This window comes from Flavobacterium sp. (assembly GCF_040402835.1).
In the GTDB taxonomy this organism is placed as follows: domain Bacteria; phylum Bacteroidota; class Bacteroidia; order Flavobacteriales; family Flavobacteriaceae; genus Flavobacterium.
In genome coordinates, this window is sequence record NZ_JBBALW010000005.1 from 1 (window position 1) to 57671 (window position 57671).

At 33.0% G+C, this 57671-nt stretch carries 36 protein-coding genes (1 of these 36 running past the window's edge); 28 read left to right on the plus strand and 8 right to left on the minus strand.

Annotated features, from left to right (window positions below; all coding sequences use genetic code 11):
- Window positions 1-186: 186 nt before the first annotated feature.
- The 3 genes from AC9UEH_RS02810 (at window position 187) to AC9UEH_RS02820 (ending at window position 10822) form a co-directional block, all read left to right on the plus strand.
- Entirely contained in the window at window positions 187-8748 is an 8562-nt protein-coding gene (locus AC9UEH_RS02810) for a PKD-like domain-containing protein (RefSeq protein WP_509528179.1), read from the plus strand.
- A 4-nt stretch (window positions 8749-8752) separates the two neighbouring features.
- Entirely contained in the window at window positions 8753-9748 is a 996-nt protein-coding gene (locus AC9UEH_RS02815; RefSeq protein WP_509528180.1) for a PorP/SprF family type IX secretion system membrane protein, read from the plus strand.
- Window positions 9749-9847: 99 nt separating this feature from the next.
- The gene (locus AC9UEH_RS02820; protein WP_509528181.1) at window positions 9848-10822 is read left to right on the plus strand and encodes a retroviral-like aspartic protease family protein; all 975 of its coding nucleotides are present in this window, start codon (window positions 9848-9850) and stop codon (window positions 10820-10822) included.
- 201 nt (window positions 10823-11023) lie between these two features.
- On the opposite strand, the gene AC9UEH_RS02825 is transcribed toward AC9UEH_RS02820, so the two are convergent.
- The 8 genes from AC9UEH_RS02825 to AC9UEH_RS02860 form a co-directional block, all read right to left on the minus strand.
- Complete coding sequence (locus AC9UEH_RS02825) at window positions 11024-12532, minus strand: DUF5106 domain-containing protein (RefSeq protein ID WP_509528182.1); 1509 nt, start codon at window positions 12530-12532, stop codon at window positions 11024-11026.
- A gap of 185 nt (window positions 12533-12717) precedes the next feature.
- Window positions 12718-15141: a phenylalanine--tRNA ligase subunit beta gene (pheT, locus tag AC9UEH_RS02830; protein WP_509528183.1), complete on the minus strand. Its 2424-nt coding sequence runs from the start codon at window positions 15139-15141 to the stop codon at window positions 12718-12720.
- A 161-nt stretch (window positions 15142-15302) separates the two neighbouring features.
- Entirely contained in the window at window positions 15303-16640 is a 1338-nt protein-coding gene (locus AC9UEH_RS02835; RefSeq protein ID WP_509528184.1) for an aldehyde dehydrogenase, read from the minus strand.
- Window positions 16641-16672: 32 nt separating this feature from the next.
- A complete protein-coding gene (locus AC9UEH_RS02840; RefSeq protein WP_509528186.1) occupies window positions 16673-18013 on the minus strand; it encodes a hypothetical protein in 1341 nt (446 codons plus the stop codon).
- 56 nt (window positions 18014-18069) lie between these two features.
- Complete coding sequence (locus AC9UEH_RS02845) at window positions 18070-18759, minus strand: RluA family pseudouridine synthase (protein ID WP_509528188.1); 690 nt, start codon at window positions 18757-18759, stop codon at window positions 18070-18072.
- A gap of 30 nt (window positions 18760-18789) precedes the next feature.
- The gene (gene panB, locus AC9UEH_RS02850; protein WP_509528189.1) at window positions 18790-19608 is read right to left on the minus strand and encodes a 3-methyl-2-oxobutanoate hydroxymethyltransferase; all 819 of its coding nucleotides are present in this window, start codon (window positions 19606-19608) and stop codon (window positions 18790-18792) included.
- A gap of 247 nt (window positions 19609-19855) precedes the next feature.
- Entirely contained in the window at window positions 19856-21283 is a 1428-nt protein-coding gene (locus tag AC9UEH_RS02855) for an L-serine ammonia-lyase (protein ID WP_509528191.1), read from the minus strand.
- Between the two features lie 141 nt (window positions 21284-21424).
- Complete coding sequence (locus tag AC9UEH_RS02860) at window positions 21425-22468, minus strand: substrate-binding domain-containing protein (protein WP_509528284.1); 1044 nt, start codon at window positions 22466-22468, stop codon at window positions 21425-21427.
- Window positions 22469-22639: 171 nt separating this feature from the next.
- On the opposite strand from AC9UEH_RS02860, the gene AC9UEH_RS02865 reads away from it, so the two are divergent.
- The 25 genes from AC9UEH_RS02865 to AC9UEH_RS02985 all read left to right on the plus strand — a co-directional run.
- Window positions 22640-23647, plus strand: a complete 1008-nt coding sequence (locus tag AC9UEH_RS02865; RefSeq protein WP_509528193.1) for a PfkB family carbohydrate kinase — start codon at window positions 22640-22642, stop codon at window positions 23645-23647.
- A gap of 56 nt (window positions 23648-23703) precedes the next feature.
- A complete protein-coding gene (locus tag AC9UEH_RS02870) occupies window positions 23704-24747 on the plus strand; it encodes a PfkB family carbohydrate kinase (protein ID WP_509528195.1) in 1044 nt (347 codons plus the stop codon).
- A gap of 9 nt (window positions 24748-24756) precedes the next feature.
- The gene (locus AC9UEH_RS02875) at window positions 24757-25206 is read left to right on the plus strand and encodes a NanQ anomerase/TabA/YiaL family protein (RefSeq protein ID WP_509528196.1); all 450 of its coding nucleotides are present in this window, start codon (window positions 24757-24759) and stop codon (window positions 25204-25206) included.
- Between the two features lie 4 nt (window positions 25207-25210).
- A complete protein-coding gene (locus AC9UEH_RS02880; protein WP_509528198.1) occupies window positions 25211-25873 on the plus strand; it encodes a beta/alpha barrel domain-containing protein in 663 nt (220 codons plus the stop codon).
- Window positions 25874-25876: 3 nt separating this feature from the next.
- Window positions 25877-26701, plus strand: a complete 825-nt coding sequence (locus tag AC9UEH_RS02885; RefSeq protein WP_509528199.1) for an SDR family oxidoreductase — start codon at window positions 25877-25879, stop codon at window positions 26699-26701.
- A gap of 34 nt (window positions 26702-26735) precedes the next feature.
- Window positions 26736-27896 (plus strand): mannonate dehydratase, encoded by a 1161-nt coding sequence (uxuA, locus tag AC9UEH_RS02890; protein ID WP_509528201.1) that lies wholly within the window; start codon window positions 26736-26738, stop codon window positions 27894-27896.
- Between the two features lie 8 nt (window positions 27897-27904).
- Window positions 27905-29320 (plus strand): glucuronate isomerase, encoded by a 1416-nt coding sequence (gene uxaC / locus AC9UEH_RS02895; RefSeq protein WP_509528202.1) that lies wholly within the window; start codon window positions 27905-27907, stop codon window positions 29318-29320.
- A 52-nt stretch (window positions 29321-29372) separates the two neighbouring features.
- Complete coding sequence (locus tag AC9UEH_RS02900; RefSeq protein WP_509528203.1) at window positions 29373-30746, plus strand: MFS transporter; 1374 nt, start codon at window positions 29373-29375, stop codon at window positions 30744-30746.
- A gap of 51 nt (window positions 30747-30797) precedes the next feature.
- Entirely contained in the window at window positions 30798-32471 is a 1674-nt protein-coding gene (locus tag AC9UEH_RS02905) for a hypothetical protein (protein WP_509528204.1), read from the plus strand.
- Window positions 32472-32551: 80 nt separating this feature from the next.
- Window positions 32552-36649: a two-component regulator propeller domain-containing protein gene (locus tag AC9UEH_RS02910; RefSeq protein WP_509528206.1), complete on the plus strand. Its 4098-nt coding sequence runs from the start codon at window positions 32552-32554 to the stop codon at window positions 36647-36649.
- Window positions 36650-36882: 233 nt separating this feature from the next.
- Window positions 36883-38055 carry a glycoside hydrolase family 88 protein gene (locus AC9UEH_RS02915; RefSeq protein ID WP_509528208.1) on the plus strand — a complete coding sequence of 391 codons (1173 nt, stop codon included), beginning with the start codon at window positions 36883-36885 and terminating at the stop codon, window positions 38053-38055.
- Between the two features lie 4 nt (window positions 38056-38059).
- Window positions 38060-40486: a glycoside hydrolase family 2 protein gene (locus AC9UEH_RS02920; protein WP_509528209.1), complete on the plus strand. Its 2427-nt coding sequence runs from the start codon at window positions 38060-38062 to the stop codon at window positions 40484-40486.
- A 27-nt stretch (window positions 40487-40513) separates the two neighbouring features.
- Window positions 40514-41689: an alginate lyase family protein gene (locus tag AC9UEH_RS02925; protein ID WP_509528210.1), complete on the plus strand. Its 1176-nt coding sequence runs from the start codon at window positions 40514-40516 to the stop codon at window positions 41687-41689.
- 85 nt (window positions 41690-41774) lie between these two features.
- The gene (locus AC9UEH_RS02930; protein ID WP_509528212.1) at window positions 41775-43400 is read left to right on the plus strand and encodes a sulfatase; all 1626 of its coding nucleotides are present in this window, start codon (window positions 41775-41777) and stop codon (window positions 43398-43400) included.
- Window positions 43401-43414: 14 nt separating this feature from the next.
- On the plus strand, window positions 43415-45037 hold the full coding sequence (locus tag AC9UEH_RS02935) for a sulfatase (protein WP_509528213.1): 1623 nt from the start codon (window positions 43415-43417) through the stop codon (window positions 45035-45037).
- A gap of 23 nt (window positions 45038-45060) precedes the next feature.
- Complete coding sequence (locus AC9UEH_RS02940) at window positions 45061-46869, plus strand: T9SS type A sorting domain-containing protein (RefSeq protein ID WP_509528215.1); 1809 nt, start codon at window positions 45061-45063, stop codon at window positions 46867-46869.
- A 26-nt stretch (window positions 46870-46895) separates the two neighbouring features.
- Entirely contained in the window at window positions 46896-48602 is a 1707-nt protein-coding gene (locus AC9UEH_RS02945; RefSeq protein ID WP_509528216.1) for a chondroitinase-B domain-containing protein, read from the plus strand.
- A gap of 68 nt (window positions 48603-48670) precedes the next feature.
- Window positions 48671-50299: a sulfatase gene (locus AC9UEH_RS02950; protein ID WP_509528217.1), complete on the plus strand. Its 1629-nt coding sequence runs from the start codon at window positions 48671-48673 to the stop codon at window positions 50297-50299.
- A 69-nt stretch (window positions 50300-50368) separates the two neighbouring features.
- On the plus strand, window positions 50369-51523 hold the full coding sequence (locus tag AC9UEH_RS02955; RefSeq protein WP_509528219.1) for a formylglycine-generating enzyme family protein: 1155 nt from the start codon (window positions 50369-50371) through the stop codon (window positions 51521-51523).
- A gap of 10 nt (window positions 51524-51533) precedes the next feature.
- The gene (locus AC9UEH_RS02960; RefSeq protein ID WP_509528220.1) at window positions 51534-52199 is read left to right on the plus strand and encodes a hypothetical protein; all 666 of its coding nucleotides are present in this window, start codon (window positions 51534-51536) and stop codon (window positions 52197-52199) included.
- Window positions 52200-52208: 9 nt separating this feature from the next.
- Window positions 52209-52952, plus strand: a complete 744-nt coding sequence (locus AC9UEH_RS02965; RefSeq protein WP_509528222.1) for a DUF1961 family protein — start codon at window positions 52209-52211, stop codon at window positions 52950-52952.
- 13 nt (window positions 52953-52965) lie between these two features.
- Window positions 52966-54579, plus strand: a complete 1614-nt coding sequence (locus tag AC9UEH_RS02970; RefSeq protein ID WP_509528224.1) for a sulfatase family protein — start codon at window positions 52966-52968, stop codon at window positions 54577-54579.
- A gap of 46 nt (window positions 54580-54625) precedes the next feature.
- Window positions 54626-55849, plus strand: coding sequence for an alginate lyase family protein (locus tag AC9UEH_RS02975; protein ID WP_509528225.1), 1224 nt, complete (start codon window positions 54626-54628; stop codon window positions 55847-55849).
- A 12-nt stretch (window positions 55850-55861) separates the two neighbouring features.
- Window positions 55862-57199, plus strand: coding sequence for a sulfatase-like hydrolase/transferase (locus tag AC9UEH_RS02980; RefSeq protein ID WP_509528227.1), 1338 nt, complete (start codon window positions 55862-55864; stop codon window positions 57197-57199).
- Window positions 57200-57526: 327 nt separating this feature from the next.
- Window positions 57527-57671, plus strand: the start of a protein-coding gene (locus AC9UEH_RS02985) for a SusC/RagA family TonB-linked outer membrane protein (protein WP_509528229.1). 3086 nt of this gene lie beyond the right edge of the window; only the first 145 of its 3231 coding nucleotides appear in the window; its start codon is at window positions 57527-57529; its stop codon lies beyond the right edge, outside the window.

Below are 57671 nucleotides of genomic sequence, written 5' to 3' on the forward strand. Positions count from 1 at the left end.
ACAAAAATAAGGGATTCTCAGACACTTTTTATTTTTGACTTTCGGATAGCAATGAAATTTTTTAATTAAATTCAAAATATTTTCTTAATCTTGTTAAATGTTAACTTATTTTTAAAGTAAAAATCTATTATGTTCGAATATTATAGAATTTCATTGTTTTTTAAAGATTATATAATTCATAAATTTATGATACTTCTTGTATTATTTTATGGATTATTTTCAAATACAGTAGCTGCCGGAACAAGCATTGCTGCAATCAACCATCTTTCAAAAATCGCGTTAACAACAAGTTTTACTTCTAATCCACCTGCGGTTAGTGGAACAATTTCCATTTGCCAAGGCCAATCCATTACCTATACTGACACATCTACTGGAGTAGGTACAAACCCGATATATGCTTGGTCATTTGGTGGAGGAAATATTACATCCTTTGCATCAGCAAGTCCACCAGCAATTATTTATAACACTTCTGGAACATTTTCAACTACATTAACAGTAAATGGTATAATTAGTAGTGTTACTGTGTTTGTAAATAGTGGAACTCCAAGTAATCCCATAATAACTGTTACACCAAATGTTGGTTGGGCAGTTACTAATTTTAATAGCACAAATTACTTCAATTATTGTGCAGACGGATCAAATGGGGGATTATTTATGTTTTCTACAAACTCAACCAACACTAATACAAACACTCAACATGCAATTAATTGGGGAGATGGTTCGCCAATTACTACATCTACAATAGCTAATATAACGGACGAATTTCATGCATACACAACTAACGGAATTTTTCAAATTACATATACGGTAATTTTACAATCTGGATGTAGTTATACCAAAACTTATAATGTTTTTATTGGTGCCAATCCTACCGCATCAATAATAAATAATGGAGTTCTAGTATTATGTAATCCGGGAAGTGTTCAATATTCAATAATACCAGGTGCTCAAAATACTTTTGGAACAATCTATACATTCCAAGTAAACGATACTAACCCTTCACAAACGCAAACATTTACGCATGCTCAAGTAATTACTCCTGGTTTTTCAGTTACACATAATTTTGCTACAGTATCATGTAATACAAGTTCAAATATTAACGGAACAGTATATCCTAATTCATTTCAAGCTTCAATCACTGTTTCAAATCCTTGCGGAAGCAGTTCTAGTGCTATTGGCCCTATAAATATTCAATCAAAACCTAATGCTAATATTTCAGCTAATCCGGCTAATAGTCAAATTTGTTTAAATACATCCGTTGTTTTTACAGACACTACAACTCCAGGTACCAATATTGGGTCAAGTCCAACTTTTACTTGTACACAAACCTATCAAAGATACTGGCAAATAACAGGCCCATCAGGACTATTTATTGTTCCAGCAACGGGAATTCTTGCCGCAAATACATTTATTTCTGTTATAGGGAATCTGGGCTTTAATGTAAATTTACCCAATAACCCTTCAATTTGGACTGGCACAGCAACGAATACATTAACCATTACATTTAATACACAAGGAACATATAGTATCACCTTATTTACTTCGGGATCAAATAACTGCGGTATAACATCTCAAACCAAAACCATCTGTGTCAACCCAGAAGTTATTGCAGATTTTACAATGAATCCAACTACCGGCTGTTCGCCAACTACGGTAACTTTAGACAATTTATCTAGTTTGCCAGGTTGTACCAATACCAATGTTTATGCATGGCAAGTAACCCCTTCAAATCCTCTAAATTGTCCAAACGTTACTAGTCCAGGTTGGAGTTTTACTTCAGGAAATGCTTCCTCTTTTGAACCTGAAATTACATTTACTAGCGCGGGAATATACACTGTTCAATTAACAACGTCATTACAAAACGCAATAGCAGGTCTTTTATGTCAGCCTGATATAAAGACTCAAACCATAACCATTAAAGATAAACCAAGAACAACACTATCACCACAAATCATATGTGAGGGAACTACCATAACTTTAAATCCAACCGTTTTTAATTGCTATGCTACACAAGCGGTTACATATTCTTGGGATTTTTTAAGTAATCCAGCTGTAACCATTTCCGACACAACAGCCTCAAATCCAACAATTATTTTTACTTCACCCGGAACCTATAACTACACTTTAACGCTTACAAATGAATGTGGAAGCATTCCTTTTTCAAGTTTTATCCAAGTTGATCCAGCTGTGCAAATAACCGCTTCTGGTCCTACAGCCACTTGTTTAAACACAGGTATTCCTCTTATAGGTTCTATTACGGGTGGGGCTACCATAGGAACTTGGACAGCTTCTATAACAGGTGGAGTATTTTCACCTAGCACTGCAGCTTTATCACCAACCTATACACCACCAACAAATTATACAGGAACAATAACCTTTACGTTAACGTCTGCAGCTCCAGCAGGCCCATGTCCCCCTAAAACAATTTCGTTTCAAATAGTAATTAACGCACAAGCAACCGTAGAAGCTGGTACTTACAATCCAGTTTGTCTAAACGGTTCGGTTCAATTAAATGGAATCGTTGGCGGTGCCGCTTCATCAGGTAGTTGGACGTCTTCAAATGGTGGTACATTTTCCAATGCTAATAGTTTAACTAGTACTTACTCGCCTCCAACAGGATTTATAGGAACAATTGTTTTAACATTAACTACAAATGACCCACCAGGACCTTGTAATTCAGTAACAGATACCGTAATAATTACGGTTATTCCTACTCCGACTATCAATTCCATTTCTAATGCAGTTGTTTGTCATAATGGAAGTGTTGGACCCATTTCTTTTTCAGGAACTAGTGCTACAAATTTTTCGTGGACGAATAGCAATCCCTTAATTGGAATTGTAGCTACTGGAACTACTACAATTAGTTTCGTAGGAACAAATACAGGTGCTACACCTATAACAGGAACCATAACAGTTACATCATTTAATACTAGTGGAGCTACTTCATGCCCCAGTACACCAACTACATTTACAATCACTATCAATCCTAGAGGACAAGTTAATACCATTCCTGGACAAGTTGTTTGTAATGGAAATTTAGTAACTGTAGCTAATTTTTCAAATACCAATACTGGAGGCACAACAACTTATGCGTGGACAAGTACTAATGCCGCTGTGGGTTTAGCTACTTCAGGAAACGGAGATATTCCCACATTTACAGCAGCTAATATAACTTCAGCTCCTATAAATACAACAATTACAGTCACCCCAACATTTGAAAATGGCGGAGTAAGTTGTTCAGGTACGCCTAAAACAATTACAATTACCGTAAATCCTACTGGGCAAGTTAACCAACCAAATAATGAAGTATTTTGTGCTGGAACTGCAACTACATCCACAATTCCTTTTTCAACTACAAATACGGGAGGAACGACTATATTCAATTGTACAATTGATAACAACACTATTGGATTACCAGCAAGTGGTTCTGGAAGTATTCCTATATTTACGCCCATAAACAATGGAACTTCACCCATAACTTCACCCATAACTGTTACGCCTTTATTCAGTAACGGAGGTGCTGCCTGTCTAGGAACTTCAAAAATGTTTACCATTACAATTAATCCAAAAGGACAAGTCAACACTATTTCAAATCAAATAATATGTAATGGTGATTCAACAGCAGCGGTTGCTTTAAGCACTACTATTATTGGAATAACCTCCTATTCTTGGACAAACTCAAACTCAAGTATAGGAATAGGATTAACTGGTATTGGAGATATTCCTACTTTTGTAGGTGCAAATAGTAGTAACAGCCCAGCTGTAGGTAATTTTGTAGTTACACCAATATTTTCAAATGCTTCGGTAAGTTGCCCCGGACCAACTCAAACTTTTAGTATCACTGTAAACCCTGTTCCACAGGTTAATACAATTTCTAATCAGGTGGTTTGCCATTTAGTATCGACATCTGCAATCAATTTTACAACTACAAATACAGGTTCTGGAACAGTTAGTTATAACTGGGAAAATGATACCCCTTCAATCGGATTAGCTGGAAGTGGCTCTGGGAATATTGCTGCTTTTAGTGCTTTAAACTCAGGTACAGCTCCCGTTATAGCGACCATTACTGTCACCCCTTCATATGTTAATGGAGTAGTAACCTGTTTAGGTACTCCTAAAATAGTTACTATTACGGTTAATCCAAAAGGACAAGTCAATACAATTTCAAATCAAACGGTTTGTAATGGTTTGCAAACTAATGCAATAAATTTTAGTACTACAAATACAGGAGGCAACACAACTTATAGTTGGGTAAATAATCTTTCAAGTATTGGTCTTTTGGGAAGTGGTTCTGGAAATATTGCAGCTTTTAATGCATTAAATAGTACCGCTTTAACAGTTATTGCAACTATTACAGTAACCCCAACTTTTGCTAATGGTAGTTCAACTTGTATCGGTGCACAGCAACAATTCACCATCACAGTCAATCCGAGTCCCGCAGTTACTTTTACCCCAACAAATCAGAGTATTTGTTCTGGAGATAGTTCAGTGTTGGTTACTTTGGGCAGTGCTACAGCTGGAGCTACTTACTCATGGACAGCGGTTCAACCAGCGGATATAATAGGAGTAACCACTTCGGGTACTACAACTATCCCGGTTCAAACGTTGACCAATGCTAGTAGTGCACCAATTACCATTACGTATAATGCTACGGCGACTATTGCAGGAGGAGCTACTTGTGCAGGAGCAGTTTATACATATACTATTACAGTTAAACCCAGACCAGCTATTACAGAAGCATTTACTTCAAATACATGTAGTGGTTCAGGATTTACAGTAACTCCTTTGTCTTCCGCTTTAAATAGTATTCCAACTGGAAATAGCTACTCTTGGCCAGCACCATCAGTTATTGGTGGACTAACAGGAGGTGCTTCAGGAGTAGGTCAATTGTCAATTACAGGTACATTATTTAATCCAACTAATACGAGTCAAACCGCAATATATAGCGTAACACCAATAGTTAATGGATGTATAGGAACTGCTTTTACGGTTACCGTTACAGTTAATCCAAAACCAGTTATAGCTGGGGTAACTCCAGCAGCTATTTGTTCAGGAACTTCCTTTAGTGTAACTCCTAACAATTCTGGCACTACCATTGTACCTTCAGGCACAACTTATATATGGACTGTAGGTGTCAATCCTAATATTACGGGTCAATCTGCCTCAACAGCCACTGGAATTACAATGATTAGTCAAACTTTAATCAACGGGGTTAATACCTCTCAATCTTTGATTTATACCGTAACACCAACTTCAGGTTCTACGGGTAATTGTGTTGGAACTCCTTTCACTATAACAGTTACTGTTAATCCAAAACCTACTATTACAGATGTTACTCCTGCAGCAATATGTTCAGGAACAACCTTTAGTGTAACGCCAAGTAATTCAGGAGCTACTATTGTTCCAACAGGAACGACTTATACATGGACTGCCCCAGTGAGCATACCTTTAGGGGCTATTACAGGAGGTATCGCACAGCCTATAGGTCAAAATAGTATTAGTCAATTATTAAACAATACAACAAATAGCACGGGCACATTAGATTATACCGTTACCCCTACATCAGGAAGTTGTCAAGGAACTCCATTTCATATAATTGTAACGGTAAATCCAATTCCAGGGACGTTGTCTTTGACAAATCTCTCTTATTGTAATGGCGTTTTAACTGCTCCAATTGTTTTTAGTAATGCAGTGAGTGGAACTACTTATGCATGGACTAACTCTAATCCGTTGATAGGATTAACCCCAACAAGTGGAGTAGGGAATATCCCTGCATTTACAGCTACTAATGGTGGTGCTACTGCTATTACTTCTACAATAAGTGTTATTGCAAGTGCCAATGGTTGTTCTAGAGCAGCAGAGACTTTTACCATCACAGTCAATCCGAGTCCCGCAGTTACTTTTACCCCAACAAATCAGAGTATTTGTTCTGGAGATAGTTCAGTGTTGGTTACTTTGGGCAGTGCTACAGCTGGAGCTACTTACTCATGGACAGCGGTTCAACCAGCGGATATAATAGGAGTAACCACTTCGGGTACTACAACTATCCCGGTTCAAACGTTGACCAATGCTAGTAGTGCACCAATTACCATTACGTATAATGCTACGGCTACTATTGCAGGAGGAGCTACTTGTGCAGGAGCTAGTTATGCTTATACTATTACCGTTAAACCAAGACCAGCGATACAAAATCAATCAATTGTAATCTGTAATAATCAAAGTTTTACTATTAATCCAATTAATGGTACACCAACGTCTTCTTCAATTGTACCTGTAGGAACTATATATACATGGACTATTGTTCAAAATCCAAATATTACAGGAGCAACAGCAGGGACTGGTACATCAATTAATCAAACGTTAACTAATTCATCAAATTCTGTACAATTAATAGATTATAATGTAATTCCTACTTATTTGAATTGCCCTGGAAATCCTTTTTCAGTAAGGTTAACAGTTAATCCAACTCCTACTGTTCAATTTTCTGGTTTCAATCAAGTTATTTGCAATAATTCTCAAAGTTTGCCAGTTACATTGAGTACAAATGCAACTGGAATAATTAACTATTCATGGACTTCTAATAATCCAGCTGGAATAACTGGAATTATTAGTTCAGGTACAAATAGTATTCCATCACAAACATTAATAAATAACACAAATAATCCAATTACAATTAATTATACTGCATTTGCAGTAATCGCTGGTAGTTTAAACTGTCAAGGTCCTTCATCAATTTATACTATTATAGTAAATCCAACTATATTGACTTCGAGTGTTTTAACTAATTACAATAGCTATAATGTAAGTTTTTTTGGAGGTTCAAACGGAGCAATAGATTTAACCGTAACAGGTGGTTCCGGAGTCTATACCTATAATTGGACTGGTCCAAATTCATTTGTAAGTTCTTTTCAAGATATTTCTAATCTTGTTGCTGGAAATTATTCAGTAAGAATAAATGATGGATATTGTAACCCTGTAATTCTAAATTTCACATTAACACAACCACCAGAATTATTGATACAAGAAAATCTTCAAGCACATGTAAACTTATTATGTTTTGGAGATAACAATGGAAAAATTGGTGTAACGATTACTCAAGGTTCAGTAGCACCTTACACTTATCAATTATTAAATTCAAGTGGTCTCTTAATTAATACAATACCATCTACAAATTTATTAAATGTAGTATTTAATGGTTTAATTGCGGGTACTTATTCAATTAAAGTAACCGATTCAAATAATGGTGTAAAAACAATTTCAGGAATAGTTGTTACTCAACCAAATGATATTATTATTACAGCAATTACTACTCCAATAACTTGCTATGGTGGCAATAATGCATCAATTACATTGACTGTAACCGGAGGGACATCTCCTTACACAGGAAGTTGGAACAATTTAGCAACGGGACTATATCAGAATAATCTCTCTGCAGGAACTTATACAGTATTAGTAAAAGATACAAATAATTGTCCTAAACCCATTACTGTTATCATTCCTGAAGCACCAATTTTTACAGTAAATCCAGTAGTAACAAATGTTTCATGCTTTGGAGCGAATGATGGTAGCATCAATTTGAATTTTATAGGAGGTATTTCTCCAATAGTGTTAACTTGGAGTGATGGAAGTATAGCTGGAACTACAAGAAATAATCTTGGCCCGGGAACATATTCAGTCACTATTAGAGACAGTAAACCGTGCTATATTAATAAAACGTTTATTATTGTTGAGCCACAATTGTTAGTTTTAGCATCAAACATTACAAACGCTTTAGATTGTAATAATGCAAATAGTGGTTCAATAAATTTAATGGTTTCTGGAGGAAATCCTCCTTTTACCTATTCATGGTCGAATGGAGCAACTACCGAAGATTTGACAAATGTCGTTGCGGGTAATTATTCTGTAACCGTTAGAGATTCTAAAGGATGTACAAAATCTGCCCTATATGTAATTAGTAGACCGCCGCCAATTGTTTTAGGTGTTCAAACAAACACGAATTTTAATTGTGTTACTAAGATAGTAAAACAAACATTTGTTGCACAAGCCTCTGGAGGTGTTCCTCCTTATAGTTTTAATTGGTCTAGCGGAACAGTTAGTGGTGTAAATAACCAAATCATGAACACATCAATAAATGGAATGATACTACTTCAAGCAACGGATGCTATTGGTTGCAGTACTAATTATACTTTTAATGTCGATATTCCAACTCTTGGAAATATTTCATTTAATTCAAATTCGTATGCTTTTGCAACCTATGGAAGCTATTCAATCAATGACCCGATACAGTTTACAAATATTGCTACTGGAAATTTTATAAGTGTAAATTGGAGTTTTGGAGATGGAACCTATTCAACTGATTTAAATCCAATACATCAATATGTTTCTTCGGGGACTTATATTATAACTCAAACTGTAACTTACCCTTTTGGTTGTGTCTATGACAATGTAACCTCAATAATTATTGGAGAAGGGTATGCATTGGTTGTGCCTAATGCATTTACTCCAAATAATGATGCCTTAAATGCCTACTTTCAGCCTAAATATAAGGGATTAACTGATTTCGTTTTAGATGTTTATGATACTTGGGGAGAACTGATTTATTCTGAAAATGGCGATGCAATTAGAGGTTGGGACGGAAAGGCAAAAGGTGTTGATTCTGAAAACGGTAACTATTATTATAAGGTTTCTGGAAAAACTTTTTATGGAAAAATCATTGAACAACAAGCCTCATTTGTACTTATTAAATAAAAAAATGAAATTAAAAATAATATATATAGCAACATTATGTTTTTTCTTTACAAAAAGTAAAGCACAAGATCCTATTTTTACGCAATATTTTATGGTTCCTCAAACAATAAACCCTAGTTTTACTGGTTTTATGGAAACTTTTAATGCTGGTATTATCCATCGAACACAATGGCCTGATTTAAATTTAAAAGTGGATACGGATTATGCTTTTTTTAATACATGGGTAGAAGGAATGAATAGCGGTGTTGGTGTGAATGTTTTGAATCATCGAGAAAATTTCACGAATTATAATTACACTCAAGCAAATGTAAATTATGCTTTTAAAGTAGAGTTAAATGACCAATGGTATTTTCGACCCGCAATAGAATTTGGATTAGGCACGAAATCATTTGGTTTTCAAAATTTATTACTTAATGATCAAATTAATATTGATACAGGCATAATAAATAGTTCCTCAATTGACCCACTATTATTAAATGACAAGGTACATTTTTTTGATTTTAATGCAGGAATGCTTTTTAATAATGAAGATGTTTGGTTTGGGCTTTCTGTAAAACATCTTAATCGGCCTAATATTTCTTTTTCAAATACAGGAAATGTGCCTTTAGCCCCATTTACTTCTGTAATAGGGGGGTATGAAATGAAATTGTCGGATTATGCAATTTATAATTTCCTGCCAAACAATACCAAAATATTATTTACAGCCAATTACATGAATCAAGGCCAATTTAACAGATTAGACATTGGAACAGGAATATTTTTAGACACTGTTTTCTTTGGAGCTACAGCGGTCACCAATCCTATGAAAGCAGCTCCAAATAGTCATTTACTAACATCTTTAAATATATTTACTGGTTTAAGGTATGAACATCTCAAATTTTCTTTCTCTTATGATTTGAATACATCAAAAATTGGAAGAACTGGAGGTATATATGAGTTATCTATGACTTACCAATTTGACTTGGATGCCAAATGTCTCGGATGTCCTAATTATTATTAATTTAATAATTAGATTGTGAAATATACACAATTAATCATAAATAATTACTGTTATTATTTATATATTTGAAAAATTAATAAATTAAATATTGCTGATAAAATGAAAAATATTTTTCTAATTATAGTTTTCTTTTCAATTAAATGCAACGCTCAATGTATATCTGGAGATTGTGAGAATGGTTTTGGAACCTATCTTTATGAAGACAATACAAAGATAGAAGCAAATTGGAAGTTAGGAAAACCTAACGGACAGAGTTCAATTTTTTTCGCATCTGGGGCAACTTATATCGGGAAAATGAAAGATGGAAAAAAGTCAGGAAAAGGAAAGGCTATTTCAAAAAACAATACAGTAAAAGAAGGTGATTTTGAAAATGATTTGTTGAATGGGTTTGGTAAAATTTCATTTTTAGATGGTCAAGTTTATGAAGGAATTTTTAAAAATGATACCCTTTCAGGAATTGGTAAGATAAGATATAAATCTGGAGATAGTTATGAGGGTCAAATTCTAAATTTTGATGAATCAGGGAAGGGGATATATAAGTATTTTAATGGTGATTTATTTGACGGAAATTTTAAAGAAGGAAAACTTCATGGGGAGGGAATACTTAATTTTGCAAAAGGAGGACTTTTAAAAGGAACATGGAATAATGGCAAGTACATTTCAGGACCAAATAAAAAAAATTCTGAAAATTCTATAAAATTGATACCAACTACGGGAGGTGTTTTTGAAGTAAATGTTGAATTTAATAGTGTACTAAAATTAGATATGATTTTAGATACTGGAGCTGCTGAAGTTTATTTGACTAAAGATATAGTGCTAACATTAATAAAAGCAAAAACAATTAATGAAGGAGATATTCTTGAAGGCGGCTATTTTATGGATGCTAGTGGAAACGTTAATAAAAGCGTAAGATTTAATATGCGTGAAATTAAAATTGGAAATAAAATAATTGAAAATGTAAGTTGTGGTGTAAATGAAAAAATAGATGGTGTAAATTTATTAGGACTAAGCTTTTTGAAAAAATTAAAGAGTATTAGACTAAATTTTGAAAATAACGAATTGGAAATAAATTAGTATAATTTTTTCATAAAATATTACCAATTTTCAAGAGTTAAACAAAAAAGCTCCTAGGAAAATCTAAAAGTTTTTCTATGGCATTTTCTCAACAAAATTTTCCAAAAATTCTAAGATTTGATTTGAGAATAAGTCAATAGCCTTCACAAGTTGAACTAAAAACCTTCAGAGAAATCTGAAGGTTTTTTTGCGTTAGGATATCTATTTATTATTTTCTAGTGTACTAATTATATTTTTTATTTGTTCTACATCAATTCTTTTAGCTTTAATTCTTTTGTCTTTGTCTAAAATATAAATCACTGGAGTAGAGTAAATGTCATATTTGTCTCTCAAATTGTTATAATGAACGCCATCATATACATTTATCCAATCCAATTTTTTCTCAACAATATATTTTTGATATTTATAAAATTCCTGAAGAGTATAAACACTAAAAACTTTTAAATCGATATTCTCTTTCAATAATTCATGATAAACATTTATTAATTTAGGAATTTCAACTTGACAATGACCGCAGTCAACATCCCAAAAAACAAGGATCACGTATTTTGCTTTTATAGAATGTAACCTTAAAAATGTTTTTTCAATTTCTTGATTATTCGCATAAAATATTTTAGTTAGTTCTTCGCTAGTTTTCGCATTTTCAAAACCCATTTTAGCAATTTTATCATGACTTTCCATCGGTATCATTGGTAGTTCTGGAGCAATTTCATCAAGCAATAAAGGACGAAGGATATCAGCTCTAGCAATTATGTTTTTTATTATATTATCGTCATTATAGAGGTCTTTTGCTTTTCCAGTTCTAAAATAGGCATCTACAACATGAATAAAAACTTTGTCAAATCCCATTATTTTTGAAGTTTCATAAGTTGAAACAAAGTGAGCTAACAATAATTTGTACATAATTGAACCCTCAATTGATTGCTTCATAATTCGGTCAATTTCAACAGATACTGAATCAGGATGTCTTGGAACTACGGATTCAAAATAACGGTTCAATCGACCCGAAAAGAAAGGAGTTCTTACAAGTCCATCTTCTTTAAAATCAACACCATCCCAATAATGTTTTCTATAATAACGGTAAACTGCTAAACTGTCGGGCCTTCCATTTGAAGCTTTTGGAATGTCTTTAAGGTACTTTTCAATTTTTAAATTTAGAGCATCACCTATAAATGTGCCTTTATTTTTAGAAATAAAATCCTTTTCGTTAGATTCTATATTTTCAGTAATTAATTTTTGTTTACTTGATACAAAGTCGGTTGAATCTTTTTTATTCATGCCTTTTGTTTTCAATAAATGCGAATCAAAATCATTTTTTTGTGTTTCGAAAAATTGAATATATTCAAAGAAATCATTCTCTATTTTTGAATTGCTGCATTTTAGGGTAGATCTATAATTTGAAATTGCATCACTATTAATATCTAATTTTTGATTTTGGTCGTCAATAAAAAAATCAAAATAGATAGATTTCCCTTGACTAATTAAGGAATAAATGCCTTTGTTTAATTTATTTTTTCCATTGAAAACAATTCTTCCATTTTTAATTTGTGTACAAGTATCAACAATCATATTTTTATCAAATTGATAAAAAGTTAGGAAGGCAATTGTGTCTTTACAATTTTTTAAATTAATTTTTATTTCATAAGCATTTTGAGCTTTGACAGTATTTATAAAAAATAGAAAAAGTAAGGATAAGATAATTTTTTTCATTCTGAACTAAATAATATTAAAAATATAACAACGTTGATTATAACAAAAATAAAATATTTTATAAATTAAATGTACTTTGACATTTAAAATATAACATTATTAAGAGCTATTTAACATTAATTACCCAGTAATAAAACGAAATCCACATTATGAATGTGGATTTTGAAATTGTTTTATGGTATTGTTTATCGCAATTGGGCTCCTAATTGAGTTTCTAAATTACTTTGAAGTTTACTCATAATCTTTTCAATTTGACTATCTGTAAGGGTTTTGTAGTCGTCTTGTATTTTAAAACTAACGGCGTATGATTTTTTTCCTTTAGGTAAATTTTGTCCAATATATACATCAAATAACGTAATGTTTTTTAATAACGATTTGTCGGTTTGATGTGCAATATTGTAAACATCTTCAAAAGCCACAGTTTCGTCAACTAATAATGCTAAATCTCGTCGCACTTCCTGATATTTAGGGATCTCTGTAAACTTAATTTTATTAGAAAGTGATTTTAAAATTGCATTCCAATTGAAATCAGCATAAAACACTTCTTGCTTTATATCAAAATGCTTTAATATTGATTTTTTTACGGTGCCAATTTCAACTAAAATTTCAGTTCCAGTAGCAATTGCAATTCCCTCCGCAAAAACATCGGAAGTTACTGGTTTATATTGTATTTTGTTAATACCTAAACGAGACAAAATAGTATTTACATAGCCTTTAAATAAGAAAAAGTCAGATGGTTTTTGAGCATTTGTCCAGCTTTCTCCCATGCGGTTACCAGTTAGGAACAAAGTCAAATGCTTTGGCTCCTCAAATCCTGAAGGCAATTTATGGTACGTTTTTCCAAATTCAAATAATTTTAAATCGGAATTTCTTCGATTAATATTAAATGAAACCGCTTCTAATCCGGAAAACAATAAAGACTGTCGCATTGCAGATAAATCGATGCTCAATGGATTTAATATCAAAACATTAAATTCCTCTCTTAGATTTTTTGATAACTTAACATAATCGGGAGTTGTCAATGAATTGGACATCATTTCATTGAATCCTAAAGAAGTCAACTGATTGGCGATAATATTTTGAACTTTGTAATCTTCTGTTCTACTTGAATTTGAAACTGTAGCGTTTAATTTTTTGGTAAAACTAATATTATTGTACCCATAGACTCTAAGCAATTCTTCAATTACATCAATTTCTCTTTGCACATCAACACGATAAGCAGGAATTATTAGCCCCAAACTTGAATCTGAAACACTCGTCACTTTAATATCTAATGAAACTAAGATTTTCTTAATGGTTTCTTTTGGAATTTCTTGTCCAATAATTTTCGAGACATTATTGAAATTTAAAACTACCGAAAAATCTTCAATTTTCTTTTGGTACACATCTATAATATCAGAAGTAATTTCTCCACCAGCAACTTCTTGAATTAAAATTGCAGCTCTTTTTAAAGCATATTCTGTTATACTAGGATCAATTCCTCTTTCAAATCTAAAAGAGGCGTCAGTGCTAAGTGAATGTCTTTTGGCAGTTTTTCTGACAGAAACAGGATTGAAATAAGCACTTTCTAAAAAAATAGTATTTGTATATTCTGAAACTCCAGAATTTTGACCGCCAAAAACTCCTGCTATACAAAGAGGTCCCTTTTCATCACAAATCATTAAATCTTCTTCATGCAAAATTCTTTCAATTCCGTCTAATGTAGTAAATTTTGTACCTGTAGTGACCGTTTTTACGATTATCTTACCATTAATTTTGGCAGCATCAAACGCATGTAGTGGCTGACCGAGTTCATGTAAAACATAATTAGTAACATCAACAATATTATTTTTTGGGGTTAGCCCAATAGATTTTAGTCTATTTTTTAACCATTCAGGGGATGGTTTTACTGTAATTCCAGATATAGTTACACCGCAATATCTTGGGACTAATTTGGCATCTTCAACTATTACATCAATTTTAAGAGTTCTTTTGTCAATTTTAAACTTATTTACTGAGGGGGTAATTAGTTCAGAAAAATTAGTATTTTTTTGAATTAATCCTGCTCGTAAATCTCTTGCAACTCCCCAATGACTCATTGCGTCTGCTCGGTTAGGAGTTAATCCAATTTCAAAAACTTCATCTGTTTCGATATTAAAAACTTTAGATGCGGGTGTTCCCGGTAGTAATTCTTCTGAAAGAATCATAATGCCGTCATGACTATCGCCTAAACCTAATTCGTCTTCAGCACAAATCATCCCATGACTTTCTTCGCCACGAATTTTTCCTTTTTTTATTTCAAATGAATTTCCTTCTTTATCATAAAGTTTAGTTCCAATTGTAGCAACTGGAACCATTTGCCCCACTCCAACGTTAGAAGCTCCACAAACGATTTGAATTGGAGTTCCAGTTCCAATATCTACTGTAGTAACTTTTAGTTTGTCGGCATTTGTATGTTGTAAACATGTTAAAACGCGTCCAATAACAACCCCTTCTAAGCCACCTTTTAAACTTTCATATTTTTCAATACCTTCTACTTCTAACCCTAAATCGGTTAATATGTCAGCCGTTTCTTCAGATTTTAAATCAGTTTTTATAAATTGTTTTAACCAGTTGTAAGATATTTTCATTATTAATTTTTCAGATTATTTTTTCTGTTTTATTCGGAATTTTGAGTACAAATATAAGAATTGCTAGTGTAGTAAGAAATAAAAAGAAATATAAAATAATCAAATGTTGTTGATTGTTTTGTTTAATAGTTTTAAAATTCAATGCTTCCCGAGTCATATAGTTAAAACCAATTCAATATTTTTTTTATTTTCATTAATTTATCTTTATAAGGTGCATATCGAAAAGGCAAATCAAGCCAATTCGCTTTTTTAACAATGGCTTTTTTATGGGAAAAAGTATCAAAACCTAATCTACCATGATAGGCACCAATACCAGAATGACCAACCCCTCCAAAGGGTAATCTTTTATTGGAAAAATGAATAACAGTATCATTAATGCAACCACCACCAAACGGGTATTTTTGAATCATTTCTTCTGCGAAACAATTGTTTGTTGTGAATACGTACAATGACAAAGGTTTCTCATATTTTGTGATAACGTATCTCAAATCGACAATATTTTGATATGATAAAATTGGTAAAATGGGTCCAAATATCTCATCTTTCATTATTTCGCTGTCCAGTGATGGCTCGTCAATGAGAGTGGGAGCAAGGAAGCAAATTTCTTTATTGGATTGACCACCAAAAACTACTTTTTCAGGTTCTATTAAATTAAATAATCTTTCCCAGTTTTTAGTATTTACTATCCGAGTAAAATCAGGTGATAATTCAGGATTTTCTCCATAAGCATTGGTGATTTCTTGTTTTAAATGTTCTGTAAATTCCAATTTTACGCTATCGTGAACTAATAAATAATCAGGTGCAATACAGGTTTGTCCAGCATTAATAAATTTTCCCCAAACAATTCGCTTTGCTGCTAATTTTAAATTCGCCGTTTCATCAATAATACAAGGGTTTTTCCCACCCAATTCTAGGGTTATTGGTGTGATATTTTCTGCAGCAGCTTTTGCTATAATTTTACCTACTGCTACACTTCCAGTAAAAAAAATATAATCCCAACGTTGCGATAAAAGTTTTTGAGATACATCAATTCCGCCTTCAACTACGGTAACATGATTTTTATCAAACACATTTGAAATTATTTCTGCTAATAAACTCGATGTGTAAGGAGTTAATTCCGAAGGTTTTAATACTATAGAATTTCCCGCTGCAACTGCTGCTATTAATGGACTCATAGACAGTTGAAAAGGATAATTCCAAGGCGCAATTATTAATACTTTGCCATATGGCTCATTGTATATATAATCTTTTGAGGGAAAATTTAATAGTGAGGGAAGTACTTTTTTAGGTTTTGACCAATATTTTATATTTTTTATGGTGTTTTTTAAATCGCTAATTACATAATTAGTTTCTGTTAAAACCGCTTCAAATGCTGGCTTCTTAAAATCTTTATACAGCGCTTCAATTATCCTATCTTCATTTACTTGAATAGAAAACAATAATTTTCGCAACGTATCTTCCCTAAATTGTATATTTTCTTTGAATTCCTTACTTAGCATAAATCAGAATTTAATTTTAATATTGATAGTAATTATAAGATTCCAAAACGGAATCCAGTATAAAAATCGGCTTGTTTTCCTTGACTTGAAAGAGCAGTTAAAATTGAATTGGAGCCTAGAAAAAACCCGCCTAATCTAAATCCTACTCCAGCTGTTGTTCCTGAAATTTCATTAATAGCGAATGGAATATAGGCCTCAAAAAAACCAATAGCAAACCTAGGCGTTACAGAAATTATATTTTGTGAGGTAATTTGATTATTGCTACTATTGCTATTTATTTTTTGTTGAGTGAAAAGGGTGATATTAAGTTTTGGAATTAGTTTAAAATCAGCATAAAAATTTAAAACGGTTGGAAGTTGTACTTTAAAATCATTATTTTGAGTAACTTTTGTTAAAAAGCCACTATTTAATAAAATTAGTTCTATGTCTTTTACTCCATTTGCATTTTGAAATTGATTTAAATTCAATTGTTGTGAACCTTGAATAGCCAATCTATAATCAGTTGAATTATTATTTGAAGATTTAAAAGACATGCTCCCAATATTTTTTAAAGCTGCACCAATTTTTATTTTATAATTGTTTCCAGAACCTTTTATTTGATAGTCAATTCCAATATCAGTAGCAACGCCTTGAAGATTTCCGAAAACGGATTTTGTATAATCATTAATGTTATTGAATTCATTTGCAAGACTTCCAGAATATGCAATATTCAAATTAGCAGTAGCATTAGTAAGTTTTAAATTTCCAAAATTATCAGTTATTGTTCCTTTAAAATTACCAGCTCCTATATTTGCATAGGCACCGGGAAATAATAGTTTTATAGTAACCCCAGCATTAATTTTGTATTTTTTGGTTTCATATATTTTATGTGCTACTGAAAATCCGATTTCTCCCCATGCTGTCCCATTTATTCTTTGATTTTTTTCATTTGAAATAATAGCGGAACTTCCAATGGCACTTAGAGCACTATTTGTTAAAGCAGAACCAAGGTTTGTATCAACATCAATAATATTAGCTTTGATATGTCCTTTTGAGGTCACGGCAAATCCCCATTTTAAAAATTTAATTGCAAAACCTGGCCCTAAAAATTCGGAGTCAATATTAAAATTTACTGGTTCTGAACCTTTAAAAATTATATTTTTTAAATTATTTCCTCCTAAAATATCACCAAAACCTATTTTATTATTAGAAATATTAATGCTAGACGAAAATAATTGCACTTCTAAGCGACTGTCTAAATTACTTAATTCTGAGGGATTCAATCCTATATTTAAAATTCCAACTCGTTTTGAGGTTGTAATTCCTGAAAAATGGTCTTGTGAAAAAATATTTAAAGAAAAAAGTAAAACTAAAAAAAACAGTAAATTTTTCATAGGTTATGAATTTAAGTTATTATAAAAAATATCATAAATATAGGTATTTTTTTTATTTATATAGCATTCCAAATCACATCATTTGGGGTTGGGGCTATAATTAGAATGGTTTCTTTGGAAACAGGATGTACAAAAACTAATTTTCGAGCGTGAAGATGTATGCCACCATCAGGATTACTTCTGTGAAAACCATATTTCAAATCTCCTTTTATTGGTGTTCCAATTGCTGATAATTGAGCCCTAATTTGATGGTGTCTTCCCGTGTGAAGATTTATTTCTAATGCAAAATAGTTTTGAAGTATAGCAATTATTTTATAATCTAAACTTGCCAATTTACTGTCGGGAACTTCTTTAAGATGTGCTTTTGAAGTATTATTTTTTTCATTTCTTTTCAGATAATGAACTAATTTATCTTCAGAATTTAATGGCTTGTTTTTCACAATTGCCCAATATGTTTTTAGCGTTTCTTGATTACTAAAAAGTTCGTTCATACGTATCAAAGCCTTACTAGTTCTCGCAAAAACTACAATTCCGGTCGTCGGTCTGTCCAATCGGTGAACTACGCCAAGAAACACTTCCCCCGGTTTGTTATATTTAACTTTGATATATTCTTTTACAATCTCAGACAACGGTTTGTCGCCTGTTTTATCTCCTTGCACAATATCTCCAACACGTTTATTAATCACAATAATATGATTGTCTTCATGAAGTACTTGCAGGTTATTTTTATCGGAAACTATTTTCATTTCAATTCCCCCTTTGGGGGTTAGGGGGCTTTAATATTGTTCGTTTGCGTTAGGAAAATCACTCGATTTCACATCTTTCACATACTGCCCAATTGCAGAAGTCATTTCTTCATATAAATTCAAATAACGTCTCAAAAATCGTGGACTAAATTCAGTATTCATACCCAACATATCGTGTATTACAAGTACTTGCCCGTCAACGCCACCACCAGCACCAATTCCAATAACAGGAATCGAAATACTTTGTGCTACTTTCGCTGCTAAATGAGCAGGGATTTTTTCTAATACCAATGCAAAACATCCAATTTTCTCAAGCATTTTAGCGTCTTGCATCAACTTTTCAGCTTCTTCTTCTTCTTTGGCACGAACGGTATAACTTCCAAATTTATATATCGATTGTGGGGTCAAACCCAAATGTCCCATTACAGGAATTCCAGCATTTAATATTTTCTTTATTGAATCTTTAATTTCGCTGCCACCTTCTAATTTCACTGCGTGTCCACCACTTTCTTTCATAATTCTAATGGAAGAACGCAACGCTTCTTTTGGGTCTGATTGGTAGCTTCCAAAAGGCAAATCTACCACAACTAAAGCCCTTTCGATGGCACGAACTACACCAGACGCGTGATAAATCATTTGGTCTAAAGTAATGGGTAACGTGGTTTCGTGTCCCGCCATTACATTGGAAGCAGAATCACCAACAAGAATCACGTCTATTCCAGCAGTATCAACAATTTTTGCCATTGTATAATCATAAGCCGTAAGCATTGAAATTTTCTCGCCATTAGCTTTCATTTCAATAAGTGACTTGGTAGTTATTCTTTTATAATCTTTTTTAGCTACTGACATTATGATTTTGAATTACGGTTTATGTAAAAATTTAGGCAAAAATAATCAAATTTGTTTGATTAAATAGATAATTATGCGGAGGTTAATTTTAGATTTATGATTTCAGATTTTAGATTTTTAATCTGTGTAAATTTGTGAAATCTGTGTTTATATTTAAATTAGTCAAAAAAACCTATTAACAATTAACCGATTTAACTTTTACTTTCAAACGATTAACTGATTCACCAATTAAACTTTAAACTTTTCCCTAACAATCAGCCATATTCACTGCGATTGCTAATCCACCTTCTGAAGTTTCTTTATATTTGTTATTCATATCTTTAGCAGTTTGCCACATAGTATCAATCACTTTATCCAAAGGTACTTTTACATTTTTAGGGTCTGTTTCTAATGCTAATTCAGCTGCATTAATTGCCTTAATTGCTCCCATTGTATTTCTTTCGATACACGGAATTTGAACTAAACCACCAATAGGATCGCAGGTCATTCCCAAATGATGTTCCATAGCAATTTCAGCTGCCATCAAAACTTGTTCTGGTGTTCCACCCATTAATTCGCACAAAGCAGCCGCTGCCATAGATGATGAAACACCAATTTCAGCTTGACAACCACCCATTGCTGCAGAAATAGTAGAACCTTTTTTGAAAATACTTCCTATTTCTCCTGCAACCATCAAGAATTGTTTGATTTCATTCTCGCCAGCATCGTGATTTTCGATAACTAAATAATACATCAAAACGGCAGGAATGACGCCCGCACTTCCATTGGTTGGTGCCGTAACGACACGTCCCAAAGCAGCATTTACTTCATTTACAGCTAATGCAAAACAACTTACCCATTTCAAAATTTGACGAAATTTAACTTCGGTTTTTCTGATTTCTTCAAGCCAAGTTTGAGGCGAATCATAATTGGCCAAACCAATTAAATTCTGATGCATATCAAATGCTCTTCGTCTCACATTCAATCCTCCCGGGAGAATTCCTTCAGAGTGGCAACCTATATAGATACATTCTAACATTGTATTCCAAATACGCATCAACTCATTATGAATTTTTTCTTCGGAACGCATTGCTTTTTCATTTTCATAAACGATTTCTGAAACCTTTTTATTTTCGCTAATACAATAGTCTAAAAGTTCTGCTGCGTTTGCAATTTGAAACGGAAAAGCACATTTTATTTTTAGTTTTTGTTTCGCATTTTCACGCTCTTCTTTCACGACAAATCCTCCTCCAATTGAGTAAAATGTTGATGAATATTCACTATCATCATTTGCGTAAGCAGTAAATTTTAAACCATTAGAATGAAAGGGAAGGAAGTTTTTATTGAAGACAATATCTTGAAGGAAATAGAATGGAATTGGCATTTCGTTTCCCAAAAAAATTTCGTTTTTATCTTCAATTGATTTTATAATTTTAAATATATTTTCGATAGGAATATATTCAGGATCTTGACCGCTCAAACCAAGCATAAGTGCGGAATCAGTGGCGTGTCCTTTGCCAGTTAAGGAAAGAGAACCGTATAAATCGACTTTAATTTGTTTGGTTGTTTGTAAAATATTATTAGCTCGTAACTCAACAAGAAAACGCTCTGCTGCTCGCCATGGACCTAATGTGTGAGAACTAGATGGGCCAACACCTATTTTTAGCATATCGAATACAGAAATACATTCTTCCATAATATTTTAATTGGTACAAATATAAATCAATAGACGCATATATTAGATTTATACACTAAAAATTATGAATTTAATAATAAAGACTAAATTTTTGATTAAAATTTGTGTAATGTGTAATATTTTTTTTTCTTGTACAAATTCTCAAGATTTTTTTAAAGAAACAGCATTTTCCTTAACAATAATTTCTAGTGGAATATAATGAGTTAATTTAATTTCTTCCTTTAAAACTAATTTTTTGTAAAGATGATTAATCCCTAAATAACCTTGTTCTTCTGGTTTTTGATTGATTAAAAAATCAATGTGATTTTCGTTTAGATATTCTAAATTTTGTTTTAATAAATCATAACCGACAACACGAATCTCATTTAGATTATTTTCTTTAAGAAACTTAGCTACAATATAAACCCTTGAATTAGGGACAAAAACACTATTAATTCCATCAAACATTTTTTGGGTAAGTTTGTTTGATTCAGAATCTTTTAGACTAATTTCTGAAAATTTAAAATTTGGAAGCCCAAGCGTATCTTTAAAAAAAGAATAAAATCCATTTATCCTTTGTAAAAATACTGAAGTACTTTCTATCTCACGAGTTATTTTAATTATTAAAACTTTATTTTCAGTTTTAATGCCAAAACTAATTAGTTTTCCTGCTAAATAGCCACTTTGATAGGCATCTTGACCAATATAGTCAAGTCCTTCAATTTCTGGAATATTGGAATCAATCATCACTATTGAAATATTTTTCTTTACGAATTCTTTTAAAAAAAGTAATGATTCGTCATAAAATATTGGAGCAAATAGTAATCCGTCAAAATCTTTTTCTAAAACTTTTTTTGCAAGTTTTTTAAATGCTGAAGAACTGTACTCATAATAAAAATAATCTATTTGAACTCCAAATCTTTCAAATTCTTCGGCAGCTTTTTTAACCCCTAAAACAGGTGCTGCCCAATATTCCAATCCTTCGTGTCGGGGTAAAAATACAGCAATCCTAAATTTTTTATTAAAGGCTAAGTTACTTGCGTAAATATTTCGTTGGTATCCGTAATCTTTGACTATAGCATTTACAATAGCAATATTTTCTTGAGAAACTTGGCCGCGATTGTGTAGAATTCGGTCAACAGTCCCAACAGAGATATTCGCAAGTTTCGCAATTTTTTTTATTGTTATGATGGCAATTGTTTTTATTTAAACATTCCTTAAAGATTACAAATTTAATTTTTTATTTAAAATTATTGAAATAAAAGTAAATTATAATATTTTTTTTATAGATTTGCATAGCCGTGTTCGTGCACGATACATTGTCGTTTTTATATTTTTTTTAATAATTTTTTTTTAGTTTAAAAATAGACTTTAAATATGTCAAAAAAAGTTGTAACATTTGGTGAAATATTACTCCGGTTGTCGCCACCAAGTCATTTACGATTGACGCAAGCGACTTCATTTGACTTATATTACGGGTGTGCTGAAGCTAATGTAGCTGCATCGCTTTCTAAATTTGGATTGCCAGTAAAATTTATAACGGCAGTTCCTCCAAATGAATTGGGTGAATCGTCCTTGAGCATGTTGCGTTCTTTTAGTGTTGATCCCGTGGCCATTATTCAAGGCAAAAGGCTTGGGATTTATTATTTTGAACAAGGTGCTTCGGAACGACCAGGAAAAGTGGTTTATGACCGAGAAGATTCCTCTTTTTCTTTATTGAAAAAAGGAATGATAGATTGGGAAATGATTTTCAAAGATGCCGATTGGTTTCATTGGTCCGGAATTACTCCATCTTTGTCGTTGGATTTGTCAGAATTATGCGAAGAAGCGTTGCTAGTTGCTTCCAAAATGGGATTGATGATTTCGGCGGATTTAAATTACAGACCGACCCTATGGAAATATGGAAAAGAAGCCAATGAAATTATGCCTAACCTAGTTAAACATTGCGATTTATTATTGGGAGGCGCAGATGAAACTGAAAAAGTTTTGGGAATTAAAGTAAAAGAAAATGAAACTCAAGAAATGATTTTTGCCAATTGGATGAAAGCATTCCCGAAGTTAAAGAATATTGTTACTACACAAAGGATAGCCGCCAATGCCTCATCGAACGGAATAAGTGCTTCTTTTTGGAACGGAACGCAATTATTGCATTCTCAAAAATACAATGTTTCACATATTATAGATAGAATTGGAGCAGGAGATGCCTTTATGGCTGGAATTATTTACGGAATGATTACCTGGACAAAGGATTATCAAACGACTTTAGAGTTTGCTGTTGCAGCTGCATGTTTGAAACACTCCATTTCTGGAGATATTAATTTGGCTACTGTAAACGAAATAACAGCCCTTATGACTGGATCGGGCGGAGGAAGAGTGTCTAGATAATACGTAATTAAAAAACAAATAAATTAAACAATTAATAACAATTAAAAAGTAAGACCATGTCTAAAAAAGTAGTAACATTTGGTGAGATAATGTTAAGATTGGCTCCACAAGGATTTTTAAGATTTTCACAAGCCGACAATTTTGATGTTGTTTATGGAGGAGGAGAATCGAATGTAGCGGTTTCATTAGCAAATTATGGAATTCCAGTTGATTTTGTAACGCGTTTGCCAAAAAATGATATCGGAGAATGTGCCATGATGGAAATGCGAAAAAGAGGCGTTGGTGTTGACAAAATTGTTTGGGGTGGCGACCGTTTAGGAATTTATTTTTTAGAAACCGGAGCGGTATCAAGAGGAAGCAAAGTAGTTTACGATAGATCGCATTCTTCTATGTCGGATATTCAACCGGGAATGGTGAATTGGGAAGAAGTTTTTCAAGGAGTGGAGTGGTTTCACTGGACAGGAATAACTCCAGCTATCTCACAAAGTTCTGCCGATGCTTGTTTGGAAGCTGTAAAAGTAGCCAGCAAATTAGGAGTTACAATTTCAACCGATTTGAATTACCGTGCTAAATTATGGAAATATGGTGGCGACCGTGAGGCAATCATGACCGAATTGACTTCGTATTGCGATGTGATTTTAGGAAATGAAGAAGATGCCGAAATGCACTTTGGTATCAAACCATCAGGAGCAGCAGTTCAAACACACGGACATGATGTTAAAGCAGAAGCGTTCTTGTCTGTTTGTCAACAAATGATGGAAAAATTCCCAAGAGCCAAAAAAGTAATTACTACTTTAAGAGGTTCGATTTCTGCTTCTCATAATACATGGGCAGGAGTTTTATACGATGGAAAAGAAATGTTACAAACTCGTCAATATCAAATTACTGATATCGTTGATAGAGTAGGTGGTGGTGATTCATTCATGGGAGGTTTAATCTACGGATTGTTAACCTATCCAGATAACGACCAAAATGCATTGGATTTTGCTGTGGCAGCTTCTTGCTTAAAACACACGATTAAAGGCGATGCCAATTTAGTTACGGTTGATGAGGTGAATAAATTAATGGGTGGCGATGCTTCTGGAAGAGTTGCTAGATAAGTAAGAATCATGATAATAGATACCTTAATTAACGCATCAAAATATTATAGTTTGCATCCTTCCTTTGCGAAAGCATTTGACTTTTTACACCAAAATGATTTGGCTAATCTTGTCGAAGGCGTTTCAGAAACTCCAGAAGGTTTGAAGTTAATTGTCAATACAGCAAACGGAAAAACAGAAGAAGCTAGTTTAGCAAAATTTGAATGTCACGATAATAATATCGACATACAAGTTTGTGTAAAAGGATTGGAAACTTTCGGATGGAAACCAAGAGAAAAATGTGTAGCACAAAACGGGACGTATAATCCAGAGAAAGATGTTCGTTTTTTTAGCGATGCACCCGACATGTTTTTTCAATTAACAGACGGACAATTTGCTATTTTCTTTCCAGCAGATGTGCATGCTCCCATGATTGGCGAAGGCGAAATTAAAAAAGTAGTAATAAAAGTTAAAAAATAGATTTATGAGCACTATCCAAAAAGTATCAGATTCCATTGTACAACAAGGAATGCTTCCGTTGTATTTCAATGCTGATGAAACCGTAACAATAGAAGTTTTAAGAGCAATTTACAGAGCAGGAATCAAAGCAGTAGAATATACAAGTCGTGGCGAAACTGCTTTGAGTAACTTTACCAAAATGGTGGAAGTGAGAAATGCTGAAATGCCTGATTTATTATTGGGAATAGGAACAATCAAAAACTTGCAACAAGCAGAAGAATATTTTGCTGTTGGTGCTGATTTTTTCATCAGTCCAGGTTTTGTTCCTGAAGTGGCTACATTTTTAAAAAGCAAAGGAATTTTATACAGCCCGGGTTGTATGACACCAACAGAAATTATTACAGCTGAAAATGCTGGGATTCACTTCATCAAATTGTTTCCTGGGAATATGCTAGGACCCGATTTCTTGAGTGGAATTAAAGATATTTTCCCAAAATTATTGTTCATGCCAACAGGTGGTGTAGATACAACCAAAGAAAATATTGGCGGTTGGTTCAAAGCAGGAGTTTCGGCAGTGGGAATGGGAAGTAAATTAATCAGCAAACAATTAATGGCTGACAAAGATTACGCAACAATCGAATCGGAAACAAAAATCGTATTGGGCTTAATTCAATCTATAAAAAACTAAAAGATGAAAACAGTAGTTATAACAGGAGCAGGAGGAGTTTTGTGTGGTACATTGGCAAAAGCATTGGCTAAACAAGGCTACCAAATAGCACTTTTAGATTTAAAAAAAGAAGCCGCAGATGCAGTTGCTAACGAAATTAATGCAGCAGGAGGTAAAGCGATTGGCGTTGCCGCAAATGTGTTGGAAAAAGAATCATTAGAAGCAGCCAGAAAAGAAGTCAATGAAAAATTGGGAAGCTGCGATATTTTGGTGAACGGCGCAGGTGGAAATCACCCATTAGGAACAACTTCAAATCCATTTCTATTAGAGGAAGATTTACAAAACACAACCGAAGGTTTCAAAACTTTTTTTGATTTGGATGCCGAAGGAATAAAGTTTGTTTTCAATTTAAACTTTATCGGAACTTTATTGCCAACGCAAGTTTTTTCAAAAGACATGATAGGCAAAAAAGGCTGTAGCATTTTGAATATTTCTTCGATGAATGCCTTTACACCTTTAACAAAAATACCAGCATACAGTGGCGCAAAAGCCGCGGTATCTAACTTTACGCAATGGCTTGCAGTACACTTTTCTAAAGTGGGAATTCGTGTCAACGCTTTGGCTCCTGGATTTTTCTTGACAGACCAAAACCGTGCATTATTGACGACTGGAAACGGTGAATTGACTGCAAGAGGGAATACCATTATTGGGCAAACGCCTATGGGAAGATTTGGAGAACCGGAAGATTTAATTAGCACCACACTTTATTTATGTGATGATGCATCCTCTTTTGTGACGGGTGTGGTTATTCCAATTGATGGCGGTTTTAGCGCGTTTAGCGGAGTTTAAAAAAAATAACACTTAAAACGAAATACATATAGTTATGGAACAAACATGGAGATGGTACGGACCAAATGACCCTGTAAAATTATCTGACGCTAGGCAAGCTGGTGCAACTGGAATTGTTACTGCCTTGCACCATATTAAAAATGGACAAGTGTGGGAAGTTGACGAAATCATGAAAAGAAAAAATGAAGTGGAAGCGGCAGGATTAACATTTTCTGTTGTTGAAAGCATTCCAGTTCACGAAGATATCAAAAAGCAATCGGGGGATTATTTGAAATACATAGAAAACTATAAGCAAAGTATCAAGAACTTAGCGACTTGTGGAATTACTATTGTTTGTTATAATTTTATGCCTGTTTTAGATTGGTCTAGAACCGATTTGTCTTATGAAATGCCAGATGGTTCGAAAGCCTTGCGTTTTGATACCAATGAATTTGCCGCTTTTGAATTGTTTATTTTAAAAAGACCAGGAGCAGAAACTACCTACTCAGAAGCACATCAAGTAAAAGCAAAAGCGACTTTTGAAAAATTAACGGAAGCCGAAAAAGTAAAATTGCAACAAAACATTATTGCAGGTTTGCCAGGAGCAGAAGAATCTTATACTGTTGAAGATTTTTTAAAAGTACTTCAAGGATATGACGGAATTGATGCCAATAGATTGAAAGAAAATTTATATTATTTCTTACGCGAAATTATTCCTGTAGCCGAAAGTGCGGGTGTTTTAATGGCTATTCACCCTGACGACCCACCTTATCCAATTTTAGGATTGCCTAGAGTGGTTAGTACAGAAGCGGATTTGATACAATTATTAAATGCAATTGATTCGCCTTCAAACGGATTTTGCATGTGTACTGGGTCTTACGGTGTTATTGCTGATAATGATTTGCCTGGAATTGTAGATCGTCATGGTACTAAAATGAATTTTATTCACTTGAGAAGTACACAACGTGATGCCGAAGGAAATTTCTATGAAGCCAACCATTTAGAAGGCGATGTGGATATGTATGAAGTGGTAAAATCCATTCTAAAAAAACAAAAAGAAACGAAAAGAATCATTCCAATGCGTCCAGATCATGGACATCAAATGTTAGATGATTTGAATAAAAAAACAAATCCTGGCTATTCAGGAATTGGTCGTTTACGAGGTCTTGCTGAATTGAGAGGATTAGAAATGGGAATAGAACGCAGTTTATTTTAATATAAATTATGGTTGAAAATATATTTATTACGGATGATTTTTTGCTACACAGTGAAGCAGCAAGAACGCTGTATCACGATTTTGCAAAAGCGCAACCTATTTTTGATTACCATTGTCATTTGTCTCCAAAAGATATTGCTGAAGACCGCCAATTTGAGAATTTAACTCAGATATGGATAGATGGTGATCATTATAAATACAGAGCAATGCGTGCCAATGGAGTAGATGAAAAATTCATCACGGGCGACGCAAGCGATTATGAAAAATTTGCTAAATGGGCAGAAACGGTTCCTTATACTTTAAGAAATCCTTTGTACCATTGGACTCATTTGGAATTGAAAAATTATTTTGGAATCACCACTTTATTGGATTCAGATTCTGCGGAAGCCATTTACAACCAATGTTCTGATTTATTGAAAAAACCAGAATACAGTGTAAAAAATATTCTTCGGAAAATGAATGTTGCTGTTGTGGGAACTACGGATGATCCAACTGATGATTTGCGCTACCACAAACAATTGCAAGATGATAATTTTGAAATTAGAGTTTTGCCTTCTTTTCGTCCTGACAAAGCTACGGAAATGGAAAAAGGGCAAGCATTTGTAGATTGGATTCAAAAATTAGCAAAAACTGTTGGTTATTTTATAACTGATTTTTCAAATTTAATAAAAGCGCTTCAAGAACGACATGATTTTTTCCATGAAATGGGATGTCGAATTTCCGATCACGGACATGCTAATTTCTATGGAGAAGATTATACAGAAACTGAAGTAAATATCATTTTTGCTAAAGCATTGAAAGGCGAATTAGTTTCTGTTTTGGAAATTAATAAGTACAAATCGGCTGTTTTATTTGAATTGGCTTTGATGAACAAGAAAAAATCTTGGGCGCAGCAATTTCATGTTGGAGCTATAAGAAACAACAATGCTAAAATGTTACAGGATATAGGTCCCGATCAAGGATTTGATTCGCTTGGCGATTTGAATATGGCTGATAATATGAGTAAATTTTTCGGCAGATTGAGTCAATGCGATGGTTTAACCAATACTATTGTCTATAATTTAAACCCACGAGATAGTGAAATGTTTGCCTCTATGGCGGCTAATTTTAACGATGGAAAAGTGGCGGGTAAAATGCAATATGGTGCTGCTTGGTGGTTTTTAGACCAAAAAGATGGCATGGAAAAACAATTGAATGTACTTTCTAACTTTGGTTTATTGAGCCGATTTGTTGGTATGGTAACGGATTCCAGAAGTTTTCTTTCATTCCCACGTCATGAATATTTTAGACGTATCTTGTGCAATGTTCTTGGAGATGAAATTCAAAATGGAGAATTGCCAAACAATATGAAACTTATCGGAGCTACGGTGGAAGCTATTTGTTATAAAAATGCTGAGGCTTATTTTGATATAAATAAACAATAAATAAAACCCGAATTTGTATAAATTCAAAAACTAACCAAACCTAAAAACTACTATGAAAGAAACAAATCAATCAATCGGAAAATACAGATGGACCATTTGTGGTTTGCTATTTTTTGCAACTACCGTAAACTATTTAGACCGTCAAGTATTGAGTCTTTTAGCACCAAGTTTGTCAAAAGAATTCAATTGGTCCAATAGTGATTATGCCAATATTACAGCAGTATTCCAGTTTATTTATGCTATTTCGATGCTTTTTGCAGGAAGAATAATTGATAAATTAGGAACCAAAAAAGGATATATTTTAGCGATTACCGTTTGGTCATTAGGAGCAATAATGCATGCGTATTCGTTGCCTGTTGGAACTGCATTTTCAACATTTATGGTTTGGATTGGTGTTGGAGCAGTTCCAATTTCAATTGCAGGATTTATGTTGTCCCGAGCAGTTTTAGGTTTTGGAGAATCAGGAAATTTCCCTGCAGCAATAAAAGCTGTAGCAGAATATTTCCCTAAAAAAGAACGTTCGTTTGCAACAGGAATTTTTAATTCGGGTTCTAATGTAGGAGCAATTTTAGCACCATTAACAGTTCCTGTGATTGCAGAATATTATGGTTGGGAATTTGCTTTTATCCTCGTTGGAGCTATTGGATTTATATGGGTAATTGCTTGGTTTATATTTTACGAAATTCCATCAAAACAAAAAAGATTGTCAAAAGCAGAATACGATTATATCCACGATGATGAAGCACTAATTACCGAAAATATCGAAGCACCAAAAGAAGAAAAAGTAGCTTGGTTTAAATTATTAGGATACAAACAAACTTGGGCGTTTGTATTTGGAAAATTCATGACCGATGGAATTTGGTGGTTCTTTTTGTTTTGGTTGCCAAAATATCTTGAAGCGCAATTTAATATGAAAGGAACTGATATTGTACTTCCGTTGGCAGTTTTATATAGCATGACAATGATTGGGAGTATCGGTGGAGGCTGGTTTCCGATGTATTTTATCAATAAAGGACACAATCCTTATGAAGGAAGAATGAAAGCCATGTTGGTTATAGCTATTTTTCCATTAGTAGTTTTATTGGCACAGCCATTGGGTCATATTACTTTTTGGATTCCTGTACTATTAATTGGAGTTGGAGCTTCTGCTCACCAAGCATGGTCGGCTAATATTTTTACAACAGTTTCTGATATGTTTCCTAAAAAAGCAATTGGTTCCATCATAGGAATTGGAGGAATGGCAGGCGGTCTTGGAGGTGTTTTAGTATCTAAATTAGGTGGCGCTTTATTTGATTATTATGATGGTTTAGGTCATATTCAAACAGGTTATACCATTATGTTTGCAATTTGCGCTGTGGCCTATTTGATAGCTTGGTCAGTAATGAAAGCATTAGTTCCAAAATACAGTCCGATTAATGACTTGTAATTATTTAATTGGAAATAGATTTTTAATACGATTTACTTAATATTTTTAAAAATGAATTCAACCTCTAATATATTTAATTTAATAACGAGACAATGTGTTGTTTTTTTTTCAATAATAATTAATTCAACACTACTTTATTCTCAAGAAATTCCCCAAATAATTAGTCAGAAAGAGGTCTATTCTCAAAATTTCTTACCCGATTTTAGTTATGCGGGCTATCATTTTGGAAATATTAAAATCCCAGTAATTAATGAAAAAATAATTTTAGCTACTGATTATGGCGTTATTGCCAATGATAATTTAGACGATTCTAAAGCATTGCTAAAAGCATTTAAAGTGGCTAATGAAGTTCAAGGAAATGTTGTTTTACAACTGCCTGCGGGAAGAATAATACTGAGTGATATTTTATATATAGAGCGTAGTAATTTTGTGTTACGTGGTGCTGGTTCTGAAAATAGAGGTACTGAGATTTTCTGTCCTCGTCCAATGATGTATTTAAAAAATCAAGATTCTCTCTCGGAACTTCGTGAATATTTAACATCAACTGGTAAAAGACAGGTTGAAAAAGAGAATAATATTGACCTGCCTTTTTCACAATATGCATGGTCGGGAGGAATGATTTGGACGCAAATTCCAAACCAACGTGTAAAATCTTATCTAGAAAAATACGATACTCCACCAACAGTTCTTGCCAAGGTCATTGAAGGAAAAAGAGGTGAAAGTGTTTTACTTGTTTCGGATGTAAATGGTTTAAAAGTGGGCGATGTTGTTGAATTAGATTTGTTCAATAAAGATGGAGAAAAAGGGGATATTATAGAAGCATTATATAAAAATTCAAAAGTTAAAGTTGGCTATTCTCATTGGAAACAACCAACATTGGCTTTGGTTCGCCAGCAAGTTGAAATTGCAGCGATTTCTAAAAATAAGGTTACTATTAAAACACCTTTATTGATAGATATAAAACCAAACTATCAAGCACTTTTGATAGAATGGAATCATTTATCAGAAGTTGGAATTGAGCATTTACGTATCAGTTTTCCTGATGCAGCAAGAGTTGCTCATCACATAGAACAGGGTTATAACGGTATTTTTTTAACCCGTGTTTTTAATAGTTGGGTTAAAGATGTAACTATTAATAACGCGGAAAGTGGAATTTTAACCGAAGAAATTGCCAATGTAACCATTCAAGATATAGTAACTGAAGGGAAAAATATTGCGCATTATACGGTTGCAATGGGTGGAGTTCACAATGTATTGGTCGAAAATTTGAAAGTCTATAATAAAGCGGTACATCCCTTAAGTTTCAATACTTTTTCAACTAAAAATGTTTATGAAAACTGTGAGATTTTTACCGATCCCGATTTAGATCAACATGCAGGTGCCAATCATCAGAATTTATTTGACAATATAAAAGTACATTTTGCGCCTAATGCGGACAATACCTATCCGCTTTTTGCAGGTGGCGGTGCAAGTTATTGGAAGCCTTCACATGGCGCTTACTCTACTTTTTGGAATATTAATATAGAGGTATTAGATGATAATTCTACAACTCCGATTGAGCTAAATGGAATGGAGGAAGGTCCTTTTGCAAGAATAATAGGCATAAATGGCAACAGAAATTTCACTGTAAAATATGGTCCAGACGCCTACATGGAATCTATAAATAAGTCGATGGCAAAGATTCCCTCTTTATATGAATACCAATTAAAAAAACGATTAAAGTAATTTTCTTTGTGTATCAAAAGTTAATATACTAATTTCACTATTCGATCAACCAATTTGAATTGTTTTCACATAAGTAAAGCATGAAAAATCAACTAATTTCTTTTTTTATACTGTTTTTAAGCATTGGAACTTTTTCCCAATCCAATCAATATAGATTAAAAAACATTACTACAGTTAATGGACTTTCCCAAAGTTCTGTTATCGCTATTCACCAAGATTTGCAAGGGCAAATGTGGTTTGGAACGCGTGATGGTCTTAACAAATATGACGGCAGTAGCATAACTGTCTTTAGGAATAATCCTAAAGACACGTTGTCGATTTGCAACAACGATATTCTTTCTATTGAAGGCGACAAATCAGGAAATATATGGATAGGAACCTACAACGGATTAAATTGTTACAATCCGGTCACCAATATTTTTAAGCATTATTTGCATGGTAATGCCGCCAATACGTTGTCTAATAATACAATTTGGAATATTAAAGAAATTAAAAATGAAATCTGGATTGCTACAGCAGGAGGACTGTCAATTTTCAATAAAACTTCTCAAAAATTCACCACAATTTCGCATAATTCTAAAAACAATTTAAGTCTTTCAAATAATTTTATTTTGTCTATTTGTGAAACAAAAAAAGGCGCAATATGGATTGGAACATCAAAGGGATTATGCCAACTAATTGATCGTCAAAAAGATAATTATAAATTCAAACAATATTATACTTTAAAAGGCGAAAGCGTTTATGTTCAAGACATCAAAGAGGATTATTTTGGGAATTTATGGGTAGCTACCAAAACAAATGGGCTTTTAAAATTAGATCCAATTTCAAAAAAGCTAGTTCCATTTTCAGTAAATCAAAACCAAATAAACGCGGATGTAAGAACTTTAGATTTTGATAAAAAGGGAGTTGCTTGGGTTGGAACGTATGAAGGTGTGAGTACAATTCAAAATGATGGAAGTACTCAAAAAGTATATAATAATCCAGACAGAATGACAAGTTTTAGTAAAATAAAATCAGTTTTCACAGATAAAAAAGGATTGATATGGATTGGGTCTTATTACAATGGAATTAGTATTTGGGATGAATCGAATAATAATTTCACCAATTTAAATCAAAGCTCTGGAACAAGTGCACTAAGTTATGATGTGGTGAGTTCATTGGCTGCCGATGCAAATAAAAACATATACATAGGAACTGAAGGTGGGGGAATTACCGTTTTGGATAGTAAAACGGGAATGACTTCAAAAATCAATTCGGCTGCTTCCAATGGTATTTCTGTTGATAATATTAAATCTTTGTGCCTCTCAAATACGGGTACTCTTTGGATTGGTACTTTTACCGAAGGATTGGCAGCTTATGATATTAAATCTAAAAGATTTATTAATGAAAAAATTGCTCCAGAATTAAAAAATGTACTCAAAGAATCTGGAGTATATGTAATTAAAAAAGGTCGAAAAAACGATGTTTTTTGGTTAGGAACATTTGGCAAAGGATTGATTAGATATGATAGTTCGAATAATTCTTATCAAATAATTGGCAATGATAATTATTACGATAATTTTTTGACTAATAATAGAGTCAGAACACTGTTATTAGACAAAAAAGACAATTTGTGGATTGGAACTCAAAGCGGACTGAATGTGATTAATCTTAATGATTTTGATAACAAAACCTATCACATAAAACACTATTTCTTTGACAATAAATTGCTTTCTGGAGATGATATTTTATCATTATTTCAAGATAAAAAAGGAAAAATTTGGATAGGGACAAAGGCTAAAGGACTGTATGATTTTGATGGCATAAATTTTCATAAAATAAATATTAAAAAAGACGATTCAGAAGTAACGGCGATACATTCTATCGCTGAAGATAGTACTAATAATTTATGGATGAGTTCCAATTATGGTATTATAAAATATAATCTATCAAATAAATCTGCCTTTATTTATGACCAAAAAGATGGTTTAGTAAGCAATGAATTTAATGACAATGCCTTTTTGCAACTTGGATACAACAAATTTTATTACGGAGGTCCATCTGGGATTACCTATTTTGACACCAAAAAAATTCCAATTAATAAATATTCGCCTCAAGTTATTTTAACTGATTTTAAAATAGCTAACAAATCTATTAATGTTGCCAATGAAAATGATATTCTAGAAAAAGCAATTACTTTTACAAAATCACTAACTTTAAGTTATGACAAAGCCAATTTTACTATAAGTTTTGCAATTCCAAATTTTGTAAATTCTACAAATAATCAATACTCTTATCGATTGGTTGGTTTGGATAATGAATGGACTACGACTTCAAATACTTCTGCAACTTTTACAATTCAAAATTCAGGAACGTACGTTTTTGAGGTAAAAGGAGCTAATAATGATGGAGTTTGGAATACTGTTCCAACCACTTTAGAAATAGTTGTAAAACCCGCGCCTTGGAAAAGCTGGTGGGCGCTTTCTTTGTATGCAATTTTATTATGGATTTCACTTTATGGTTTGGCATGGATAATAAAATCTAAAGAAAAACTACGCCAAGAATTAGTATTGGAATACAGAGAAAGCGAAAGAAATAAAGAAGATAATAGTGCTAAACTGCAGTTTTTTACAAATATTTCTCATGAGTTTAGAACTCCTTTAACCTTGATTTTAGGGCCGCTACAACAAATACTTTTGAACTACAACGGTTCAAATGAAATGTATAAAAAACTCCTCGTAATTGAAAGTAGCGCCAACCATCTTTTGAAATTAATCAATAGATTGATGGATTTTAGAAAATTTGAAAACAATCAATTTATACTAGAAACAGCCGAGGGAAATATTGTTAAATATATCAAGGAAATCTTTTTATCATTTACAGAATATGCCAAAGATGGTAATTATAAATTTACATTTGAATCTACAGATGAGGAAATTTTAGTCTATTTTGACAGGTTTAAATTGGAACGCGTATTCTATAATTTAATTTCAAATGCCTTTCGTTATACTCCAAAAGGAGGCGAAATTGCAATTAAAATTAGAAAAGAGAAAAATGAAATAATCATTGAAGTTGAAGATACTGGAATTGGAATTGATAAAAAACATATCGAAAAAATATTTGATTTATTTTTTGAAATCCCAACGCACATTGAAGTTCAAATTAATTACAATAAAGGAACGGGTATTGGGCTGTCTATTGTGAAAAACATAGTAAATCTTCATAAAGGAACTATTACTGTCGAAAACAAAAGCACCAAAGGAGTTGTTTTTAAAGTGGCAATGAAGTTGGGTAGAAAACATCTTTCGGACAAAGAAATTTTAAAAGATTTTAAAATAAGTGATGATGTCGCGCAATATGAAGTTCAATTGGATTTACCCGAAATTAAAGACGAAGAAGACATTAATGACCTAGATGTTACCGATGAAAAACGAACTATTTTAATTGTAGAAGATCATAAAGTTTTACGATCCTTTATGAAAAATCTACTTAAAGCAGAATACAATATCATCGTTGCTGAAAACGGAGCAATAGGTTTGAAAAAAGCATTGAAATTTGTCCCGGACTTAATTGTAAGTGATGTAATTATGCCAGAAATGGTGGGAACAGAATTGTGTGCTAAAGTTAAAGAAAACATTAAAACGAGTCATATTCCTGTAATATTACTAACTTCAAGGTCATCATTGATATATAAAATTGAAGGATTAGAAAGCGGTGCTGATGATTACATTAGCAAACCATTTAACCTAATTGAATTTAAATTACGTATAAAAAATTTGCTTGATTCTAAACAACGTTTAAAAGCTAAATTTTCATCTGAAGACAATTTTGCGCCAAGCGAAATTACCGTTTCGTCATTAGACGAGCAATTGTTAAAGAAGGCTTTTAAAGTTGTGGAAGAAAATATCTCAAACGAACAATTTGATATTCCATTTTTTTGTTCTGAACTTGGAGTTAGTAGAACGATGCTTTTTACTAAAATAAAAGCGTGGACAAATTTTACTCCCAATGAGTTTATTCATGAAATCAGAATGAAAAGAGCTGCACAATTATTAGAGCAAAACAAGATAAACATATCTCAAATTAGTTATAAAGTAGGGTTTAATAATCCCAAATATTTTAGTAAATGTTTCCAAAAGAAGTTTGGCGAAACCCCAACGCAATACTTGAATAAATTTTCTGACAATACTAAAGCCTAAACTAAATATCATTTTTTTATGCTTTTGTATTTTTGAATACCCAATTTTGGATTTCTGAAATCATAGTTCCTTTTAAATTTGTGGAATGAATTCCAAGAAAATTAAAATCAACTTGTTTCAATCAATATTGATAGTGTTAATAATAGCGATGAGTTTATTGTTAATAGTTCTTATTTAGTTGTACAAACTGATTTATTTTTTTGGATGTTATTAATCAGATATTCAAATTTACCATGAAGAAATTCAATTCTTTATTTTTTATAGTTGTTTTTACATTAATCAATAGTAATTGTCAAGCCCAATATAAACCAGCTACTATTGAAGTTAAAAAAGAAATCAATTCAAGATTTTTAAAACTTTTAGATTTCCCAATTGATTCCGTTTCAATTCCAAGAAGTATGGATTGTTCGACTGGAGTTGTAAAAAAAGTTAAATCCAAAGATTGGACAAGTGGTTTTTATGCGGGTAATCTCTGGCAGATATACAAACTTACGGGCGATACTAAATACAAAGAAAAAGCCGCTGTTTGGAACGCATTTATTGAAAAAGAAAAATTCAACGGAACTACTCACGACATAGGTTTCAAAGTATATGGGAGTTTCGGTAAAGGATTAGCAGTCGAAAATAATGATAAGTATAAAAAAATTATCGTTAAAAGTGCTCAAACTCTTATTTCTAGATTCAATCCAAAAATTGGAGCCATCCGATCTTGGGACCACAGTAAAGAACTTTTCGATTACCCAGTTATTATTGACAACATGTTAAATCTAGAATTGCTATTTGAGGCATCAAAAATTTCTGGCGACCCTACTTTTAAAAATATTGCAATTCAACACGCCAATACAACCCTAAAAAATCATTTCAGAAAAGACAACAGTTGTTACCACGTAGTTGATTATGATACTGTTTCTCATGGAGTAAGAAAAAAAGCCACTTTTCAGGGATTCAACAACGAATCGTCATGGGCTAGGGGGCAATCTTGGGCGGTTTACGGTTTTACGATGTGTTATCGCTATACAAAAAACAAGGAATATTTGAAACAAGCCGAAGCTACTGCAAAATATTATATTAATAATAAAAATATGCCTGAAGATGGAATTTCCTATTGGGATTTCAATGACACGAGTATTCCAAATGCCCCTAGAGACGCATCTTCAGCAGCTATAATGGCTTCTGCTTTAATAGAATTATATTCTTTTACAAAGAACCAATCTTATTTAGACTATTCAAATAAAGTAATAAACGCTTTAAGTTCTGATAAATATCTTTTAAATGATACTGTAAAAGGGCCATTTATTTTAAATCATAGTACTGGAAATTGGCCTAAAAAAGATGAAATAGACCAGCCAATCGTCTATGCTGATTATTATTTTTTGGAAGCAATTATTAGAAAACAATCTCTTTAAATTTATGAAATTCAAAATTCACACTCCCTCTAACGCACTAGCGATAATTATATTATTTTGTTTTAACGTAATCTATGCTCAAAAATCAGAAAGCATACTTCGAACTAAAACCAACATTGATTTGGGTTGGAATTACCTAGAAAACGATACTAAAAATATATCGGAAGTAAAAAATGCAACGAATTGGGTTGCCTTAAACGTACCTCATTCTTGGAACAGTCAAGACGCAACGGATAATGATCCTGGCTACAGAAGAAGCGCCAGTTGGTACAAAAAAAACCTTGTGATATCAAATATTGATTCGAATAAACTTTACAAATTATATTTTGAAGGTTCCAACATTACTACAAAAGTATATGTAAATGGAAAAGAAGTTGGCGAACATATTGGTGGTTATATCGGTTTTACTTTTGATATTACTAAATTTATTAATGAAGGAAATAATGAAGTTTTAGTTCGTGTTGATAATAGTTATAACATTGAAATAATTCCATCTCAAAAAAGCGATTTTATTATTTATGGCGGAATTACCAGAGATGTTTGGTTGCTTTCAATGGCAAAAAATAATATCGATAATATTAAAATAATAACACCTCAAGTTTCAGAAAAATTAGCTACATTAAATGTAATTGCAACTGTAAAAAATCTTCAAAACCAAAGTAGTTTCAATTATGTAGCCCAATTATCTAATCCTAAAGGAAAAATAGTTGCAACTAAAAAAGGAAATTTTTCAGGGGAAGAAACTTCAATTACTTTTAATGATATTAAAAATCCTGAATTATGGGATATTAACAAACCAAATTTATATTCGGTTTCTGTTTCATTGTTAGAAAATGGAATTGAAAAGGATAAAATTGAAGATAGAGTAGGTTTTAGATGGTTTGAATTTAAAGATAACGGTCCGTTTTTCCTTAACGGGAAACGAGTTTTAATTCGCGGAACACACCGCCACGAGGAACATGCAGGAGTTGGGGCTGCGATGTCAAACGAGCAACATCGAAAAGATATGGAATCCATCAAAGAAATGGGTGCGAATTTTGTTCGATTGGCACATTATCCACAAGATCCAGAAATCTATAAAGCGTGTGATGAATTGGGTTTATTGGTTTGGGATGAATTGCCATGGTGTCGTGGTGGAATTGGAAATCAAGTTTGGCAAACCAATGCTAAAAATATGCTTGGTGAAATAATCAATCAAAATTACAATCATCCTTCGATTATTCTTTGGTCTTTGGGAAATGAAATGAATTGGTTACCCGATTTTGAAGATGGAGATAATACCTTAAAGATGAACGTTTTTTTAACGGAGCTTAATGATATTGCACATAAATTAGACCCAAATCGAAAAACTGTTATTCGTAAATATGAAGAAGGTTCAAAAATTGTAGATGTTTTTTCTCCTTCCATTTGGTCGGGTTGGTATTCTGGAAGTTATAAAAGCTATAAAAAAGCAATTGATAAATATAAATTAGATTACAAACATTTTATTCACGCAGAATACGGTGGTGATAGCCATGTTGGTCGCCATTCAGAAAACCCAATTACTGGCGAAGGTCAGATAAAATCGGAAGGTTGGGAAGAAGCAATCGTTCAAACAAAAGTCGCTAATATTGCTCAAATTGGTGATTGGAGCGAAAACTATATTGTCGATTTATTTGACTGGCATTTGCATATTTCTGAAAACGACCCAACATTTGTAGGGAATTTGCAATGGGCATTCAAAGACTTTGCAACGCCTTTACGTCCTGAAGATGATATTCCATATATGAATCAGAAAGGATTGGTTGACAGAAATGGAAATCCTAAAGATGCCTATTATGTATTTAAAAGTTATTGGAGCGACAAGCCATTTACCTACATCGAATCGCATACTTGGACAGACCGACAAGGTCCAAAAAACACGCCTCGAATTTTGAATGTTTATAGCAATTGTCCAAAAGTGGAGTTCTTCCAAAATGGAGTTTCTTTAGGAATTAAAGTTCGTGATATTACTGCTTTTCCTGCCTGTGGTTTGACTTGGGAAGTGAATTTTGCAGATGGGAAAAACACTTTTATCGCTGTTGGCATTTCAAATGATGGAAAAAAAGTATCCGATACAATCGATGTAAATTATCGTTTTACTAAAAATGGACCTGCAGACGGATTGGAATTATCAGCAGAAAAAATGAAAAACGGAAATTATCTGGTAACTGCAATTGCAGTCGATAAAAACAAATTACGTTGTTTGGATTATGAAGATCGTGTCTATTTTCAATGTTTATCGGGTGGACAAACACTAAAAAACCAAGGGACTCCAACCGGAAGTGAGTCTATAAAAATGGCAAATGGGAAAGCGTCAATTGAAGTTATTCCAGATTCAACAAGCGATTCTATCGAAATGAATATCCTGAATCAAAATTTTAAAGGAGAATTTTTAAAGTTCAAAAAATAATAAATCGGGTATTTCTACCTCTTTCAAATGAAAAAAATTAATCTAAAAGTTGTTATGTTATTTATTGGAATTACGGCTATCAGTTGTTCCAATATCAAAATGGCTTTTAATTTAAATGAAATTGAAAGAAGTCGCGTATTAATAAATGCGGATGCTTATTTGAATGAACTTCCTCAAACAGTTACGGCTTCCTTTTGTGAAAGAAGTGCGGGAACAAATCACGATTTTTATTCTGAAGGCGATTATTGGTGGCCTGACGAAAAAAATCCAAACGGTCCTTATATTCGAAAAGACGGTTTAACCAATCCAGCTAATTTCACTGCGCACCGAGAAGCTTTAATCCGGTTTAGCCAACTATCTGGTGCTTTGGCTTCGGCTTATGTTTTGACGAATAATAAAAAATATGCTGAAAAATTAGCCCTTCATTTAAAAGCTTGGTTTGTGAATCCTGATACTAAAATGAATCCGAATTTGCTATATGCTCAAGCAATAAAAGGTGTTGCAACAGGGCGTGGAATTGGAATTATTGACACGGTACATTTGGTTGAGGTTACCTTAGCTATACAAGCAATTCAAGATTCGGCAGTTCTTTCATCAGCAGAATACAATTCAATTATTCAATGGTTTACGAATTATTTAAAATGGATTACCACTCATGAATATGGAATTGCGGAACGGGACAACGGCAATAATCACAGCGTATGCTGGACGATGCAAGTAGCCGCTTTTGCGAATTTTATAGGTGACGAAAATACAATGGTTTTTTGTAGTAATTTTTATAAAAATACCTTATTACCTAATCAAATGGATAAAGATGGTAGTTTTCCATTGGAATTAAAACGAACAAAACCGTATGGTTATTCGTTATTTAATTTAGATGCGATGACTAGTATTTGTCAGTTATTATCTACAAAACATAATAATCTTTTTGCTTACACTACACCCGACGGAAAAAATTTAGAATTGGGAATAAAATTCATGATTCCATATATCGAAAATAAATCAGTTTGGCCGTTTCAACATGATGTAATGTATTGGGATGAATGGCCGGTGCGACAATCGAGCTTGCTTTTTGGTGGTTTTGCCTTCAAGAATAAAAAGTATATCGAATTATGGAAATCGCTCAAGGCAAATGTAACTACGCCTGAAATAATTAGAAATATGCCGGTTCGATATCCAATTTTATGGGTTTTTAAAAATTAATTAAAATACAAATCGTTTAAACCAAATTGAATAGTAATAGTCTTAACATCAAAAATAATTAACAACAAATAACAAATAAATTATAATGAAACAGTTAATCGCAGCAGCACTTTTAGGTATTTTATCAATTGCTCCTATAATTGCCCAAGAAAAATCAAAACCTAATGTTCTTTTCATCGCAATTGATGATTTGAAACCAGTGTTGGGATGTTATGGAGATAAAATTATTAAGACGCCAAATATTGATCGACTGGCAAAAATGGGTACGGTATTTATGAATAATTATTGCCAACAAGCGGTTTGCGGACCAACACGTGCAAGTCTTTTAACGGGAATGCGTCCAGATGTAACTAAAGTTCGTGATTTGAAAACAAAAATGAGGGATATGAATCCTAATATTGTAACACTTCCTGAATATTTTATAAGTCAAGGTTATACTACTTCTGGAGTTGGAAAAATATTTCATCCGAGTTGTGTGGACAAAAAATATGACCCACAGTCTTGGTCTATTCCTTTTTTAGTTCCAAAAGAATCTGATTATTCTAATGGATTGCCAGTTCAAAAACATTATCAATCTCCAGAATTAAAGGCATTAAATGCAAAAGAGGAAATCGGGAGTACAGATGAAGCTGGTAAAGGAAAAGGTAAAAAGAAAGACAAAAAAGAGGATTTAGATGAGGATGGCGGTAGTTCAAGAGGTCCAGCTTTTGAATGTCTAGATTTGCCAGATAATGCTTATGAAGATGGCGTAAGTGCACTTTTAGCCCAAAAACAAATAATTAAATTGTCTAAAGAAAACAAACCTTTTTTTATGGCAGTAGGTTTTCATAAACCCCATCTTCCTTTTGTAGCACCAAAAAAATATTGGGATTTGTACAAACGCGAAGATATGCCAATTGCCGAATTTCAAGAGCATGCGGCAAATAGCAAAGATTTTTCATACCAAAATTCAGGAGAATTAAGTAGCTATTCGGGCGTTAAAGAATTTGCGAAATACACTGACAAAAGCGTGAATAAATTTGGTTTAGCTATCGAAAAACAAAAAGAATTGGTTCATGCTTATTATGCTGCGGTTTCTTATACTGATGCACAAGTAGGAATTTTATTAAATACATTAGAAAAATTAGGAACTCTGAATAACACGATTATTGTCCTTTGGGGAGATCATGGGTGGCATTTAGGAGATCATGATATGTGGGGAAAACATACGAATTATGAGCAAGCTACCAAAGCACCTTTAATTATTACAGCACCAGGATTGAAAGCAGGTCAAACTAAATCGATGACTGAATTTGTGGATGTTTATCCTACACTTTGTGAATTATCAGGGGGAACAGTTCCAACTTATTTAGATGGAAAAAGTTTGGTTCCTGTAATGAAAAACAATAAAGCTTCGGTAAAAGAATATGCAATGAGTCAATATCCTCGAAAAATGGATAAAGCCGATATTAATAAAGTAGAAGATGGAAAAGGAAAATTAATGGGGTATTCTATGCGCACAGAACAATATCGTTATACGGTTTGGTTGAAAAATTTCACCAGCGACCAAGTGTATAGTGCCGATAAAGTTTACAATAAAGAATTATACGATTATGTGAAAGATCCATTAGAAAAAGTAAATGTTTCTGACGATAAAAAATATGCCGCAGTTGCAGCCGATTTAGATAAAAAATTGGTTGCTTATTTCAAATCAAAGGAAGTTAAATTATAATTAAAAGCATTTTTATGAAAAATCAATATTTCAAATTAGCCTCTATATTATTTTTATTTGTAATTTCAAATGCTATAATTGCCCAAAAGAAACCAACAAGCAAACCAAATATTTTATTTATTGCAGTGGACGATTTGAAGCCACTTTTGGGATGCTATGGAAATACTTTAGTTAAATCTCCCAACATTGATAGATTGGCAAAAATGGCGACTGTTTTTGATAAAAATTATTGCCAGCAAGCTATTTGTGGACCTACGCGTGCTAGTTTAATGACGGGAACTCGACCAGATGTTACAAAAATTTGGAATTTAACGACTCAAATGCGAGATGCAAATCCGAATACTTTGACACTTCCACAATATTTAATTTCGCAAGGATATACAACTTCAGGGATTGGAAAAATTTACCATCCTTCAAGCGCAATTGGTGGCGTAGATCCTGTATCTTGGAGTATTCCTTATTTAAAATCTAAAGAATCTGATTTCCCAGCCGATTTGGGACTACCAGCAAATGGGCAATATCAATTGCCTGAAACAAAAATTAGAATGACGCCAGATATTATTGCTGAAAGAAAACAACAGAATAAAGACTTGGCAGCAAATGATGAAAATCCTAAAAGTATCAAAGGACCTTCGACCGAATGCATGGAGGTACCAGATACTGCTTATGAAGACGGAGTAATTGCATTATTAGCTAAAGATCAAATTATTACTCTTTCTAAAACCGACAAGCCGTTTTTTATGGCAGTTGGATTTCACAGACCTCATTTGCCTTTTGTAGCGCCTAAAAAATATTGGGATTTATACAAACGGGAAGACATGCCGATAGCGCCGTTTCAAGAGCATTCTAAAAACGGTCCGCTCATTGCGTATCACCAATCTGGGGAATTACGTAATTATATCGACATTCCTGAATTTGCAACCTTACCAGCTGATTCTCTTCGTATCGGTTTGAAAATTGAAAAGCAAAGAGAACTTATCCATGGTTATTATGCAGCAGTTTCCTATATGGATGCGCAAGTTGGAATTCTTTTGAATACTTTGGAATCTTTAGGAACTTTAGACAATACTATTATAGTGCTTTGGGGCGATCATGGTTGGCATTTAGGCGATCATGATTTATGGCACAAACACACCAATTTTGAACAAGCTACTAGAGCACCATTAATCATTGCAGGCCTTGGAATTAAAGCAGGTAAAACAAGTTCATTAACAGAATTTGTTGATGTATTCCCAACTATTTGTGATTTGGCGGGTGTTACTATTCCTAAAAACTTGGACGGAAAAAGTTTAAAACCTTTAATGTTAAACAATAAAGCTAAAGGAAAAGAATATGCTATTAGCCAATATCCTAGAAAGCTAAAGAAAGCTGAAATGACCAAATTGGGTTATACCGATTCTAAAATGATGGGCTACAGTTTGCGGACTGATAAATACCGTTATACCATTTGGATGAACAACTTCACGAGTAAACAAGCTTTTAATGAATCGCAAGTTTACGCTTCGGAATTGTATGATTATGTAAAAGATCCTTTGGAAAAAGTAAATGTTGTAAATGATAAAAATTACACTTCGATTTCAGCGGGTTTAAAATCAAAAATGATTGCTTTTTTTAAGAGTCAAGAAACGAAACAATAGTTTCAAATAATTATAATTATAAAATGAAAAAACACTATTTCCTTGTACTTCTAATAATTGTATTATTACAAGGAAATAGTCATGCTCAAACCTCAAGTTTGGTTTCTGTTGGAACCAATGGTCGTTTAATTTATACCGCTGACGCAAAAGGTAATGTTGTTCCCGATTTTAGTGCCGTGGGTTATCGGAATAGTGAAGCGCCAATTCCAACAGTTGGGGTCGTACTCACTGTAAATTCTGTACTTGGGGATAATTTAGCCAATGTGCAAAATGCAATCAATCAAGTAGCAGCAATGCCATTAGACGCAAATGGTTTTAGAGGAACAATACTTTTCAATGCAGGAACCTATAATATGAGCGATGCAGTAACTATTTCAGCAAGTGGAATTGTTCTTCGTGGAGTTGGATTTAATGGAAGCGGAACTAATTTTGTTGCAACTAAAACCTCACAATACACACTATTTATTTTTGCAGGTACTTCAGGAACTGCTTACAATTCTTCAAGTTCAACTAGAAAACCAATTACAGATTTATATGTTCCGATTGGAAAAAAACAAATTACAGTCGCTTCAGGACACACATTTGCCATTGGTGATAAAGTTTTTGTACATCGAATTCCTAATGATGCTTGGATAAATTTGCTAGGTATGAATTTATTATCAACAATAGATCCTTTGGCGGTAAATTGGACAGCGAGTTCCTATGACATGAATTCTGAAAGAAAAATAATGAACATTAATGGAAATGGTATCACTTTAGATGCGCCAATAATGGATATTATTGACCCGATTTATTCAACTGGTGAATTGGTGAAATTTACGGATAGTAGAATTCAAAATTGTGGTATAGAAAACATGAGAATTTCATCTAGTTATATTTCATCTATTGATGAAAATCATGGTTGGGAGGCAGTTTCGTTTGATAACATTTATAATGGATGGGCTAAAAATTTAGAAGTATATTATTTTGGATATTCGGCGGTTCACATCAATTCTAACGCCAGTTTTATAACAGTAGATAGTTGTAAAATGTTGGATGCAAAATCAACAGTCGATGGTGGCAGAAGGTATTCTTTTGATATTGACGGGCAACGTTGTTTGGTTCAGAATTGTACCACCAGAAGCGGTCGTCATGATTATGTTGACGGAAGTCGAACCTGTGGCCCTAATGTTTTCTATAATAGTACTTCTACACTACAACTTAATGATATTGGTCCACACCATCGTTGGGCGACAGGAATATTATTTGATAATTTAACTGGTGACGGAAGAATGGATGTGCAAAACCGGTTGGTCATGGGAAGTGGTCATGGATGGTCTGGTGGACAAATTATGTTTTGGAATTGTAATGCAGCTAGAATGGCAATACAAGATCCTCCAGGCGATGAGATAAATTGGGCTATTGGTTGCATTTGCCCAGACATTACTAATGTTGGGGATGCTACTACCGAACAATTAGGTGTAATTCAATCTCAAGGAACCCACATAACGGCAATTCCAAGTTTGTTTATTGCGCAATTAAATGACAGACTAGCTACATTATCTAACAATCAATTTGATTTCATAAATGCTGAAAACTCGATATTTATTGTTCCAAATCCAGCTAAATCTCAAATTACAATTCATTCAAATCAATTATTTCATTCAAATTGTAAGATTTCTATATTTAATGTAAATGGACAAATCGTAAAAAAACAAATAGAAATAGTTGATTATTCTGATGATAAATTGGCATTTAATTTTGATATTTTTGATTTGAATGATGGCATTTATTTTGCCGAAATTATAAATGACATAAATCTTAATACAATTAAATTTATTGTCAAAAAATAGATTATTAATTAGCTTAAAATAAAAAAATGAAAAAATTAAAATTAGTTACTTTTTTATTACTCCTAAATTTGATGGTTTTACAGACATTGAAGGCAACTACAATCAATGTGAGCACTATAGCCGCTTTGCAACTAGCTTGTAATTCTTCAGTTACTGGAGATGTAATAATTCTTGCCAATGGAACGTATTCTAATGTAACTTTAAATATTAACAATAGTAATATTTCAGTTCTAGCTCAAACTCCAGGTGGTGTTTTTTTAAATGTTTACGGCGATATTAATATCTATGGAAATAACATTACATTTAGTGGATTTCAGTTTACGGATGGTGATATTGGAAGTAGTTATTTAATAGAAGTATATGGAAGCAGAAATAGACTCACACATTTAAATTTCAGCAATTATTACGCTAAAAAATACATTGAAGTCAAAGCTGGAACTCAATACAATGAAATATCCTATTGCAATTTAGAAAAAAAACCTGCGGCAGCAATTGCTGGTTGTACGATACAAATATCAACATCTGCGACTGTTCCGGGATATCATAGAATAACTTATTGTTCTTTTCAAAATTATTATGGTATTGGTGGCGATAACGGAAACGAGCCGATACGAATTGGTTTGGGTGCAGAATATTTAAATAAATCAAGAACAATTGTTGAACATTGTTATTTCAATAATACAGGACTTGGCGACAGCGAAAGTGTTTCTATTAAATGCCAAGAAAACGTGGTTCGTTTTTGCACTTTTACAAATCAACAAAATGCGATGCTTTGTTTTAGAAATGGAGACTATAATGTAGCTTATAGTAATTTTTTCATAAATGCTGGTGGAATTAGAGTTAAAGAAGCCAATAATATCTACTGTTATAACAATTATTTTGAAAATTCAGGAGGCAATTCTATGGGTGCGGTAATTTATGTATATGTAGCTCCCTTAATTCCGCCAACAGCAGCATCTCCTAGAACAATTAATCAAGATAATATAAATTTCATTCACAATACTTTTTATAATTGTGGTGATATTGATTTAGGAGGAACAGGAGCAGCTAATAATACTTGGGCAAATAATATATTTAAAAAGAGTTCAGGTTCTCTTTTTATAAATCCAAATCAAGGAACCACCTGGGTTGGGAATATCTACCAAGGAACTTTAGGTGCTACTATTGCTTCTGGAATGACTAGTACAAATCCATTTTTAGCTTTTAATTCTGAAGGCTATTATGGATTATCATCCAGCAGTCCTGTTAATAATGCTATTGCTGGTTATCCAGCTATTTTAGATATTACAAATATCGATGATGACCCTAATTTATTGTTTGATATTAGCGGCCAGCCACGTCCTTCAACCGTTACTTTAAAAGACGTGGGTTGCGATGAATACACAACTGGAACTACAACAAACCATCCGTTGACTTTATCGGAAGTTGGACCTTCTTATTTAGTGGCGCTTTCTACAAATTCATTTGATTTACAAGATAAAAAAACGAGTATCTTCCCAAATCCAGCAAAAAATAATTTTTCTATTCAATTTCCAAATACTATTGATTCGGATTTGGAATTAACAATTATAAATACAAATGGACAAGTTGTTAAAAAACAATTCATTGCTATAAATGAGATAATTAACAATGAAAAATCTATTGATATTACCAATTTAAATAATGGAATTTATTTAGTACAATTGTATTCTAATTCTTATTCAAAAGCAATAAAATTGGCTATCTCAAAATAATTAAAATTGTTTTAAATAAACATTAAACCTTTTACTAATATTAGCATCTTATAAATAAAAAAATCAAAATGAAAAACTACTCGAATTTCCTTAAAGTAATAACAATCGTCTTTACATTTCTTTTTCTTTCGAATGTTTCAGCACAAGAAAAAACAAAACCAAATATTTTATTTATAGCTATTGACGATTTAAAACCTATTTTAGGATGTTATGGAAATACGTTAATTAAGACCCCAAACATTGACCGATTGGCAAAAATGGGAACTGTTTTTATGAGTAATTATTGCCAACAAGCCGTTTGTGGACCAACTAGAGCGAGTATAATGACAGGAAAACGTCCAGATTATACTCAAGTTTGGGATTTAAAAACCAAAATGCGTGACATCAATCCAGATATTTTGAGTTTGCCACAATATTTAATTACCCAAGGATATTCAACTCAGGGAATTGGTAAAATCTATGATTCAAGATGTGTAGATAAAAAAATGGATGCCCCTTCTTGGAGTGTTCCTTTTTATAATTATTTCAAAACAGAAGAACGGTATTATGCTAAAGAAACAGGAATGCCTGTTTTAGGAGCCTATCAATTGCCTGAAACTAAAGAATTGGCTTTGAAATATACTAAAGAGGGAGAATTAAAAGGTTTGGCCGATAAAGAATTGGACGATTATGTTTCAAAATTGGTAAAACCATCAGTTGAATGTGCCGATGTTCCTGATAATGCCTATAATGATGGAGCAAACGCATCACGAGCTTTAGAAATTTTAGAAAAATTAAAATCAGATACAAAACCTTTCTTTTTTGCTGTTGGATTTTCAAAACCTCATTTGCCATTTGTAGCACCAAAAAAATATTGGGATTTATATAAAAGAGAAGACATGCCGTTAGCTGCTTTTCAAGAGAAATCAAAAAATGGTGTTGATGTTGCCTATCACAATGCCGGAGAAATCAGAGGGTATTCTGATATTCCACCTTTAGTTTCTTTCACTGATCAAAAGGATTTTGGTTTGACTTTGCCAATAGACAAACAGAAAGAATTAATTCACGGGTATTATGCTTCAGTTTCCTATACCGATGCTCAAGTAGGGAAATTATTAGACAAATTGGATGCTTTAGGATTGACCAAAAACACAATAATTATACTTTGGGGTGATCACGGATGGCATTTAGGCGATCATAATCTCTGGTGCAAACATACCAATTTTGAACAAGCAACTCGAACACCAATGATAATTGCTGCGCCAGGAATTGCGGCTTCAACTACTAATGCTTCAACAGAATTTGTGGATATTTTTCCAACATTATGTGATTTAGCTGGTGTGAAAATTCCTGAAGTTTTAGACGGAAAGAGTTTGCTGCCTTTGATGAATAAATCAGTAAAATCAGTAAAAGACTATTCAATAAGTCAATATCCACGTAGCGGAACTAATACAGAAACAGAACGTCAAGGTTATGCTTCTTCAAAAGTGATGGGCTATTCTTTGAGAGACAAAAGATACCGATATACGATTTGGATGACCAATAATTTTAGAAGTACACAAGCTTTTGATTCTAATTTGATTGTAGGAACGGAATTATATGATTACGATAAAGATCCAAACGAAACGATAAATGTGGCTGATGAAAAGGAATACAAATCGGTTGCCAAAGATTTAAAAAATAAAATGCTCGCTTTTTTCGCTTCACAAGTAAAATAGCAATTTAAGCTAAAGTATCTAAATTATTTTATAAATTTAGTGTCGAATAAAACGATTTAAAATCATACGATGAAAAACATTATTTCGGTCTTTTTTTTAATGCTAAGTTTATTTATAATTACTCCTTTTAAAACAGTTGCTCAACAAACAACTATTAAAAAAGAGAGAGCTGTAAAAAAGACTAACAACACTAAATCATGTTGTACTGCGGCCATTCCAAATCGGTTTGCTGTTAAAACAAAATCTAATTTCACAGAAGGGAAATCGGTTACGAATTCCAACCTAAAAAATCATGAAGGAATGGTTTGGATTCCCGGCGGAACATTTAGTATGGGTGGAGATAACAATCAAGCGCGTCAAGATGAATTGCCAAAACATGATGTGAAATTGAATGGTTTTTTCATAGATATTACGGAAGTTACAAATGCCCAGTTTGCAAAATTTATAGTAGCAACAGGATATGTCACTACAGCCGATAAAGATATTAATTGGGAAGATTTAAAAAAGCAATTGCCATCAGATACTCCAAAACCGGAACCTGAAACTCTAAAGGCGGCTTCTTTGGTATTTGTGGCAACGGGAGGCGAAGTAAGTTTGCAAGATTACAGTCAGTGGTGGAGTTGGTCGCATGGAGCGAATTGGAATCATCCACAAGGAAAAGACAGTAATATTGTTGGTAAAGAAAATTTCCCCGTGGTTCATATTAGTTGGGATGATGCGAATGCCTATTGCAAATGGGCAGGTAAACGATTGCCAACAGAAGCGGAATGGGAATTTGCCGCAAGAGGTGGTTTAGTGAAAAATGTGTATTCTTGGGGTAACGAAAAAGTGGATGAAGGAAAAATACATTGCAATTATTTTCAAGGAAATTTTCCCTATAAAAATGACGGTACCGACGGTTTTATGGGGTCAGCACCAGTAAAATCTTTTAAACCAAATGGTTATGGTTTGTATGATATGGCAGGGAATGTTTGGGAATGGTGTGCTGATAAATACAACAACACTTATTATGATTCCTTCAAAAAAGTTAAAGTAGCGATTAATCCAAAAGGAGCTTTGAAAAGCTTTGATCCTGATGAACCTTTGGTTGCTAAAAGAGTGATGCGTGGCGGTTCGTTTTTATGTAATGACTCCTATTGTAGCGGCTATCGTGTTTCGGCAAGAATGAAAAGTTCGGCTGATTCTTCCATGGAACATTTAGGATTTAGATGTGTATCCAATTAATAAAATCACTATGAAAAATTTCTTTTTATTTTTAGTTTTGTTAGCGTTAACGGCTCAAATAGCGGTTGCAAATAGTCATTCGATTTCAAATATATGTTTAGAAAATTTTGCTATTGCAAATAAAGATTCAGTTGCTTTAGACAATGCTTACATGAAAGTGCTTCGAGATGGTGCGGCTTGTACTTTAGCAAATACACCAAATTTTGGAACACGTATTATTGTTGCTTTAGATAAAATTAAATTTAATAGTAATCGCGGAACAATAAAGATAAAAAGAGGGGAAATTGCCGTTTTTTTTGAGAATGAATCCTATGATTTGCCGAAAGGCTCTTATTTTGAAATTGCTTTAAAGAAAGTTCATCCGGCTTTGACAAAACCTAAAGAATGGGTTGAACCAATGAAAAATACTATTGTATATGAAAATGATGAGTTTCGAGTTTTTGAGGAAAGACTAAATCCAGGAGATACAAGAGCCTTGCACAGTCATGCTCAAAGGGTGGTTGTTCGGTTGAATCAAGTGCAATTAACTGATCCTCGCTATTCTATTGGAAAACCTGGGACTGGAATTCAAGTTGCCAATACCGTAAAATTTGCAGAGCCGATGGTGCATGTAACTAAAAATATCAGCAAAATTCCGTTGTTTAATATTGTCATTGAATATAAAATTGAGCATTAAAATTAGATAATGAGAAATCCAGTAATTAAAGCGTTTTTTGCAATTTTTCTTTTGGCAACTTTCAATGGTTATTCTCAAGAATTTACCAAAGGCAAATTGCTTTACAGTAATTCTTTGGCGACTTCTGAAATCGTAAACGATTGGATTTTAGAAGGGCCAGCAAAAATTGAATTCAAAAATAATTGGATGCATATTTTTTCTCCAAATGAAGAAGGACATCACGTTTTTTGGTGTCTTGCTGATTTTCCAGGGAATTTTATAGCCGAATGGGAAGCTCAAAATCAGGAAATCGACGCGGGTTTGTGTATTATTTTCTTTGCAGCTAAAGGTTTGAAAGGAGAAAGTATTTTTGATGCTTCGATGCCAAAAAGAACGCTTGGAACCTTTACGGATTATACCAAAGGCGCCATGAATGACTATCATATTTCGTATTATGCAAATGGACGGGACAATCCAAATCGGGAAACTGCTAATTTGAGAAAAAACAAAGGATTTAATTTGGTGCAAACAGGAGAAATTGGAATCCCAGTGCTATCAACAGCAATTCATAAAATGAAATTAGTTAAATATGAGGGTAAAATCCTAATGTATATTGACGATAGAAAAATAATTGATTGGACTGACGATGGAATTAAATACGGAAAAATTTTAGAAGATGGTAAAATCGGATTCCGACAAATGCAATGGACCCATTTCGCCTATAGAAATTTTAAGGTTTGGGAAAATGCAAGTATAAAAACAACAAATAAATAATAAATAATTCAACATGAAAAATAAATCGCTATTGCTAATTGGCTTTGCCAGTTTAGTAATAATTACAGCTTCCTCTTTTCAGCTTTCGAGTTCAAATTTCGAGAAAAATAAGATAGTTAAAGACACTAAAAAACTAAATACGATTCATTCTAAAACAGATTTAGCAACTGCTTTATCTGAAAAATTGGGAGCTAAAAAACCGATTATTGCTTCTTTGACAAAACACGGAATTGTAATTAAAAATGCTGCGACTAAAACGACTGCATCAAAACCAGATATTTTGTTTTTCATTGCCGATGATATGACCTCAATTGATTGTGAACCTTATGGAAATAAAGACGTTCATACTCCAAATTTAGCTAAATTAGCAAAAGAAGGTTTGTCATTTGACAATATGAATAACGCTACAGCGATGTGTGGCCCAACGCGTCAGAGTTTATATACGGGCTTGTTTCCTGTAAAAAACGGTAGTTATCCAAATCATGCTCAAGTATATGACAACGTAATTAGTATTGTACAGCATTTCAAGAAAATTGGATATCGAGTAGCTTTGATAGGAAAACAACATTATGCGCCAATGGCAAATTTCCCTTTTGAATATTTAGGAGGAAGAAATAGTGATAATGGCAAGGGACAAGACGTGGAATTAGCAGATGCTGAAAAATGGATAAATAAAGACACTTCAAAACCGTATTTGTTAATTGTTGCTTCAAACCAGCCCCATTCTCCATGGAATAGAGGCGATGCAAAACAATATGATGCAAGCAAAATTACAATTGCTCCTTACATGGTTGACACCAAAGAAACTAGAGATGATTTAGTGAAATATTACGCCGAAATTACTTACATGGATAGTCTTGTTGGAACGTGTACTAAAATTGTTGAAAAACAGAAAAACAAAGACAATACGTTGTTTCTTTTTGCAAGTGAACACGGAAGTTCTATGCCTTTTGGAAAATGGACATGTTACAATATGGGCTTGAAAGCGGCATTTATAGCGCGTTGGCCGAAGGTTATTAAACCAGATACAAGAACGGATATTTTGGCGCAATATATTGATGTTGTTCCAACACTTTTTGAAGCTGCAGGTGGAAATCCAGAAACTTTAAGAGGAAATAAAGAGGAAACCATGAAATTGGACGGGAAGAGTTTTTATGCAGCTTTGAATGGAAAACCAAAAGAAGTTCGTGACTATGTTTACGGCGTTCACACCACAAGAGGAATTAAAAATGGTTCTGATAATTATCCCGTTCGTTCTATTCAAGATCATAATTATAAATTGATTTGGAATTTGCAATTCAACGAACCTTTTTTAAGTTCGGGTTCCCAACCAAAAAACAAATTGTATAACAGTTGGTTGAAAGCTACTAATACAACACCAAAACAGGCGGCACATGCAAAATTATATAGAAACAGACCAGAATTTGAATTGTATAACATCAAAAAAGATGTTTATGAATTGGATAATTTAGCAGATGATAAAGCATTGACTTCTATAAAAATTAAATTGGTTTCTGAATTGAAAAAATGGATGTTAGACCAAGGAGATAAAGGGATTAAAACAGAAGCCGAAGCATTAAGACATTTGAAAGGAGATACTTTAAATTGGAAAACTTCTGGAGATTAGTAACTTGCAATTAATTAAATTTACATTTAACACTCATAATTTTAAGATGATTAAACCAATAAAATACCTATCGTTACTTTTTGTGCTTTTAGTTATTAATTGTGTTTCGGCACAAAATAAAGTGGAAAGTATAAGCAGTTTTCCAAAAACACTCGCTATCGACGGAAAAGACTTGCAGAAAAATTACGATTTAATTGTTGCTTACGATGCTGATAAAGTGAGAGCGCTAAAATCGCTTTTAAAAAAAGCAGATAAATTGCTTGAAGAAGCAAATGTATATTCAGTAATGGATAAAAAACAAGTGCCTCCGAGTGGCGACAAACACGATTATATGAGTACGGGGCCTTATTGGTGGCCAGATCCAACGAAACCAGACGGATTGCCGTATATCAAAAAAGACGGACTTCGTAACCCGACCTATTATGATATTTCCGATTCTCAAGAATTAGATAAAGTTGAAGATGGTGTCTTAACATTAGCATCAGCGTACTATTTCACACATGAAAATAAATACGCCAATTTTGCATCGAAATTAATTAAGACCTGGTTTTTAGATGCTGAAACACGTCAAAATCCAAATCTAAATTTTGGACAAGGAGTCCCTGGATTGAATACGGGTCGCGGAACTGGAATTATTGAAACGCGTGATCTTTATCGTGTTTTAGATGCTTCGATTTTAATTCAAGAAACTCTAAATTGGAATAAAGAAGACCATGAAGCTTTAAAAAAATGGTTTTCAGAATATTTAACGTGGATGTTAGAAAGCTCAATCGGGAAAGACGAAGCTAAATCAAAAAACAATCATGGTACTTTTTATAGCGAGCAAATTATCGCCTTTTCACTTTTTTCAGAAAGACCAGAAGTGACGTTAAACGAAATAGATATTTTTAAAAACAGAATGGAAAGTCAATTAAAACCGGATGGAAGTCAGCCATTTGAATTGGTTCGAACAAAATCTTGGGGTTATGTTAATATGAATTTATTCGGTTATTTTTTAATTGCAAAATTAGCCGAAAATGCCAATATTCAACTTTGGAATCAGCAAATTAGTGAAGGTAAAAATATGAGAAATGCCTTAAATTGGATTATTCCTTATTTGAAAAACGAAAAAAAGTGGGAATATGAGCAAATTCAAAAAATTAGTTACGGAGAAACTATTAAAATATTAAAATTCGCTGCCAAAAAATATTCTAATCCTGAATATGAAATATTGGCAAAAAAAACAGACTTAAAAACCTACCAATCGGATAGTATTGAATTAACATATTAATAAATTAGAATCATGAATAAATTACGTTTCATACTCGTATTTGTAGCATTTTCTGCTATTTTTAGTGTTTCTGCTCAAAGTAAGAAAGTTATAAATCGCACTTCAAAACCGAATATAATTTACATTCTTGCCGATGATTTAGGCATTGGGGATGTCAGTTGCTATGGTTCGGACAATAATAAAACACCAATTATTGATAAATTGGCAAAGGGCGGAATTCGATTTACACACGGTTATACTGCGCCACTATGTGGTCCTTCCAGAGCTATGATTTTAACGGGGCGTTATGCTTTTAGAACAGGTGGTGTTAACCAAGACATGGTTGGACAAATAAAACCAGAGAATGAAGTTTTAATTCCGTCAGTTTTAAAACCCGAGGGATATACAACTGCCTTAGTAGGAAAGTGGAGTCAGTTTGGATTAACACCAAAAGATTTTGGGTTTGATGATTATATTACCTTTCAAGGAAGTGGAGATTATTGGGCAACCGAAAAAAAGAAATCAGAAAATTATATTGAAAATGGAGTAAATAAAAAGTTAGACACTTTAACCTATATGCCCGATTTGATGCACAAACATTTGGTTGATTTCCTGACTACAAACAAGGACAAACCTTTCTTTTTGTACTATTCTATGGTAAATGTTCATGCGGTCATTCAGCGAACTCCAGACAGTAAGCCAGGAAGTGATTTTTATGATGACAATATAGCTTATATGGATAAGTTAGTTGGAAAACTATTAACTACACTTGATGATTTAAAATTAAGAGAAAATACGCTAATCGTTTTTATGGGTGATAATGGAACTGCAAGTCAATATGCTGGAAGAAGTTCAATAGGAGGGAAAGCACTTTCGGGAAAAAAAGGTACCATGCTAGAATGTGGAAGTTTAGTCCCTACAATTGCCAACTGGCCAGGAGTTATTGAACCAGGAAAAGTGAATGATTTATTAATTGATTCAAGTGATATATTGCCAACATTTGCTGATTTGGCTGGGGCAAAACTACCAACAAAAAACGTATTAGATGGACATAGTTTCTTACCGCAATTAATGGGAAAGAAAGGAAATCCTAGAGAATGGATTTTCATTGAATTAGGAAATAAATGGTATGTTCGAGAATCCAAATGGAAACTAAATAGAGAAGGAGAACTTTTTGACATGAGCAATGCGCCATTTGAAGAAAAATTAGTTTCCAATTATGCAGATAACAAAGAAGCGAGTGCGGCATATTCCCGTTTGCAAACAGCTTTAAAAACATTAAGCCCCGAGAAAGGCATTTTAGACAATGCGGGAGGAAGTGGAAGACATGCTAGTAATGTGAACAAGAAAAAGGATAAAGTGGATGAGTGATTTGTAGTAGATAAAATTGTTTTTAATCATAACGAAAAAATAAATAATATAAAAAAGGTATCCAATAGGGTGCCTTTTTGTATTAATTAAAATAGATGATACTACTTTTGATAAACCGTAATAGATTAATTTACAATTACTAATAACTTTGCGGGTCTATATTTTTATTAAAACGCAGTTTGGTTAATTTAAATAGAAAGGTGTACAATTTTTATACTAATAACGGATTTTAGTTTCAATAGAAATTTATATTTTTGAATTTTAAATTAAATTATAATTAAATATTTTAAATCAATTAACCAAAAAACCAATTAATACATTCAAATTATGAAAAAACTATTATTATCCTTTTTATTAATTTTTGCTTCAATTGCATTCGGTCAAAATGATCCTAAAAAGATTACTGGCTCTGTTGTTGATAGCAAAGGTATTCCAATACCAAGTGTTACAGTAACATTTGAGGACAAAAACA

Excerpts from the sequence above, each read along its gene's own strand:
- AC9UEH_RS02865 (WP_509528193.1), top strand. The coding sequence starts at position 22,640 with ATGTCAAAAAAAGTTGTAACATTTGGTGAAATATTACTCCGGTTGTCG.
- uxaC (WP_509528202.1), top strand. The coding sequence starts at position 27,905 with ATGGTTGAAAATATATTTATTACGGATGATTTTTTGCTACACAGTGAA.
- AC9UEH_RS02950 (WP_509528217.1), top strand. The coding sequence starts at position 48,671 with ATGAAAAACTACTCGAATTTCCTTAAAGTAATAACAATCGTCTTTACA.
- AC9UEH_RS02915 (WP_509528208.1), top strand. The coding sequence starts at position 36,883 with ATGAAGAAATTCAATTCTTTATTTTTTATAGTTGTTTTTACATTAATC.
- AC9UEH_RS02825 (WP_509528182.1), bottom strand. The coding sequence starts at position 12,532 with ATGAAAAAAATTATCTTATCCTTACTTTTTCTATTTTTTATAAATACT.
- AC9UEH_RS02910 (WP_509528206.1), top strand. The coding sequence starts at position 32,552 with ATGAAAAATCAACTAATTTCTTTTTTTATACTGTTTTTAAGCATTGGA.
- AC9UEH_RS02855 (WP_509528191.1), bottom strand. The coding sequence starts at position 21,283 with ATGGAAGAATGTATTTCTGTATTCGATATGCTAAAAATAGGTGTTGGC.
- AC9UEH_RS02845 (WP_509528188.1), bottom strand. The coding sequence starts at position 18,759 with ATGAAAATAGTTTCCGATAAAAATAACCTGCAAGTACTTCATGAAGAC.
- AC9UEH_RS02945 (WP_509528216.1), top strand. The coding sequence starts at position 46,896 with ATGAAAAAATTAAAATTAGTTACTTTTTTATTACTCCTAAATTTGATG.
- AC9UEH_RS02940 (WP_509528215.1), top strand. The coding sequence starts at position 45,061 with ATGAAAAAACACTATTTCCTTGTACTTCTAATAATTGTATTATTACAA.
- AC9UEH_RS02840 (WP_509528186.1), bottom strand. The coding sequence starts at position 18,013 with ATGAAAAATTTACTGTTTTTTTTAGTTTTACTTTTTTCTTTAAATATT.
- AC9UEH_RS02815 (WP_509528180.1), top strand. The coding sequence starts at position 8,753 with ATGAAATTAAAAATAATATATATAGCAACATTATGTTTTTTCTTTACA.
- AC9UEH_RS02975 (WP_509528225.1), top strand. The coding sequence starts at position 54,626 with ATGATTAAACCAATAAAATACCTATCGTTACTTTTTGTGCTTTTAGTT.
- AC9UEH_RS02980 (WP_509528227.1), top strand. The coding sequence starts at position 55,862 with ATGAATAAATTACGTTTCATACTCGTATTTGTAGCATTTTCTGCTATT.
- AC9UEH_RS02970 (WP_509528224.1), top strand. The coding sequence starts at position 52,966 with ATGAAAAATAAATCGCTATTGCTAATTGGCTTTGCCAGTTTAGTAATA.
- AC9UEH_RS02925 (WP_509528210.1), top strand. The coding sequence starts at position 40,514 with ATGAAAAAAATTAATCTAAAAGTTGTTATGTTATTTATTGGAATTACG.
- AC9UEH_RS02920 (WP_509528209.1), top strand. The coding sequence starts at position 38,060 with ATGAAATTCAAAATTCACACTCCCTCTAACGCACTAGCGATAATTATA.
- AC9UEH_RS02955 (WP_509528219.1), top strand. The coding sequence starts at position 50,369 with ATGAAAAACATTATTTCGGTCTTTTTTTTAATGCTAAGTTTATTTATA.
- AC9UEH_RS02875 (WP_509528196.1), top strand. The coding sequence starts at position 24,757 with ATGATAATAGATACCTTAATTAACGCATCAAAATATTATAGTTTGCAT.
- pheT (WP_509528183.1), bottom strand. The coding sequence starts at position 15,141 with ATGAAAATATCTTACAACTGGTTAAAACAATTTATAAAAACTGATTTA.
- AC9UEH_RS02965 (WP_509528222.1), top strand. The coding sequence starts at position 52,209 with ATGAGAAATCCAGTAATTAAAGCGTTTTTTGCAATTTTTCTTTTGGCA.
- AC9UEH_RS02930 (WP_509528212.1), top strand. The coding sequence starts at position 41,775 with ATGAAACAGTTAATCGCAGCAGCACTTTTAGGTATTTTATCAATTGCT.
- AC9UEH_RS02905 (WP_509528204.1), top strand. The coding sequence starts at position 30,798 with ATGAATTCAACCTCTAATATATTTAATTTAATAACGAGACAATGTGTT.
- AC9UEH_RS02880 (WP_509528198.1), top strand. The coding sequence starts at position 25,211 with ATGAGCACTATCCAAAAAGTATCAGATTCCATTGTACAACAAGGAATG.
- AC9UEH_RS02820 (WP_509528181.1), top strand. The coding sequence starts at position 9,848 with ATGAAAAATATTTTTCTAATTATAGTTTTCTTTTCAATTAAATGCAAC.
- uxuA (WP_509528201.1), top strand. The coding sequence starts at position 26,736 with ATGGAACAAACATGGAGATGGTACGGACCAAATGACCCTGTAAAATTA.
- panB (WP_509528189.1), bottom strand. The coding sequence starts at position 19,608 with ATGTCAGTAGCTAAAAAAGATTATAAAAGAATAACTACCAAGTCACTT.
- AC9UEH_RS02870 (WP_509528195.1), top strand. The coding sequence starts at position 23,704 with ATGTCTAAAAAAGTAGTAACATTTGGTGAGATAATGTTAAGATTGGCT.
- AC9UEH_RS02960 (WP_509528220.1), top strand. The coding sequence starts at position 51,534 with ATGAAAAATTTCTTTTTATTTTTAGTTTTGTTAGCGTTAACGGCTCAA.
- AC9UEH_RS02885 (WP_509528199.1), top strand. The coding sequence starts at position 25,877 with ATGAAAACAGTAGTTATAACAGGAGCAGGAGGAGTTTTGTGTGGTACA.
- AC9UEH_RS02810 (WP_509528179.1), top strand. The coding sequence starts at position 187 with ATGATACTTCTTGTATTATTTTATGGATTATTTTCAAATACAGTAGCT.
- AC9UEH_RS02835 (WP_509528184.1), bottom strand. The coding sequence starts at position 16,640 with ATGCTAAGTAAGGAATTCAAAGAAAATATACAATTTAGGGAAGATACG.
- AC9UEH_RS02935 (WP_509528213.1), top strand. The coding sequence starts at position 43,415 with ATGAAAAATCAATATTTCAAATTAGCCTCTATATTATTTTTATTTGTA.
- AC9UEH_RS02900 (WP_509528203.1), top strand. The coding sequence starts at position 29,373 with ATGAAAGAAACAAATCAATCAATCGGAAAATACAGATGGACCATTTGT.